Raw genomic sequence first — 57,032 nt, 5'->3', positions numbered from 1 at the left:
TATGGGATTTAAAGGTGATTGGTCTATAGTAAGAACTGACATAAATCTTCTTTTCGGAGTAGTTCTTTAGATTTCGTGTCAAAAATCCTCATAAATAGCGGAAATTTTTGCGATAGCAGACTTTACCATCTCTAAAAGTTCTTGCGGTGAAAGTACAATAACCGAGGGACTAAAAGAAAGGATTATCCGGCAGGCCGACTCGATCGTATTAAATTCGGCTTCTACGTTCACCCACTCTGCATTGCTAGATGGCTCTATCATATGGATAGAAACGAATCTTTCACGTTGCAATTCTTTTAAGACAGATGTTCTAACCCTTAATTTTACCGGATATTTTGGCAGTGCTGCTTTGAAGGCTGTAGTGGACTCTTCCCAATAATGTTTTAAATCAAATTCATCAGGCCTGTTAAACCGCTCATTGGTCTCTTCTACGTTTATCAATCTGGACACACGAAAGGTTCGCAGTTCATCCCCTATATTGGCTACGACATACCAAACTCCTCGTTTTGCAACTAACCCAAGAGGTTCAATCATCCGGACTTTTGTCTCGTCGTTCCGGAGATAAGTGATTTTTACTTTACGGTCTTCCCAAAGAGCTCTCTGAAGTACAGAAAGGAACGGATAAGTCTCATCCGAAGGATGCCAACTGGCACCGTCAATATGGATCCGCTGGCTTAGATAATTTGCTGGGTTACTAGTTCGATGAGAGGAAGCAGCCTCCAGTTTGAGAACAGCGGAAGAGAAGTCGTCCTGTATCCCCAGATCTTTCATGATAGATGAGTCAGTGGACAGAAGCAGTGAACCAATCTCTTGTGGCTTCATACCTGTTAAGGAGGTTCGGTACCCTTCTGTAAGCATCCAACCTCCTTCACGCCCTCGTTCAGCTACAATCGGGATGCCTGAAGCACTCAATGCTTCCATATCTCTAAACACCGTTCGTTCTGACACTTCGAGTGTTTGGGCCAGCTCGCGAGAAGTCATTTTTCCACGTTTTTGCAATAGAAGCAATATAGATAACAAACGGTCGGCTCGCATTTATTATTTACTCCTCCTCGAATTAAATATTGGACGTGCTCCATTCAACCATTCTAAATTTTGATTATATTATATATGTCAGTGGATGTCATATATTAAGGCTATACTTATAAAACGTAGGGAATGATCACAGAATACTGAAATTGAAAACATACTGAAAGGGTTGAGGGGAATGACATTGAAAGGAAAAGTGGCACTGGTTACGGGGAGCAGCAGAGGCGCTGGTAGAGGGATCGCTTTAGAATTAGCAAGAAGAGGTGCTTTTGTCTATATTACAGGGAGAACCATAGATGTATCTGCCACTGAACCAATTAAGGGGAGCATAAATAGCGTACTTAGAGAGATAAAAGAGAGTGGAGGATCTGGTGCGGTAATCCAATGTGACCATACGAAGGATCAGGAAACAGAAGCAGTGATCCGTCAGATCGCTGAAGAGCAGGGGCGGCTCGATATTTTAGTGAATAACGTATGGGGAGGCAATGATCTAGCTATCGAGCAGAAGCCTTTTTGGGAGCTATCTACAGCTCATTGGGAGAATATGTTTAATGCAGGGGTGAGAGCACAGTTGATCACGAATTATTACGCAATTCCCCTCATGCGGAAGGCAAATACTGGCGGTCTAATTATTCATACAACCTTTTGGGATCATTATAAATATCTGGGCAACTTTTATTATGATCTTTCTAAAAATTCACTTTTACGTATGGCCTTCGGACTATCGAAGGAGTTAAAGGATGACAGTATTGCAGTTATTCCACTTTCACCCGGATGGATGAGAACAGAAGCAGTTTTAGAAGCTATGAACACAGATGAGGAACATTGGCAAGAGGTCGAGGAGCTGAAAATGAGTGAATCGACGACATATATTGGTCGAGCTGTGGCTGCACTGGCCGCTGATCCGGAAGTAATGTCCATGTCCGGTGAGCCGCAGCTGGTTGGAAAGCTAGCTGAAAAGTATGGATTTACCGATACTGATGGAAGGACCATCCCTGCATTCATAATATAGGAAGAAAAAGTTTCGTTAAATCAAAAAAAGGCCACTCCAGTACATACTGGAATGACCTTTTTATGTTATAGATTAAAGTAGGATGATTTCTTCAGCAGTGTTAATCTCTGGTAAACCAGCAAGTTTCACTAGGACATCCTTAGGAACGGCTTTGTCAACGGTCAGCAACATGATTGCAGCGCCCCCAATAATTTTACGTCCCACTTGCATGGATGCGATATTAACATCGTTCTCACCAAGCAATGTACCCACAAGTCCGATAATTCCTACTTTGTCGTTATGAGATACGAAGATTTGATGACCTTCAGGAGCAATATCAACCGGGAACTTATTTACTTGAACAATCCGTTCTCCATAACCTTGCAACAATGTGCCGGCAACAAGATACTCTTGGTCATGATCAGCTTTTAGAGTAACGGTAATTAGATTGGTAAAGCCCTTAGTTTTGGAAGCTTTAGTTATTACTACGTTCACGTCGCGTGTTTTCGCCAAATGCATCGAGTTTACGATATTAACGTCCTCTGCAAAGTGACGGGAGAGCACACCTTTTACGATGTAACGGGTTAGGGGTTGGGTATCTACATCTGAAAGATCCCCAGCGTATTCAACATGGATCTCACGGATAGCAGCAGCTGCGATTTGGGTAACAAAGCTGCCCAATTTTTCTCCAAGCGTGAAGTAAGGTTGAAGCTTGTTCATTACACTTGGAGCCACCGGAGGAATATTGACAGCGTTAATGAACGGTTCATTACGCAGAATATGCAATACTTGCTCCGAAACATCGATCGCCACATTTTCCTGAGCTTCAATTGTAGAAGCGCCCAAGTGAGGAGTCACGATGATTTTTGGATGCGACAAGAAGGGGTGATCTGCTTGAGGTGGCTCTTTTTCGAATACATCAAATGCAGCGCCTGCGACAATACCGCTATCAATTGCCTCTACTAACGCCATTTCATCAATAACACCACCACGGGCACAGTTGATGATACGCATTCCTTTTTTCATCACTTCGAATTGTGGGCGAGAAATCATATGGCGTGTTTCCGGAGTTAGTGGAGTGTGCACAGTAATGAAGTCTGCTCCGCGTACAACATCGTCTACGGAAGCTAATTTAACTTCCATCTTTTCAGCACGTTCAGCGGTTAGGAAAGGATCAAAAGCAAGAATTTCCATACCAAAAGCTTTGGCACGTTTAGCCACTTCGCTACCGATTCTGCCCATTCCGAGTACACCCAAGGTTTTTCCGCGAAGTTCTACACCTACGAAGGTTTTTCTATCCCAGGTTCCACCAATTGTTTTTGCATAAGCTTGTGGAATGTGACGGGCCAGAGCCATCATCATTGCGAAAGCATGCTCACAAGTCGTAATTGTATTTCCATCCGGAGCATTGATTACAACAATACCACGCTTTGTTGCAGCATCCAGTTTGATATTATCTACACCAACACCTGCACGACCAATTACTTTTAGATTTTTTCCTGCTTCGATGATTTTGTCTGTTACGGTAGTTTGACTGCGGACAAGTAAGCCATCGTATTCACCGATAATTGCAATGAGTTCGTCTTCGCTGAGGCCTGTTTTTTTGTCAACAACTACATCTTCTGCGTCCATCAATTGCTGAATTCCCAAATCACTGATTGGATCCGATACTAATACTTTAAACATGGTTTCTTATCCCCCTTAAAGTTGAAAAGCTTTATATGTCGAGGACGCCTATTGGCAATCCACAATACCTGAAGTTTCACAAACTAGTAGAGAAAAACATGCGATAATAGTAGATCAACGCGGTGTCGCATAAAAGAAATTGCGTGCAAAAGTGCCGCGGAATCGGTAACTTTGGGCAAAAGGGTAGTATAAATTAGGTGTTTAGGAACTAAAAAACTCCCGACCCCCATACTACTGCCGTAGTAAGGGACGAGAGTTATCTTCGTGGTACCACCCTAATTCACTGCAACTTGGAAGAAGCAGCCTCATTGGCCTGCAAAGGCCACACTGGTAACGGAGTTGATCCGATTGTACCTACTTTAAGGTTCGATACAATATCTCAGGAGCGCTAAAGACATCTGTTCGTCACCGGTTTGCACCAACCACCGGCTCTCTGAAGACTATCAGAATCTTTGTTCCATCATCGTTTTTGATTGATTAATTTTTTCATAATGTAACACGGTAATGTAAATGTGTCAATAGGCTTTGAAAGTAGGCTTTCTTGAAGTGAACTTCATTTTTCGTTATGATTCAATGACTGGCTCTACTCATAAAAAAACGGGAGCTGTGGAATCGTCTCCTTGCTATAGTACTGTTCTCGCCACTTCATAAAATCCTCTGTCTGTATAGCACCTGTGGAAATAAGCAGGGTAACAGAGGACTGGACATCTGTAAGATTTAATGAACTGGCAGTACCAGAATGAATCAAATCGTCTATTTTTGCAGTAATGTCCTGAGGATCATAGGCTGCAAAAATTCCGCGGTTCAACATGATATCAGCAATAGATGCGTTCTTTTGGAGAAGGGGCATTTTTTTCCACTGTATAAAGGACATTGTTTTTAGCTCACCAGCATCAGAAGGAATTTTCTGGTTTGTCTTAGAGCCCCATTTTAGCATAGAATCATAAAAGTTCTTTTGTGCGAGCAATCCGAATTTAACCGCACCGGCAGTATAAGGATCATTTTTTAGCAATTTTGCCGTCTCTGCACCAGATGCACTTGCACTTATTTCACCAGAAGCTTTGGAGAATAAAGTTAAGCTTTTGAGAATGTTTAGCTGTGATTGATGCAATAATGGAGAGTTGGAAAAAATAGAGTCCTGGTTAACTCTTTCATATTGCTTATCTGCTAGAAGGCTGAGATTCTTGATAGCTGCTGCGTTCATACGGGCATCTGTACTGCGTGCCAGCTTGTCCACTTGTGTGTTCCAATTCTGCTTGAATTCCCGATAAGGCAAAAATACGTTATGATAGAAAGTAACAAGATCCTTCTGTTGGTAAGAGCCCGTGAATTCTTCTAATCCATATCCATTGCTGTTCTTTTGTTGCTCATATTTAGCTTCCGTCTTGTCTGCGCCAACCTTGACGCCTGTAAAAAATGCCGCGAAGGCGCAAATAAGGAAAAACAAAAAAAATAGGGTGTATAACATTTGAGTACGGGAGTTACGTTGGCTCATAATTAGTGCTCCTTTTTCTGGGGGAATTATCCTATGTATTATGTATTGATAGCAACATTATGGACGGTTTCTCTTTCGGAGCTGCCCGAAAAAATTAAAGAACAGGCAGGTCACGATGAAAAAATTCAAATTTGGTGAGATTAAGATAAAAAAAGTAGAACCAGGCCAGTTAACAGACCGTCTTCTGCTCCTCAATCTCTACATTACTCAGGGGCTTACATTAATTATCGGTTTGATATGGATATTATTTCAGAAAAGAAATCCGTTTCAGCTATTAATTTTTCCAGAAAGCGTACATTTTGTGGCATGGGGTCTTGGACTGGCCGCTGTAATGCTGGTAGTTGATTATTTACTGACTCATATTGTACCTGAAGAAAGTATGGATGACGGTGGGATAAACGATCTTTTATTTCGAAATCGGCCTGTATGGCATATTGTTATAATTGCAGCAATGGTATCGATATGTGAGGAGCTTCTGTTCAGAGGAGCGATTCAATATTCCATAGGTCCTTATTGGACGAGTATTTTATTCGCACTTATTCATGTTCGTTATTTGCGTCACTTTGTACCTACCGGATGGGTATTCTTAAGCAGTTATGGTCTTGGATATATATACATTCAATCAGGTAGCCTGTGGGCACCTATACTATGTCATTTCTTCATCGACCTATTCTCTGGTCTGGTGATCCGCTACAGGAGGGAATCATGAGTGAGGAATTGAGCCGGTTGAAGTCTCGTCAGAAAAAGCGTGTTGGCGAAGGCAAAACACCAGGCAAAAGTAAAAAAGCGAATCCGCGATCGGAGGGCGCCCCTAAAAAGAGCAATCATTCGAGGACAACAACGGCAACTTTATCAAGGAAAGCGCGCCGCCGTCCGGCAGCTTCTACTAAGGGAACTAACGGTGGGAACAAAGAGCAAGAAGAAACTGTTCCATCACGTTCGGATACGTATTCTTCAGAACGTGTTCGACTTAGCAAAATGTTCGTAAACTCACTGATCTTCATTTTTGTTATATTGCTGGCAGCGCTCCTCTGGTGGGGAATCGAAGGGGCGCCGCCTTTGAGAACTTTATGGTGATCGTTTGGTTATGGGGATTGATCGGGTCTGTGCTTCTGATCGGGGTAATTATTGCAGTGATTATGGTGAGTAACGCCTTTAGAAACAGAATTATTACCGAGGAAATAATTCTAAAGTCTCTCCCTGATGTGTTTGATGGATTTCGGATCCTATTTATAACCGACATCCATCGCAGACGCCTTCCATCAGCGCTATTGAATCCGTTAAAGGGAAAAGTAGATGTTGTTTTACTAGGCGGTGATCTAACGGAAAAAAATAGTCCTCTAGATCGACTGGCCGATAATATGACGCTTGTCACCTCTATAGCTCCTACTTATGTAGTGCATGGAAATCATGATTATCGAGCTGATATTTCATGGGTTGATCAGATTATTAAAGGCAGTGGTGCAAAGCTGTTAATGGATGAAAATGTGCGTATTGAACGTGAGGGAGCATCTCTTTGGTTAACGGGAGTGGATTTTCCGAAAAAGGGTGGTAAGACCTCATATCGTCCATTTCCGCGTCTTACAATGCCTAATGCTTTAGATGTTACTTGTCGGATCAATCTGGTTCATGATCCGCTCTGGCTCTCCATACAGAAAAGTGTGCCGGCTGATCTGATATTGGCAGGACATACGCATGGAGGACAGGTTATACTTCCTTTTTTGGGTCGCAGGCATGTAGAAAATTTCTATCATAAATATGATGCGGGAATGTTTCAATGGCCCAGAAGGGATGGAACTGGAAGGGAAGCAAAGCTGTTGATCAGTAGAGGGTTTGGAACCTCTCACTTGCCAATCCGCTGGGGGAGTCCTGCCGAGATGCATGTATTAACCCTCCGAAAAGAGAAAGAGTAGTTAGTGATAAAAAAACAGGTAATCACCTCTTCGTAAGGTGATTACCTGTTTTTTTGTTCTATTCCAGAATTAACGCATCTTAAGCTCAATGCTGCGGGGATCTACAAAGCTATAGCCTTTGCCTTCAAGTGTAGTAAGCAACTTATCCAAGGCTTCGACTGTCCAAGGGAGTTCATGCATCAGAATATTACTCCCGGAGTGCAACTGGTCCGTTACATTTTTGATCAATTTATCCGTTTTTTCAGTTTCTTTCTCTTTCATCTCCCAGTCTAAAGATCCGTTGGACCAGGTCATATATAGCATCCCGTTCTCAGCGGCAATCTTTTTGCCGACATCACCGCCAGCACCATGTGGAGGGCGGAAAAAGTGAGGGGCTTCACCGATAGTCTCCTTAACAATGCTCTGAACATCTTCGATTTGCTTTTTAACCTCTGCATAAGACTTGTCTTTGAGAATAATATGATCCCAGCTATGGTTGCCAATAATTCCTCCGCGTTTATGAATTAACTCTAAAAGCTCGGGATGCGCTTTAACACGGTAACCGTTCACGAAGAAAATAGCTTTGGCTTGATGCTTGTCCAGAATATCCATTAATGGATTAATCATATTCGCATCTTTGGGACCGTCGTCGAAAGTAAGCAAAACGACCTTTTTATTTGTTGATTCTTCATTGGGGACGATATCATAATTTTTGTTCATATGGTACTGAAGTGGAACTTCAGCCCCAGTATTGGTGTTACTTCCTGCAGTTTCACCTTCTAATGTTGCTTGAGGTGTAGGGGTGACTGCAACTTCCGCTGTTGGTGCCTCTGTTTCTACGCTCTGTGTAGCTGCCGCTGTGGGCTGATTATTTGTTGTGGTTGTTTCCTTAGTATTGTTGCTATCTCCTCCGCTATTGCTACAGGAAGTCAGCAGCAAGGTAGCTAATAGCAGCACTGATGTCATTTTACCCACTTTTTTCATCTCGCTTTCTTGTGATTAGGTTGTATGAGCTGGAATCTTTACGCGAACACTAAACATGATTTTACCATACAAGGAGGCTGGGATTATGAATACTTCGTCATTTTTATGCGGGGTGCTGATGGGCGCCGCAGCCAGTATGATTATGTCCAAAAAGCGGAATTCTTTAATGTCTTCGCTGGGGCAATCAGGTGGTTCCATGAGCGGGGCCGCAGATAAAGCAAAAGAAAAAATAATTGGTATGGCTACGACAGGATTTGGTAACACTGCTGCTTCAAGCAGTAATGCAAGCAATAATGCGCAAAGTAATGGCTCGAACAATGGAACTTCTGAGCATAAAATGGAATCGCCGGCAAAATCAAAAGAATCCAATCTCAAATTACTAAAGGATTTCATTCGCAACAATCCTGAAGTGAAGAGCGAAGTGGAGCAGATTCTAAAAGATACGCATACAGCCATACCGGGATTGTAACCGTAAAGGTCTCCTTCAGAATCATTTTGAGGATGAAATATTCCTCAGGATGATTCTTTTTTATATTCAAGCTCTTGAAAATGGTTTATGAAGTAGAATAGGCTCTTCAGTAGTGGCAAGGTTTAGAGGATTTTATATATTTATTTTCGTGCATTTATCTCTGCAAAATGATAACATACATACATAGTAACCATTTTTGGCTCATTACTCGGGACTCATCATACATTATAATAAATGAGCTTGCAAAAGGAGGATCCTGTCATGAGAATAGAGCGATTAAGTCAAGATAAGATACGGATTTTCCTCACTTTTGACGACCTGAGCGAGCGGGGCATCCAGAAGGAAGACATGTGGCAGGAAGTTCCCAAGGTACATGACCTGTTTACGGAGATGATGGATCAAGCATATAGTGAACTAGGTTTTGATGCTACTGGTCCGCTTGCCGTAGAAGTTTTCGCATTGCCCGCGCAAGGCATGGTCGTTATAGTGACCCGAGGAAAATATGATCACCATCAGTACGGTGCGTCCGGGGAAGAAGAATTGCCAGAAGAGATTTACGAAATGGAAGTTACTCTTGAACAAAGCGACTCCATTGTATATGCATTCCGCGATTTCGAGGTTCTTGTTGAAGCGGCTCATGTGCTCATCGGTAATATTACTTCCCAGGGGAAACTGTATTCTTATAACAATAAATGGTATCTGTACTTCGATCCAAAGGAATTTGAAGAAACGGCGTTGTCAGGTCTTGTTGGCGTACTTGCCGAGTTTGGAGATTCCTCACCGGTTACAGAAGCTGTTCTCGACGAATACGGGAAGACAGTAATGTCGGAGAATGCAGTCCAGTTGTTGTGCACTCATTTTAAGCGTCAGGATTAATTAGCATGATAGGGCTGATGAGCATCTTTTTGAAATATAAGAAAGTATAAGTTTCACACTATACTCTATTCTTATATTTCTCGCATAAACGCTTACCGTCCTTATAAGGACGCCAAAGGCGTTTATGCTTGGCTGATTAGCCCTAGTCTTGTTCTTGATGGTATGGCGGTCATTCTTGAATTAAAGCTGTTATCTGCCTTGCTGTAAATCAGCAGTACTAGGCGCTAGGGGTATAGGGAGGTTATTCGGTGCTCGTGTTATCGGTTATTTCGTCGGCAGTAGCGCCGGGACTTGCTCTGCTGACCTTTTTTTATCTGAAAGACAAGTATGATCAAGAACCGCTTCATATCGTCATTAAGGTGTTCCTGCTAGGCCTACTGATTGTATTTCCTGTTATGATCATTCAGAGAGGGCTGATGCTGGGGCTGAATGGCGGTCCTTATGTGGAGTCGTTTCTTATATCCGCTGGCGTGGAAGAATGTCTAAAATGGTTTGTGCTTTACCATATGATTTACAATCACACCGAATTTGACGAGCCATATGATGGGATACTATACGCCGTAGCGATTTCGCTCGGCTTCGCAACAATAGAAAATGTAATGTACGCTTGGTATAGCAATGCTTCAATCGGTTCCATGTTTCTGAGAGCACTACTTCCGGTTTCTGGACACGCTATGTTTGGTGTGATCATGGGCTATCACTTAGGGAGAGCCAAGTTCTCAAAAGGGGCTAAAACAAAAGGGATTCTGTTGATCTCTATCTTGTTGCCATGGCTGTGGCATGGGATTTATGACTTTATTTTGAGTACGACAGCTAACTACTGGATATGGTTTATTGTTCCTCTGATGGCTATTCTATGGTACGGAGGAATGGGGAAAGTGGATAGGGCTAATAGCCGATCCCCTTTCCGCTTTCTGAAACGAGAAGAAGAGGTTAACCTATAATCGAGATGGACACACTTATATTCAAAGGATTGTTCCTTAGCGGGGAATTCCAGAGAGGAGAGAGGTGTCTTTTTTTGCGTATAAAAGTCCGTATACTTTGCAAACAATGCGGTGAGACCTACATATTAAGAGGGATAAAAGAGCAGGGTGTTATTCAGACCGGCTTTAAGCAATGCCTTTGCAGTAATAGCAGTGGCTTTGAGATTGAAGAGAGAGCTTAAGTGCTATGATATGAAATTTTGAAGGAATTAGCTTTGTTCATACACTTTAGTCACATTGTGTTACAGACGGGTGCATAAGACTCCCAGTTTATTGTCAAACTAACGCCAATAAGCTATCGAAAGGAGTCTTGTAGCCCTATGTACAAAAGATTAAGTGCTGTAATGTTCCCCCTGACTGCGCTGCTGTTAATTGGAGCGCTCGTGTGGGGTTATCAGGAGAATCAGGAGAAGAATGCGATTCTAATTAAGGCGGAGAACCAATATCAGCGTGCCTTTCATGATTTGTCTTACCATGTGGAACGTCTTCATGGAGAGCTCGGGAACACACTAGCTGTTAACTCCGCTTCTAACGGGATGCACCGCAAAGGACTTGTTAATGTGTGGCGGATGACCAGTGAAGCGCAAAATGAAATTAATCAGTTGCCGCTCACATTACTGCCATTTAGCAAAACGGAGGAGTTTCTGTCCAAAATCTCTAACTTTTCTTATAAAGCCGGGATTCGTGATTTCACTAAGAAGCCTTTGACAGATGGCGAATTGAGCAATTTAAAAGCATTGTATAAGAGTTCTGGAGAAATCTCTAAAGATTTGCAAGATGTTCAGAATAAAGTGATCGGTAGCCGCCTGCGCTGGATGGATGTCGAGACCGCACTGGCTACAGAGAAAAAGGCAGAGGATAATTCGATTATTGACGGCTTCAAGTCGGTGGACAAACGTGTCGAAGGTTACCCTGAACTGGATTGGGGTCCTTCAGTTGCAAGCATTTACGAAAAACGTTCTGTAAAAATGCTGGGGGGCACCCCTGTTTCAGTTGAAGATATCAAACGTAAAGCCATTAAGTTTGCAAATGCAGGCTCCAATGCTAAGGTAGATGTGAAAGAAAACGGCAAAAATACGGATTGGCCTTCCTATACGGCTACTGTCAGCGGTTCGAATAATAAGCAGATTATCAGTATGGATTTCACCAAAAATGGTGGTTTGCTGATCTCTTATTATGATAACCGTGAGATTGGTCCAGCTAAGGTATCTTTAGAAGAGGCGGTTACCAAGGCAGAGCAGTTTCTTAAGAAAAAGGGATATCCTCATATGACTGCGGTGAACGCTGACCGTTATGATAATATTGGGAATTTAACCTTTGTAACCAGCCAGAACGATGTGTTGATTTATCCTGAGAAAATGACGATTCGCATAGGACTTGATACTGGGACAACGGTTGGATTTGAGGCTAGCGAATATGTCAATGAACATAAGGACAATCGTAAGATTCCAAAGCCTAAGCTCTCCCTTGCGGAAGCAAAGAAATTCCTGAATTCGGATTTCAAGGAGAACTATCATCGCATGGCTTGGATTAAAAATGAGGACTCCGTAGAAGTCTTGACTTACGAATTTGGCGGAGAGGTAAATGGTACTCAGTATCGTATTTATCTTAATGCGGATGATGGCATTGAAGAGTCTGTGGAAGAAATCAGAGCTTCTTCGGGAGTTGAACAAAAGTGAAAGAACAGGGCTTATCCATATTATGGATGAGCCCTGTTTTATTTTTAAATTCAAATAATATTTATCTCATTGGGTGATATTCCCATGCTATAATCATTGTTAACTATACTGATTTGGCGGTGACATCTTTGTATCCTAAAATTAATGAATATCTATACATACAGGTTGCTTCCAGTGACGCTGCTGAAGCAGAAGTTGAATATAGATCGAGAATTGCAGAGACAGAAAACGACGCGTTTCTGATTGAAATCCCTATGCAGGAGAGTAACGGTCGTCTAAAACGACTTTTTATGGGGGACGAGCTTTCGGTTTACTTTATAACTGAGGGCGGCATTAAGAATTACTTTAATACTCATGTTCTCGGGTTTAAAGAAGATGTAATTCGTATGGTACGGATCCAAAAACCAGAGGCGGATTCAATTTTCAAAATTCAGAGACGGAGCTTTTTTCGAGTGAATGCAGATCTTGAATTAGCTGTGAAGGATAACCTTGGTAAAAGATTCCTTGTACGTACAGATGATATTGGTGGAGGAGGAACCTCTTTCTTGGTGGATAACCAGGTGAAGCTCGATGTGGGGGCGAAATTGTCCTGCTGGGTTCTAGTGCCGTATAGAAACGGTAGTATTGAGCATGTGGATTTTGAGGGTGAAGTGGTGCGAATTAAAAAGCTTGAAAATGGGCGTCAATTGGCCATGGTGAAATTTGTGGCTATTACAGATAATGAGCGTCAGAAAATAATACGTTATTGCTTTGAACGTCAGTTTGATTTCCGCAACCGATAGGCATTTTTCTAAGCTCTATTAAGCGTTCTGATTTTGCACTGACGTATAAACTGTGGTATAATTTTATAAGTCGCAGGCAATGCCTGCTTTTTTCTTGATAATATCATCAAGCATATCCAATTGTATGTGCTTCTTGATATTGCAGGAACGAACTTGACATCGCTAGATGCTTTTCTTATGAAAGAGTGTTTGAGGAGGAATGCCCCGTTGGATAGGCAGGGTACACATACTTACGACAGAATTAACGTCGCCATCGACGGACCTGCCGGGGCAGGCAAGAGTACTGTAGCCCGATTGGTAGCCCAGAAGCTGTCTTATATTTATGTCGACACAGGCGCAATGTACCGGGCAATCACCTGGTATATGATCCGTGAAGGCATAGAGCCGGAAGATCAGAATCAAGTGAACCAGAAGGTTCGCGACATGGTTATTGAGCTTATACCGGAAAAAGACATCCAAAAGGTGCTGATTAATGGGGAAGACGTAACGCCGCATATTCGGAGTCTTCAGGTTAGCGGCCTTGTGTCGCAGTATTCGAAGATCGAAGGTGTAAGGTCCAGACTCAGTCATTTGCAGCGTCAGATGGCGCTTCGCAAAGGCGTTGTAATGGATGGCCGCGATATCGGTACAACCGTGCTGCCCGATGCCGAAGTAAAGATTTTTATGACGGCAAGTGTGGAAGAAAGAGCTCTCCGTCGTTATAAGGAATTGAGAGACGCGGAATCGGTGACACTTCAGCAGCTTGAACATGATATTGCACAGCGAGATCGTCTGGATGAAGGACGGGAGATTTCACCGCTGCGCCGTGCGGAAGATGCAATTCTTCTGGACACGACCTATATGGATATCAATCAAGTCGTTGAGGCCATTGTATCCCATTGCAGATCTCATGTTGACGGGGAGAGAAATCATTTATGATTTATGTATTTTGCCGAGGATTGCTTCGCTTGATTTACGCAATTGTTTTCCCGCTTAAGATTGTGGGGGAAGAGAATGTGCCAAAGGAAGGCGGGGTGCTGCTCTGTGCCAACCATATTAGTTTGCTAGATCCGATGACTATTGGGATTAAGCTAGACCGTCAGGTAAAGTATATGGCTAAGGCAGAACTGTTTGAGGTTCCTGTGCTTGGCTGGCTCATTAACAAATTGGGTGCTTTTCCGGTCAAACGTGGTGGCGTAAGCAAAGAATCCATTAAAACGGCCCTTAACACACTTCGTAGTGGTAATGTCATGGGTATCTTCCCGGAGGGTACGCGTAACTCTGACGCCGGAGTTGCCAAGAAAGGGGCTGCAAGCTTCGCACTTCGAAGCGGTGCTGCAGTTGTTCCAGCTGCTATTGTCGGTGAGTACAAACCCTTTCGACGGATGGTTGTTGTCTATGGGGCTCCTATAGATCTCAGTCAATTTGTCGGTGCAGGAAGTGAATCTCTCGAGGCTGTTACCGATGTCATTATGGAACGCATCAACGAGATGAAGAAGTCGGGTATACCAACTGTTAGTTAAGGGATAAACGAAATAATAAATTTCGTCCAGTACTACGATTAAATAACGGCATAGTCGCTATTTTTTGGAACATACTATCTTCAAGTGTAATTTGTAATGCCAAGCAGTGCTTGTTTTGAACTCTGCTATACGCAGGTTTAAATAAATGGGGTTTTGAATCGAGGAGGCTAATCACATGTCTGAAGAAATTAAAAATCAGGAAGCTACGGAGAGTAATGAAACCGTAGAAGCGGTGGAATCCGCTGTGACAGAAAATAACGGAGCTGTAGAAGAAGTTGCTGCCGTTAACGAAGAAGAAGTGACTAACCAAGCTGACTTGGAAATCATTTCTTTGAAAAAAGGCGATACCGTGAAAGGAACAATCGTCAAAATCGAAGATAACCAAGCTTATGTAAGCATTGGATATAAATACGACGGCGTGATTCCGATTCGCGAATTGTCCGCAGTACAACTGGACAACGCTGCAGCAGCAGTAGAAGTTGGACAGGAAGTAGAATGTAAAGTTGTTAGCATCAACGACAACAAAGAAAGCCTTGTTCTTTCCAAACGTGCTGTTGATAGCGAAAAATCATGGGAAGATCTTGAGAAATACTTTGCTTCCCAAGAAGCTTTCGAAGTTACTGTAGCTGACGTTGTTAAAGGCGGTCTAGTTGCTGATGTTGGAGCACGTGGATTTATCCCTGCTTCTATGGTTGAGCGTCACTTCGTTGAAGATTTCAGTGATTACAAAGGCCGTACCCTGCGCGTTAAAGTGAAAGAACTTGACCGTGAGAACAGCAAAGTAATCCTGTCCGCTAAAGAAGTCCTTGAAGAAGAGTTCGAAGCCAACAAGCTCAAAATTATGGCTGAACTGTCTGAAGGTCAAATCATTGAAGGTACTGTACAACGTCTAACTCAATTCGGCGCATTTGTTGATGTTGGTGGAGTTGATGGTCTTGTACACGTATCCGAAATCGCTTGGAATCACGTAGAGAAACCTTCTGATGTAGTTTCCGAAGGTGATAAAGTACGTGTTAAAGTACTTAAGGTTGATCCTGAAAAAGGAAAAATCAGCTTGAGTATCAAAGCTGCTGCTCCAGGTCCTTGGGACTCTGCTGCTGGCGAAATTAACATCGGTGATGTTGTAACAGGCGTTGTAAAACGTCTTGTGAACTTCGGAGCATTCGTTGAATTGCTTCCAGGGGTGGAAGGTCTTGTGCACATTTCGCAAATCTCCCACAAACACATTGCTACTCCACACGAAGTATTGAAAGAAGGACAAGAAGTTCAAGTGAAAGTACTCGACTTCAACCCATCCGAGAAACGTGTTAGCCTAAGCATCAAAGAAACAGAAGAAGCTCCAGCACCTACTGCTAGACCTGAACGCAGCAACAGCAGAGACAGAGCTCCTAAAGAAGTATTGAACAACCCTAACGTTTCTCTAAGCAACGAAGGCCTTAGCTTTACGCTTGCTGAACGTTTTGGTGACAAGTTGGACAAATTCAAAGGTAATAACTAATCCTGCTTTTTGAATATACGGGTAAAGTAATCGGCGAGCCCTCGATACGGGGGTTCGCCGATTCTCTTTTTCCGGTAACAGAAAGATTTATTAAAGCTAACATGAGTGTTAGCCAATTTTAATGTTTTTTGCTATGATGAGTATCGTAAGGATGACAGGAGGAATGAATATGGCAAGACCCGTTGTGGCAATCGTTGGGAGGCCTAACGTCGGGAAATCGACGATTTTTAATCGGCTGATTGGCGATAGAATGGCCATTGTAGAAGATAAACCGGGGATTACACGTGACCGGATTTATGGTATTTCAGATTGGAACGGTAAGTCGTTCAGTGTGATTGATACCGGTGGTATTGAAATTGATGGAGATGACACGATTCTAAAATCAATCCGCGTACAAGCGGAGCTGGCGATTGAAGAAGCGGATGTTATTGTATTTATGTGTGAGGCGAAGAGCGGTGTGACGAATTCAGATGAAGAGGTAGCTCAGATTCTGTTCCGTTCAGGTAAACCAATCGTTCTTGCCATCAATAAAGTGGACAATATGAAGCGTGCAGATGATATTTATGAGTTCTATAGCCTAGGCTTTGGAGATCCGATCGGGATTTCCGGTAGTCATGGTACAGGACTCGGTGATTTGTTGGACGCTGTAGTAGAACGTCTGCCAGAGAAAATAGATGATGAATACGATGATGATGTCATTCGTGTTGCATTGATTGGCCGTCCGAATGTAGGTAAATCATCTCTAGTTAATGCGATTCTGGGTGAAGAACGCGTTATCGTTAGTGATATTGCAGGCACTACTCGAGATGCTATTGATACACCATTTGAACGTGATGGACAACGTTATGTACTTATCGATACTGCGGGTATGCGCAAAAAAGGTAAAGTATATGAGAACATTGAGAAATACAGTGTTATGCGTGCTATGCGTGCGATTGAACGGGCTGATGTGGTCCTCGTTGTTATTAACGGTGAAGAGGGTATCATCGATCAGGACAAGCATATTGCTGGTTATGCACATGAAGCAGGTAAGGCATCAATTTTTGTTGTGAACAAATGGGATGCTATTGAGAAAGACGACAAGACTATGCAAAACTTCGAGACTAAGATTCGTGACCATTTCTTGTTTATGAGTTACGCACCGGTTGTCTTCTTGTCGGCTTTGACTAAACAACGACTGCAAAAACTGCTACCTGTGGTGCAGCATGTATCACAACAGCACGCACTGCGCATTACTACGCATCTGGTGAACGATGTTGTATCGGATGCCATTGCGATTAATCCTCCTCCAACTGACAAAGGCCGTCGCTTGCGTATTAACTACGTAACGCAGGTTGCGGTGAAGCCACCGACGATCGTGGTGTTCGTAAATGACCCATCGCTGATGCACTTCTCCTATGAACGTTACTTGGAGAATAAAATCCGTGCGGCGTTTAATTTCGAGGGAACGCCAATCCGTCTCTTTACACGGCGCAAATCCGAAAACGAAGGTTAGGGGAGAAGAAGTGTGGCGCTTGAACTTCTGGTTATCGTTGTAAGCTATTTGCTTGGTTCTGTCAGCTTTAGTGTGCTGTTTGCCAAGCTGCTAAAGGGAATTGATATCCGACAATATGGAAGCGGCAATGCGGGGGCTACCAATACACTACGTGTATTGGGGAAAGGTCCTGCGATATCTGTGCTAGTGCTGGATGTGCTAAAGGGTGTTGCCGCTGTTTGGTTAGGAACTTGGGTAGGTGGCTGGGGAACCTGGGTTGCTGCTCTTTGCGGAATCGCTGCCATTGTTGGACATAACTGGCCGCTTTACTTTCGTTTCCGTGGGGGGAAGGGCATCGCTACTACGATTGGCGTTATGGCTACATTGTGTTTATGGCCAGCGCTGCTCGCCGGTGTCATCGCCATAGGATCTATCTTTATCACTCGTTACGTATCACTTGGCTCGTTAATTTTTGTCGCGCTGACACCGGTCTTTCTATTGTTGACAGGATTTACCCAGCCAGTGCTCTGGACCAGTATTATTATCGCGGTTTTTGCCTTCTGGCGGCACCGGACGAATATTGTTAAGATTGTGGAGGGCCGTGAGAATAAGATAGGCTCAAAAGTAAAAGGAGGGAATCGTGTTGTCTGATAAAGTAACCGTACTAGTAGCGGGGAGCTGGGGAACTGCGCTGGCAAGTGTGCTGGCTGCTAATCACTCGGAAGTTTATCTGTGGACACGTAACTCTGATCAAGCTGCCGAGATCAATGGCTCTCATATGAATAATAAGTATTTACCGGGGATTTCCCTGCCCGCAAACATCATTGCAACCACTGATATGGAGACCGCAGTTTCCGGTTCTAAAGCGGTTGTTATTGTGGCCCCATCTTCAGGTATGCGGCAGGTTGCTCGCAGTCTGAAGCCGTTCTGGAAGGATGATATGCTATGCGTTCATGCTACGAAGGGCTTTGAGACTGAAAGCAAGAAACGGATGTCCATCGTTATTGCTGAGGAGCTCGGCTGTAACGAAGGGCAGATTGTCGTTCTCTCCGGACCGAGTCATGCAGAGGAAGTAGTGCGCCTATGTCCTACTACGGTTGTTGTGGCTTCACCTGATGATAAGCGTACCGCAGAAGCACAGGAATTGTTCATTAACAATGATTTTCGTGTATATACGAACCGCGATCAGGTAGGGGTAGAGCTTGCTGGTGCACTAAAGAATATTATTGCACTCGGTGCAGGTCTATCCGATGGTCTTGGATTTGGGGATAACGCTAAGGCGGCGCTTCTGACACGTGGACTGGCCGAGATTTCTCGGGTGGGCGTTGAGCTTGGAGCGAATCCTTTGACCTTTGCAGGGCTTGCAGGTATCGGGGATCTTGTAGTGACTGCTACCAGCCAGCACAGCCGTAACTGGCGTGCAGGCTTTATGCTCGGGCAAGGGAAACCATTGGATGAGGTGCTGGAGTCAATGGGGATGGTAGTCGAAGGTATTCGTACCACAGAGGCTGCTTATGCCATTTCCATCAAGCTAGGTGTCCAAATGCCCATTACAGATCAAATTTATCATGTGCTTTTTAAAGGCAGAAGTCCACGTAGTGCTGTCGAAGCTCTGATGGGCCGTGATCGTAAACCTGAGCTTGAGGCGATATCTCAGGAAACTTGGGAGCAGTGGCATTCCTGATCCTGTTCACCTTTTTCCGCGAATTCTCATATGTTGTATTGGGGATTGACGGAGGAGGGATGAAAAGTGAGCAGAGATTTTTCCAAGGATGCATTGAACGCCATTAATAAAAAGGCGGGCAAGAACATTACGGAAAGTGCCGTCAAAAAGCTAGCCAGTACGGTCAAACCAGGAACTACGCAGAATGAAGCCCAGCTCCGCCAGTTAATTAAGCAGGTGTCATCGATGGCTAAAGTGCCGGTCAGTGAAGCTACTGTGCAGGAAATTATCAATGCCGTCAAAAAAGGCGGCGCAGGTACCGGCACAATGGAGTCTTTAATGAAAATGATGCTTAAAAAATAGCTTTAGGTTGGGTGAGCAAAAGATTCGGAATCCATACAGATTCTGTTATCTTTTGCTCTTTTTTTGTATTGATTGGAAAACTATCACAAACAAAATTATCTAAATAATAATATATAAAAAATGATGTTTTTTTACAGAATAGGATAAGGTCATGATATAATAGTCCCTAATATATTACAGGCGAATGGGGGGCTTTGACCTTGGATCCGATGACAAAAATGTGGTTGTCCCTGATTGCAATGCTGATTATGGGACTGTCTGTGTTTCTAATAACGTTTGCTCGGAGCAAAACAAAGGGGCTGCTTAAAGCACTGCTATCTATCCTAGCGTTTGTCATCATGTTAGTTGGCCTCTTGGGCGGAGTTGTTTCGATTATGTAAGCAGTTACATAGCGATAAGGAAGGAAGTAACATCATGAAACCGCAAAATGGCGTCACCGTCGTATTTCAACCTGAAGGTCGTAAAGCTGTCGTGAATCGCGGTATCTCCGTACTGGAGGCAGCTCGTAAAGCCGGAGTAACGATAACCACTCGCTGTGGAGGCAAAGCAGGCTGCCTGATGTGCAAAGTTAATATTGCAGATGAAGAGGCCTCAGCGGTTAGACCACCTGGAGATGTTGAACGGCGTAAGCTTGGAACTGCGTTAGAAGAAGGAATGCGTCTGGCCTGTCAGGCTGCCGTATGGGGCGATGTGACCGTTCAGGTACCAGAAGATCCACTTAAGGCTGCTGTGCGCCGTAAGCTTGAAGCAGCGCGGCGTGGGGAAGAAGATGAGCTGTGGTAGTGTCAGATTTTCACCGTGGGAGGGACTCGGTTGGAGTTTATACGAAGAAAGAAGAAACTAAAGGCAGGAGCAAGACTTTGTCTAGTAGTGATGTCGATTACTCTTACTCTTTCGGGTTGTCTGTATCCAGGAGAAGAGAAACGAGCTAGTGTTAATTATCGAGAAAGTGTTAAGCGGATACAAGCAGCCGTGGATGATTATCAGCAGGAGGAAGGTGTGCTTCCGATTCTTAATGCGGATGAAACTACTCCAAGATATGAGAAGTTCCGTATAGACCTGGGCAAGCTTAACAATAAGGGATATTTGGATGATATTCCTGCAACGGCTTTTGAACAGGGAGGAAGTGCTTATTTTCTAATTTTAAATGAGGAAATTGATCCAGTAGTTAAGGTAATGGACCTTGTTACCGTTCAAAAGGTTAATGATGTGCAGCGACAGATTAATCGTTATAAATCAGCTCATGACGGCTCTCTACCTATGCTTGATGAGCTTTATCCTGGACTGTACACCATTGATCATAAGAAGGCAGGAACGAGCTCCATATCATTAACTAGTGTCTATTCCGGCCAGGTTCTTGAATTCATCATGGATAAGACTGGTACGGTCTACGTAGATTATGTTTTTGATATAATGGCTGCCATCGATAAGAATGGTGGAGAACATGACGAGAAAAAAGATTTGCGACTAGATCTGGAGGAGGCATCCTATTACGTGCCCGTGAAGTCTTTGCCGTATTTATGGATTAACAATCAGCCGATTCCGCAGCCTCCTAGTTAAGTGTACATAAAATACTGCCATTTAGAAGAAGAGCTTCCCCAAACATCGGTTTCTGGCCGAGGGGGAAGTTCTTTTTTTATATAAAAAGTATAAGTTTCACGTATACATTATCCTTATAATTCTCCCATAAACGCTTAGCGTCCTTTCGGGACATCGAAGGTGTTTTCGCTTGCTTAAAATAGCTGTTCTATCAATGAATCCTATCTCATATGATGGATGAGAAAGCTTCCGGGCGTCAGACGCCTTGCGGCGCGCACAACTAATTTTTTTAGAAATTACATTGCAAAATGCGCGATTATGGGTCATAAATTCGTTCCGGATACATATGATGATACTAGTCCAAATGCATGTCCGAGCATTCGGAGTTTAGCGCGGGGCAAGTACGTCCCGGTCGAAAGCAGCTAGGCTTCGGGCGGGCATACGATAAGTCCGGTTGATGTCCTGCAAGGGTCAGATTACCGGCGGAACGCGAAGTCGATGCTCTTCAGGCATTTTTTCTTCGGAGTAATATGAGGAGGGGATCTCTTTTGGAAAAAGTGGATATTTTCAAGGACATTGCCGAGCGTACCGGCGGAGACATTTATCTTGGCGTCGTCGGCGCGGTTCGCACGGGGAAATCGACATTTATCAAGCGCTTCATGGAAACAATCGTCCTGCCGAACATCACGAATGAGGCAGATCGGGTAAGAGCTGTGGATGAGCTTCCGCAAAGCGCAGCAGGCAAAACAATTATGACCACTGAACCTAAGTTCGTGCCTAACAACGCAGTCCAAATCAAGGTTGCGGAAGGACTTGAGGTTAACGTTCGACTGGTAGACTGTGTGGGCTACGCTGTAGAAGGCGCTAAGGGCTATGAGGATGAGAATGGACCACGAATGATCTCTACTCCTTGGTTTGAGGAGCCAATTCCTTTTCAGGAAGCGGCAGAGATCGGAACACGTAAGGTCATCCAGGAGCATTCAACGCTTGGTGTTGTAGTAACAACAGATGGTACGATTGCAGAAATTCCGCGGAACTCGTACGTGGACTCTGAAGAGCGTGTCATTGCAGAGCTGAAGGAAGTGGGTAAGCCATTTGTACTGGTCATAAACTCCACTCGGCCACGCAGTGAGGAAGCGCAGCAGCTCCGCAGCGAGCTAGCCATCAAATACGATATCCCTGTTATGACGCTTAGCGCGGCAAACATGACTGAAGAGGATGTAACCGGTGTACTTCGTGAGGTGTTGTACGAATTCCCAGTACATGAAGTGAACGTAAACTTGCCAAGCTGGGTTATGGTGCTTGGAGAGAATCACTGGCTGCGTAGTAGCTATGAGAACTCCGTTCGCGATACGGTAAAAGATATTCGCCGTTTGCGGGATGTTGACCGCCTAGTATCTCAGTTCACTGAGTATGATTTTATCGATAAAGCTGGCCTAAGTGGTATGAACATGGGTCAGGGTGTAGCAGAGATCGACCTGTATGCCCCAGAAGAGCTGTACGACCAAGTTCTGATGGAGGTAGTGGGGGTTGAAATCCGCGGCAAGGATCACTTACTCCAGCTGATGCAGGAATTCTCTCATGCAAAAAGGGAGTACGACCGCTTCTCGGAAGCTTTAGAAATGGTCAAAACTACCGGATATGGTATCGCTGCTCCTTCGTTAGCTGAAATGGCTCTTGATGAACCTGAGCTGATTCGTCAAGGCTCTCGCTTTGGGGTTCGTTTAAAGGCTACTGCACCATCTATTCATATGATTCGTGTTGATGTTGAATCTGAGTTCTCACCAATCATTGGAACAGAGAAGCAGAGCGAAGAGTTGGTTCGTTATCTGATGCAGGATTTCGAGAACGACCCGATCAAGATTTGGGAATCCGATATTTTTGGGCGCTCCTTGCATTCCATTGTAAGGGAAGGTATTCAAGGCAAAATTGCAATGATGCCGGATAATGCGCGCTACAAATTGCAAGAAACGCTTGGTCGGATCATCAATGAGGGCTCAGGCGGACTTATTGCAATTATTCTCTAACCTGAATTTAAGCGGATTGGAAGAGTGGGAGAGATCCCACTCTTTTTATGTGTAAAAATAACGAAACTTGATTCCTAGTTCCTATAATAACGGTGAATCTGACTCAATTTTTATGCGGAAAAGCAGAATTATCCTGGTCTTATAGGTCTATAAAAATAGATAGAAATTAGATAATTACGCAAGCATAGATGATAATTTCTACTCCTTTTTTGTCTTACTGCTTGAATTTATGGATGGGCTGTATTACTATAAGTTTGTTGCGCTTCAAGGTCTATGGGCGCCAGTGATCAGTAATAAACGGGATTATCACGTATATTTTACGTTGAAACGGAAACAGTGTATGATACCGGAAATTTACTCAGGGAGGTGAGAAAACATGAATAAATCTGATTTGATCAATGTAGTTACAGAAGCAACTGAACTTCCCAAGAAGGATGCTACTAAAGCTGTAGATGCGGTTTTCGAAGCAATTACAGAAGCACTGCAAAGCGGTGACAAAGTACAACTGGTTGGATTCGGAAACTTTGAAGTGCGCGAACGTTCCGCACGTAAAGGCCGTAACCCACAAACTGGTGAAGAAATCGAAATTCCTGCAAGCAAGGTGCCAGCTTTCAAACCTGGTAAGGCGCTGAAAGACGGAATCAAATAAAGATTTCTACATATCAATCCCATAGTCTTTTTAAGTAACAACTATGCCGCCCTCCAAGGCGGCATTTGTTTTTTCGGATATCATGGGCTGTACATTAGGCTTAGAGGAGGATCAGCAATGACGGATAAAAAGACGAACGAAAATCCGCTTCCGACAGGCAGCGACTATATTGTGGTTAAGGCTAAAGAGAACGGCGTTCAAGTGATTGGTCTAACTAGAGGTACGGATACACGCTTTCATCATACAGAGAAGCTAGACAAGGGTGAGGTGTTGATTGCCCAATTTACCGATCATACCTCAGCTATGAAAATCCGCGGTAAAGCTGAAATTTTAACGAAACATGGACAATTGGAAAGTGAAAGCTGAAAAGCAGGCATAGCCTGCTTTTTTTCAAAATATAGTAAGGGTGAATGATCATATCCGCATAAAAGTGGGTACTATGGATAAGGGGGCGTGTCCATGAACAAAGCCTGGTTGGTCGGTGCTGTATTACTCTTGACTGCGACCTCTGCTATTATTTTGCCGAAACTGGCAGACTTAGACTCATCCGTACAGCAGAGAAATGGAACAGTGGAGACTTTTACTGGCAGCCATAACACAGTGCTGGGCAATGACAATCTTGTTGATATTATGGGCGCTCTTCCGTTGACCTTATCCATAGATAGCGTAGGCTGGGAAGATCATGTTCTGTCACTGGATCTAAAAGTGAGCGGGAACGATCATGAACCTGAGGAACTCTATCAAAATATGGCTCAGGCCATTTCCTTTGCTATTCAAGAAACTTCGAATGTGAATCAGCTTTTACTTCGCATTGTCGTAGAGGATAAATGGCTTGGTAGCCGACGACTGTTGTTAGCTGGAGATATCAGACGTTCGGAGTGGTCTTATGCGCTGCAAGATGAACTCCAGTCTAGGGGGAATCTTCCTATATCGGATCGTCTCAAAACGGGCTTCCGCATTAGTGAAACCGAGCTCTGGAAGAAACAGTTCATTTATCCATGAATGGATTAAAAGAAACTCAGACGTATCACAGTGCGTGACAAAAAAACATGTGATATAATAGACAAGATTGTGAACAAACGAATTATTATTATGTCAATGGCTTCGGAGGCTGAAATGAAACCGTACTGCATACCGCAACTGGCTAAACCCTACACAGACTACGACATGATTCAGAAGCATACGGAATTGCCGCCGTTTTCTGATGGCCGGGGTCATTTGTTATATATTTTTCTGAATCACGCTTCTTCTGCAAAAGGGAGTGCCGGAGAGTTGTACACGCTTGTGACAGCGCTTGTTCAACTGGGACTGGACACTCATGAGGTAATTGACCGTTCAAATGATAGACGGGGGGGAGATCCTATGCGTTCCCGTCAATTGAAGGTGCTAGCTGGTGATTACTTCAGTAGCTGGTTTTACCATTTGCTTGCAAAGAGTGATCAGATCGAGATGATTGGAATCTTGAGTAAGGCAATTGCAGATTTCAATGTCTTGAAAGCGAATCTCTATGTGAAAATGAGAGGCATACGCCTTTCGGCTGAACAATACTTGCGGCATATGGTACAGCTGAATATGCGGCTGTTCCTTTCTTTTACGCCTTTGATTGAGAACTCTGTAGTGGAGCTGTGGGAGAAACTGCTGGCAGAATTCAGTCAATGCGAGACCGTTGCTCTCGAGCTTTCACGTAGTGATGATCCTGCAAATGCAGGGAATGGCTATTGCTATTGGAAGATGATGGAGACTGCAACGGAGGAAGAATGCAAGCAGCTTCAAGACCGGAACCTTGATCAGAAGGAATGGAAGATGCTGAAAATGAAATATAAATGTGATTCTCAACTGACAGACAAGCTGCATCAATCGCTTCAGTCTATTCAGGGACTATTGCAAAGTGTTAAAGACGAGAGTTTGCTTAGAGAGCTAGAGATCGCGCTGGATCGTTTTCTTCTGCAGATGAAGGTCACAGGACAAGCAGCCGTGGAGGGTTAATGGATGACTATGGAAAAGACGACAACTGCTGTGGGTGACAACAGCAAACCAAAAGAGCAGTTTGTGCATTCCGTGTTTGAGAGTATTGCTGGAAAATACGATTTAATGAATGACATCCTAAGCTTTCGCCGCCACAAGGCTTGGCGTAAATTCACGATGAAGAAGATGGGGATGAAGCGTGGGGATTCCGCCGTTGACCTATGTTGCGGAACCTGTGATTGGAGCATCGCTTTGGCGGAAGCCTCGCAGACTGGCAATGTAATCGGACTGGATTTTAGTGCCGGCATGCTTGAAGTCGGACGCCGTAAGGTTGAAGAGCGCAAGCTTCAGAACCGTATTTCGCTGGTGCAAGGCAATGCTATGGAGTTACCTTTTGAAGATAATGCATTTGATTATGCAACGATTGGATTCGGTCTACGCAATGTGCCAGATCCTGTTCAAGTGCTTAACGAAATGAAGCGGGTAGTAAAACCTGGTGGAATGGTTGTGTGTTTGGAGCTATCGAAGCCGATGAAACAGCCGTTTAAAGGCGTATATTTCTTCTATTTCCAGCGTGTACTCCCACTGCTTGGTAAGCTATTCGCGAAAAGGTACGAGCAATACAAATGGCTGCCAGAGTCACTGGCATTGTTCCCTGACCGGGAGCAGCTAGCCACTATTTTCCGTGAAACCGGACTTCAAAAAGTGGAATCCTTCCCCTTGACCGGAGGCATCGCGGCATTACATATTGGGCTCAAGGAGAACGGAAATGTTTAAGAAAATCGGTATCTTTTTGCAAATGATTAAGTTTGAACATACGGTATTTGCTTTACCATTTGCCTTTATGGGGGCTTTACTGGGATCTGTTGTCATGAATGATAGTCTCCCGTCCTGGAGCCAAATAGGCTGGATTATAATCGCCATGTTTGGAGCACGTAGTGCAGCTATGGGGTTGAATCGATTGATTGACCGAATTAGTGATGCCAAGAATCCGCGGACAGCCGGAAGAGCGATTCCTGCAGGGCTACTCAAGATCGGTGAAGTTGTCATTTTTATCGGCATTTCGTTTTTCTTACTCTTTTGGGCAGCCTTTAAGTTGAACCCTTTGTCAGCTAAGCTTTTACCTATCGCTGTATTCTTTCTTGTCATTTATTCATTCACTAAGCGCTTTACATGGGCATGCCATCTTATCCTCGGCCTCACCATTGCGCTTGCACCTCTGGGCGGATGGGTAGCAGTGACCGGAAGTGTGAATTGGACTTCAATGGTATTTTACTTCACAATTGTATTTTGGACTGCTGGTTTTGATGTTATATACTCTTGTCAGGATGTTGAGTTTGATATTAAAGAGGGCTTAAACTCCATTCCAGTGCGGTTTGGGGTTCAAGGTGCGCTCGTTATTGCTCGCGTATTTCACATTCTCACGGCGATTGGATTCGTATCGCTGTTGTTTTTGACGGATTTAAGCTGGTGGTATGTGGCAGGTATGATTCTTGCTTATATTATTCTTTTTTATGAGCATTATATTGTATCCCCTAGTGATCTTAGTCGTTTGCAAACCGCTTTTTTCACTATGAACGGCGTGCTGAGCATCGTGGTGTTCTCTTTCACTTTGATTGACTTGGTGGTGCATTTCAAAAAATGACGCTTACTAAACCGAAAAACTTCGTGGTAGGAATTACAGGGGCAAGCGGTGCTATTTATGGTATTCGTCTGATCGAAACGTTGTTATCGCTAGGCTACTCCGTGCATTTGGTAGTAAGCAATGCGGGCTGGCGCGTATTTAAAGAAGAACTAGGTTATATCGCATCAGACCGGGAAGGCTTTTTGAACGAAAAGTTCAAGGGCTATCCCGGTTCTCTACTTTATCATCCTGTCGCTGATATCGGCGCAACGATCGCAAGTGGTTCCTTTCGTGTAGAAGGGATGATTATAATGCCTTGTTCCATGGGAACATTGTCAGCAGTTGCTAATGGGACTTCAGATAATCTGATGACTCGTGCTGCTGATGTTATGCTTAAGGAAGGACGTCCGCTGGTCCTTGTACCTCGTGAGACACCTCTGCATGCTATTCATCTAGAGAATATGTTGAAGCTGTCCCGTCTGGGGGTTCGGATCATTCCGGCAATGCCGGCTTTTTACTTTGGACCGCAAAGTATGGATGATCTGATTAATTTCATGGTGGGTAAAGTGCTTGACAGCTTTAATATTGAACATCAATTATTTCGCAGATGGGGGGATTGAAAGAATGGAGAATAACAGCCACACCATCATCGGCAAAATCAGCTATACCAACTCATGGCCGGTATTTCACAATTTTCATCCCTCTGCATTGAAATATCCTGCAGAGATGGTGAGTGAAGTACCTGCCATTCTTAATCAGGGGATGAGTCGCGGAACGATTCATGTAGGTGCGTTATCCTCTTTTGCTTATGCTGAAGCCAGTGAGAAGTTATTGCTGTTACCTGATTTATCGGTAAGTGCGGACGGTCCGGTGAGGTCAATATTTCTTTTTTCTCGGGTGCCTCTTGCACAGATAGGTTCAGGTACGATTGCTGTTACGAACACTTCTGCAACATCGGTTAACTTGCTGAAAATTTTAATGGAAAAAGCTTTTGGCAATAAACCAGAATATATTAGTGCTAATCCTGATTTGGATGCCATGATGCATCAAGCAGATGCCTGTTTACTCATTGGTGATCATGCGATTAAAGCCTCTTGGCAGGATCAAGGTTATATCGTAACGGATTTAGCAGAGCTCTGGAAAGAATGGACGGGCTTAGGGATGACCTTTGCGGTCTGGGCGGTGAATCGAAAGGCAGCGAAGGACAAACCGGAAGCCATAGCTGAGATTGCAGAAGCTTTTGCTGAGAGTAAGCTCCGGGGATTAAGTGATTTAGATCCTATTGTACTTGCAGCCTGTACGACAATTGGAGGTACTAAGTCTTATTGGGAAGGGTACTTTCGCAATTTATGCTATGATTTTGGAGAAAGGCAGCAGAAAGGTCTGAACCTCTATTTCCGCTATGCCTATGAGATGGGTCTGCTGCCGCAGGCAGTGAAGATGGAGATTTGGAGTCATAAACTGTTGACACGGGTGAAGGAATGAAACGACTGCAAATATTCGGATTACTGAACAGAGACATGGATCAGATTGAAAAAGAGTTGTATCGTAGCGTACAGGGTGATGACGACCTGCTAACCGAGACTTCCCTGCATTTATTAAAAGCTGGCGGTAAAAGATTGCGCCCTGTATTTGTCTTAATGGGAGGAAAGTTTGGCAAGTATGATCTAGAGAAGCTGAAGCGTGTGGCGATTCCGCTGGAACTAATTCATAGTGCATCACTTGTTCACGATGATGTCATTGACGATGCAGAACTTCGCCGAGGTGAACTTACTGTTAAGGCCAAATGGGGCGATAAAATTGCCATGTACACCGGTGACTACATATATGCGAAAGCACTGGTGATGACGACGGAGCTGAAGAATCCGCGAATTCATCAGATTTTGTCCAAGGCTATGATTGAAATGTCGATCGGTGAGATGGAGCAGATTCGTGACTTCTTTAACAGTGAGCAAAGTGTGCGTCATTATCTACGCCGAATTCGCCGCAAAACAGCCTTGTTGATTGCTGTTAGCTGCCAACTTGGAGCACTTGCTGCTGATGCAGATCCAGAGGTGGCACGTCTACTTTATAATTATGGATATAATGTAGGGATGGCCTTCCAAATCCGTGATGATTTACTCGACCTTTCAGGCACCGAGAAGCAAATCGGTAAACCCCCGGGCAGTGATATGCGGCAAGGAAATATTACCCTTCCTGTCATTTATAGCTTGGAAGATGATAGGTTGCGAGCCCCGCTTCTTGAGGAGTTGAAGTCTATTCGCGAAGGCAACAGCACAGTAGGACGTGCTATTGATCTTATTCTTTCTGGAGACGGAATCGCCCGTTCCGAGGAGCTGGCTTCGCGTTATATCGCGAAGGCACTTGCCGCACTAGATCAGTTGCCTAACAACAAGACTAAGCGTAATCTGCGTGATATTGCCTTTTTTGTAACAGGTAGAGCTTATTGAGGTTTTGGTGATTACAAATTAAACGTTTCCAGAAAGCGCGGTTTCTGTTAAGATAGCGTCAAAACAACCCAACTTATGGGGAATTGGAGAGTGCCTCTATGGAAAAGACGTATCTGATGGTCAAGCCGGATGGAGTACAACGTGGATTAATCGGGCGTATTGTTTCACGTTTTGAAGATAAGGGCTTTAAGCTGGTCGCTGCAAAGCTGATTACAGTTAGTGAAGACCAAGCTAAAAGACATTATGCGGAGCATGCTGGCAAGGACTTTTTTTCAGAGCTGGTCTCTTTTATAACCTCAGGTCCAGTGTTTGCAATGGTATGGGAAGGTGATGATGTTGTAACATTGTCCCGTACACTCATTGGTAAAACGAAGGTAGGAGAAGCTATGCCGGGTACAATTCGCGGTGACTTTGCCAGTCATACACCGCTTAATTTGATTCATGGATCAGACTCGCCTGAAAGTGCAGAACGAGAAATTGCAAATTTCTTTACGCCAGATGAACTGAATCTGTATAACAAAGAGATCGCACTCTGGATTTAGGAGCCAAGCGGGAGGCAGGGGATTAACATGTCTGATCGTAATGTTGCAGCATTAACAGCAGATTCAGATTACATTGGGTTTATTCATCATGTTAAGCAAAGCACCGGAATTGATCTAGCTCAGTATAAAGAAGCGCAGATGAAGCGGCGTTTAACGACTCTTCGTGTGAAGAATGGATATCATACCTTTAGTGATTTTTTTGCCGCAATGATGAAGGACAAGGAATTATTTTATGAATTTTTGGACCGAATGACGATTAACGTCTCCGAGTTTTGGCGGAATCCGAATCGATGGGAAGTATTGCGAGATATCATTCTTCCTGACATACAACAATCTGGTCGCAGATTAAAGCTGTGGAGCGCTGCGTGTTCCACTGGAGAAGAACCTTATACGCTGGCTATGATTTTATCGGATAAGAATTTATTGGGACAGACTGGCATTCTGGCTACGGATATTGACGACGGTGCGCTTTCCAAAGCAAAGCAGGGCTTGTATCTGGAACGTTCTTTAAAGGATGTGCCTAAGGATGTTGCTGCTCGTTATTTCAAACCCGAGGGTCCTTTATTCAAAGTTAGTGATACGCTTAAGAAAAACATAGATTTCCGCAAACAGAACCTACTGCTGGACAAGTTCGACGAGGGCTTTGATCTTATCATTTGTCGCAATGTAATGATCTATTTTACTGAAGAGGCGAAGAATAAGCTCTACCATAAGTTCTCGGCAAGTTTACGTCCCGGTGGATATTTGTTTGTAGGCAGCACAGAGCAAATCTTTACTCCAGCACAATATGGCTTTGAATCGACGGAAACCTTTTTCTATCGTAAAAAATAAATACTTCTTGCTCCTTCGTCCGTGTACTTTTTAACGTATACTTTCGCTATAGTTCAGTGATACTGGGTAGTAGAATCTGTAAGCTAAGTGAAAGGATCGTTAAACCGATGGACAAAAGCAAGGTCATTGCCGCGTACAAACGAGGCTTTATCACCGTTCGTGAGTGCGGGCAAATTCTCGGTGTAGAAGAAATGCAATTGAAGCGCCTTCTGCAGCTGGAAGAGCGTAAGTCTACATTTCCTTCAACGAGTCAGCGGATCGGCAGCTAACAAGCGCCGGACTGAGCCGAGGAGCGCCATTTATACTCTTTAGAGTATGAATGGCGCTTTTTCTTTAAAAATATAAGGAAATAGAAGTTCCGCACTTCCTCAACAGTAACGCTCATAATGTGAATTAGGGAAAATGTACCTAATTATTCTGATAAATACACGGAAATAAGGTTTTTTAGGGAAAACCTCCCTAATCATCCATCGAAAAGATAGACAAAGAGGTGATTTCACGGAAAATTAGGGAGAATTTCCTCAATTCATAGATAATGGATCAATATCTGCTTATAATCAGGGAGATTTTCCCTAATCATCAACATCTTAAAGATACCAGGCTCACTGAAGCACCGAATCTTTTCACCCTCAGCCACAGTATTTCACCAGAGGGGTTACAAGCCACTAGCTCATGTGCAAACGGACTCAGATGCAGTTAATTGTACGTTTTGGATCTTTTTAAGCATGTTTCGGACACATTATTTTGTCGGGAAGGGTGCCTTTTTAGGAAGATCCCTTTCTTGTCAAAGAGGATTGCCTATACTATAATGAGCAAAGATCATTAGGATTTTAGCGGTTTACAGTTTAAAAGTATAAAAGGGGGAACGCAGCATGAGTTTGCGCTATTTAACAGCGGGGGAAACGCACGGCCCCCAGCTCACGGCCATTATTGAGGGATTGCCTAGTAATTTGACCTTGGATTTTGAAGAGCTTAATTTTCAATTGCAACGTCGACAAAAGGGATATGGACGTGGACGTCGCATGCAGATTGAGAAAGATACGGCACAAATCGTAGGTGGAGTGCGTCATGGCTATACTACAGGTGCTCCAGTAGCCTTGGTAGTAGAGAATAAAGACTGGACCCACTGGAAGAACATTATGAATATTGAGCCTATTCCTGGCAGTGATGAAGAAAAACGGCGCGTAAACCGGCCGCGTCCTGGCCATGCAGACCTGAACGGCGGATTGAAGTACAACCATACGGATCTTCGTAATGTTCTGGAGCGCTCCAGTGCTCGTGAAACAGCAGCTAGAGTCGCATGTGGCGCTGTAGCCAGACAGCTATTGGCGGTTTTTGGCGTGAAAGTAGCAGGACAAGTCATCCGTATCGGTGAGATTGAAGCGCCTGCGAACGATCTGCCTATCGATGAGTTGATTGAACGGACAGAACAATCCTCTGTCAGAGTTGTTGATAAAGAAACGGAACAGAAGATGGAGGCTTACATAGATCAGATCAAGGAAGAAGGCGACTCCATCGGTGGAATCGTTGAATGTATCGTCGAAGGACTTCCTATTGGACTTGGCAGCTATGTACAGTCAGACCGGAAGCTTGACGGAGCAATCGCTGGAGCGGTAATGTCAATTAATGCCTTTAAAGGTGTAGAGATTGGCATTGGGTTTGAAGCTGGTAAATTGCGTGGATCGCAAGTCCATGATGAAATTATGTATGAAGCTTCTAAAGGATACTACCGTGCAAGCAATCGCTTAGGCGGTTTTGAAGGTGGTATGACTAACGGAATGCCTGTTGTAGTTCGCGGCGTCATGAAGCCGATTCCTACCCTTTATAAACCGCTTCAAAGTGTAGATATCGACACGAAAGAACCATTTACAGCGCAAGTTGAACGCTCCGACGCTTGTGCAGTTCCAGCGGCTTGTGTTGTACTGGAAAGTGTAGTGGCATGGGAAATTGCAAAAGCCTTTCTTGATAAATTCGGTGGAGATTCACTGGAAGAAATTAAAGCGAACTATGAAAATTACCTATCACAGCTGGAGAGCTACTAATTATGCGTACAATTAATGTAGACTTAGGCGATCGATCGTACCCTATCCTTATCGGTAGTGGAGTACTTAAGGACATCGCCCGTTATTGTGCTGAAGCAGGATTTTCGGAGCGTAGTCCACTGTTAGTGGTGAGTGATAGTGAAGTAGCGCCAAGGTATTTGCCGGCACTTGAAGAAGCTTTGCGTTCTCATGGCTATACTGTGGTTAGCCACATTATGCCAGCAGGTGAAGCTTCTAAATCATTAACCGTGTATGAAGAGGTCATGACAACTGCGATTCAAGCAGGGCTAGACCGTAATTCAGCGGTTTTGGCTTTAGGTGGCGGTGTAGTTGGAGATTTAGCTGGATTTGTAGCAGCGACCTATATGCGTGGGATCGGATTTCTACAAATTCCGACGACGATATTAGCTCACGATAGCAGTGTAGGTGGTAAAGTGGCAGTCAATCATCCATTAGCTAAAAATATGATTGGGGCTTTCTATCAACCGTCGATGGTACTCTACGATTTGGATACGTTACGTACTCTTCCAGCACGGCAAGTCGCATCGGGTCTGGCTGAAGTGGTAAAGCACGGTCTCCTGGTGGACAAAGAGTTCGCATATTGGTGTCGTGATCATGCCGAAGAGCTGCTAAGTCTGAATGTCGAAGCTTTAGGTTATGCTTTAGAGCGTGGCTGTGCGATCAAGGCAGAGGTAGTAGGAAATGATGAGCGTGAGCATGGACTTCGAGCGATTTTGAACCTTGGACATACGATCGGACATGCGATTGAAGCCGTTGGTGGGTACGGTGTGTTCCTGCATGGGGAAGCGATTGCGATTGGCATGGCGGGTTCAGCGCTATTGGCTGTGAAGCTTGGACGGGATGCTTCCATTTATGAGGATACTGTATCCATGCTGTCCGCGTTATCGCTGCCGGTACGCCTTCCTTCCGAGTATGATGAAGATGAACTGATGGAAGCTATGATGCATGATAAGAAATTCAAAGAAGGCAAGATGACCTTTATCGTGCCTGATTCCATAGGCTCTGTAAGCATTGTGAATGATGTGCAGGAGTCACTTGTGCGAAAGGTTCTCGCAGAGCTTAAGAAGGAGGAAAGACCGTGGTAAACCGAGGAATTCGCGGAGCAACGACCGTGACAAAGAACGAAGAGGCAGAGATTTTACGAGAGACAGTTATACTGCTGCGTGAAATCGTAGAACGTAATGATGTTGTAGCTGAGAATATAAGCAATGTATGGATTACGATGACCAATGATTTGGATGCAACTTTTCCGGCAAGGGCTATTCGTGAGATTGAGGGCTGGGAAATGGTTCCACTTATGTGTTCAACAGAAATCCCGGTTAAAGGCAGCTTACCGAAGTGTATTCGGTTGATGGTACAGATTAATACGGATAAATCGCAGCGTGAGATTCGCCATGTTTATCTGAATGAAGCTCAGAAGCTACGTCCGGATTTATCAGAGAGCAAGTCTTAAATTATAGTTGTGGGTTGTCAATGACCCTTGTCATCATGTATAGTGTAGTTAGCCGAGTATAGAAGAGTTTAGTTTAGTTGAGATGAGTATAGTTGAGCAGAGTGCAAGAAGTTTTTTAGATTAGCATGTATTGTGTAAGCAGAGTCTTTATTTTGATATGCACTGAAGTGTTATTTTCACATCAGTGGTGTATCTTATTTAGGGATAAGTCTGTAAACACTACATCAGTATGCTGATCCATGCTCAAAAACATATACTTACTTACACAAACCCTCTACTTCGGTAGAGGGTTTTTTTGTATTTCGGAACCATTCATATATCTAAGGGGGCATCTAACAATGACGAATCCAAGTGTTCAAGAGGTGGTAAAGCTGTCGCGGGATTATAATCTGATTCCTGTTGTAAAGCGACTGCTCGCGGATATGGAAACACCTATCCGATTATTCCAACGTTTCGCTGAACGTGATCGCGCGTTCTTACTTGAAAGTGTAGAGGGCGGGAAACAATGGGCACGGTATTCTTTCATCGGTAGCGATCCCTTTTTGATGATATCCGGTAAAAAGGGTGCAATTAACGTAGAGGTCGGAGGAGAGCAGAAGCGACTATACGGAAAGCCGATTGAGGAGCTTAAAGCGTTACTCCGTTCATACCGTAGTCCTAAGCTTGACGAAATGCCTCCGTTTACCGGAGGGGCTATAGGATTTTTTGGATATGATCTGCTGCAATATTATGAGAAGCTGCCTCAGCATCCAGTGGATGATCTCCAAATGGATGATATAAGATTTATGTTTTGTGATCGGATCATTGTTTTTGACCATGTGAAGCAGCAGATTCTACTTGTTGGTAACCTGCATGTAAAAGACGGAGATACAGATTCGGATATCAGATCCAATTATGAAATCCTGAGTCGTAAGCTGGAGGACATGGCCGAAGATCTACAAAAAGAAGGTCCTAAGGAAAATGTGAATCGTCGCAGCATACCTCAGGATATCGAGCTTGGTGAGATTCATTCAAATCTTACTAAAGAACAGTACATCAACAATGTTGAACAAGCGAAGGAATACATTCGTGCAGGCGATATTTTTCAGGTGGTCTTGTCACAGCGATTGCATATTGAAACGGAGGTTTCTCCGCTGCATGTATATCGAATGCTGAGAACACTTAACCCCTCCCCATATATGTACTATTTAAAAATGGATGAGGAGATTATTGTTGGTACTTCACCGGAAGCGCTAGTAAAGGTGGATGGAAATCGGGTGGAGACACGGCCAATTGCTGGAACAAGGCCAAGGGGGGACAGTGAAGCAGCGGATCGGGCGTTTGCTGCGGAGCTCTTGGAGGATGAAAAAGAACGTGCAGAGCATCTGATGCTTGTTGATCTGGGTCGTAATGACCTAGGCAGAGTATCCAAATTTGGTTCAGTGAAATGCGATTCCTTTATGGAAATTGAAAGATATTCTCATGTCATGCACATGGTATCGAATGTGTCAGGCACACTCAGTGAGGATAAAGATTTCTTTGATGCATTCCTCTCTTGTCTGCCGGCCGGAACGGTTTCCGGGGCGCCTAAGCTACGGGCCATGGAGATTATAGCTGAGTTGGAAAAAGAAGCGCGAGGAGCATATGCCGGAGCCATTGGATATCTAGGGTTCTCTGGAAACATGGATTCCTGTATCACCATTCGTACGATCATCTTCCGGAAAGGTCGCGCATATGTGCAGGCCGGAGCAGGTATCGTTTGGGATTCGGTTCCTGAGAAAGAGTATGAGGAAACCGTGAATAAAGCGAAGGGCATGCTGAAGGCTATTCGTATGGCAGAAGCTATGTTTCCATCTGAAGTGAAAGAGAAGCAAGTCATCAACCAAGATTATATGTACGAATATACCCCTGAACAAGTGGTTTGATTTATATAGTAACTCATTAAGGCTGGGAGGAAGATTATTATGGATGCAACGAAATTAATTCAATCAGGAATCGCCGGACTGATCGAAGGCAAAAATCTGACACGTACTGAAGCACGGGATATAATGGGTGCTATAATGCTTGGAGATGCTTCACAAGCACAAATCGGTTCATTGCTGACTGCTTTACGAATTAAAGGAGAAACCGTGGAGGAGATTACGGGTTTTGCGGAAGCTATGAGAGGTTTCGGCACATCCGTACTGACTGACCGCGCACGTTTGTTAGATACCTGTGGTACGGGCGGTTCCGGCATCCATAAATTTAATATTTCAACCGCCTCAGCGATTATTTCATCTGCGGCTTCGGTTAGAGTTGCAAAGCATGGCAATCGTTCGGCTTCAGGCAGAGCGGGAAGTGCTGATGTACTTGAAGCCTTAGGTGTTAACATTCATCTGAATGCAGAGCAGGCTCGAGAATGTCTGGATCGCATTGGCATTTGCTTTTTATTCGCACAAATTTACCATCCTTCGATGCGACATGCAGCAGCACCTCGTAAAGAGCTTGGTGTACGAACGATCTTTAATATGCTGGGTCCTCTTACAAATCCAGCAGGTGCTGACCGTCAGCTGCTGGGGATTTATGACCGGGATAAGACGGAGACGGTGGCTAATGTACTGAAGGAGCTAGGTTCCAAGCGTGCAATGGTTGTAAGCAGTTCGGATGGTCTAGACGAAATCAGCATTTCTGCCTCTACATTAGTGTCTGAGCTAAAAGAGGGTATAGTGACCACTTATGAAATTACTCCGGAGGGATTAGGTCTTAACAGACATCCGCTTGAAGCCGTTCTGGGTGGAGACGCAGCTGAGAACGCAGCAATTATTACCTCCGTGCTCCAAGGTGAGATCAATCCCTATCGCGATATCGTGTTAGCTAATGCGGGAGCATGTATATATGTTGCAGGTCTGGCAGATACCTTGGCCGGAGGCGTCGAGAAAGCAAAAGAAGTAGTGGATTCGGGTAAGGCATTATCCAAGCTGGATCAGCTTGTTGTGATGACGGAGGAGCTTAATTATGTATCTTGATAAAATTGTCGCTACAAAGATCAAAGAGGTGGAGGCGCTCAGTGAACGCTTTTCTATAGCTCAAGCCGAACGTGATATAGCAGCACTCCCTCAGACTAGGGGCTTTCGTAAGGCGCTGACCCAAGGGAAGAACAGAGAGATGGGATTGATTGCTGAGGTGAAGAAGGCTTCCCCTTCTAAAGGTTTGATCCGTGAAGATTTCGATCCTGTTTCTATTGCAAAAGGCTATGAAGCGGGAGGCGCTGATTGTTTATCTGTTTTGACGGATAGGGATTATTTTCAGGGCAGCGCTGCCTACTTGCAGCAAGTGAAGGATAGCGTTAATCTTCCGCTGCTCCGCAAAGATTTTATTATTGATGAGAAACAGATTTATGAAGCGCGTATTCTTGGAGCAGATGCGGTGTTGTTAATCGTCGCAATTTTGACACCGGATAAACTGTCTCATTTTGTAGATATAGCCACAGGACTTGGAATGGATGTATTGATCGAAGTTCATGATCGAAATGAGCTTGCGGTGGTATTAAGTACACACAAAATAACTCATCCTAATATACTGCTGGGCATTAATAATCGTAATCTGCGTACGTTTGAGACTTCCTTAGAGACAACGGCAGAACTTGCAGCATTAGTACCTCAAGGCGTCCCTGTGATCAGTGAAAGCGGAATTGCAGGTCCAAGTGATATTGACTACCTAAGAACGACTGGCGCTCATGGTGTACTCGTTGGGGAACATCTAATGCGTCAAGCTAATGTAGAAGATGCGGTAAATGGATTGTTAGGTATGCTCCCAAATGGAAAGGACCGTGTCCGGCATGGCTGAGACATTGGTAAAAATCTGTGGACTTCAGGACGTTGAAGTGCTAAAATCTATGGTACACTTACCACTAGATTATATTGGATTTGTATTCGCACCTAGTCGTCGCAGGATTACTCTGGAGCGTGCTTCCGAACTGATTGCTGAGCTTCCACAATGGAAGACTAGTGACAAGCCTAAAGCTGCTGGGGTTTTTGTTAATCCGGAGCTGGATGAGCTGAGCGAACTGCTCTCCGTTGTGTCACTAGATGTTATTCAGTTACATGGGGAGGAAAGTCCAGCCTTTTGTCAAAAGGTTCAGCAAGCTTTCCCACAAGTTCAGGTGTGGAAGGCATTGTCTGTTGCTGATAAAGAGCGTGATGACGCCGAAAACAAATATACATTGGAACAATACGCAGGCTTCGTTGATGCTGTATTGTTAGATACTTATGATCCTCAGCAGAGCGGCGGCTCTGGGCGCACTTTCGCTTGGGAGAGGTTGCCTGATTATCAGGAAATCGCGCTACGAAATGGTTTGCCGTTATTTGTAGCTGGAGGACTTCATCCTAATAACGTAGGAGAGTTGCTAGATACTTATGCTCCGTACGGAGTAGACGTATCTAGTGGAGTAGAGAGTGAAGGCGTTAAAGATATTATTAAAATGACAGCTTTTGTGGAAAGGGTGAAGCAATCATGACACAAGTACCGGACCAGCATGGACGTTTCGGTTCATTCGGAGGGCGCTTCGTGCCCGAAACTTTGATGACTGCATTGATTGAGCTGGAGGAAGCCTATCAGAAGTATTCGGCGGACCCGGCTTTTCAAGAAGAAATAGATTATCTATTAAAGCAATATTCCGGACGGGAGACCCCACTGTATTATGCAGAACGTCTAAGTAAACATCTGGGAGAAGCTAAAATATATTTGAAGCGTGAAGATTTGAATCATACGGGCGCTCATAAGATTAACAATGCGATTGGTCAGGGAATTCTGGCTAAAATGATGGGTAAAACCAAGGTGATCGCTGAGACTGGAGCTGGTCAGCATGGTGTTGCTACTGCTACGGTTGCAGCCCTACTTGGTATGGAATGTAAGGTGTTTATGGGGGAAGAGGATACTCGTCGCCAGGCACTCAATGTATTCCGTATGAAGCTGCTTGGAGCTGAGGTGATTCCCGTTACTTCAGGATCGCGTACTTTAAAAGATGCCGGCAACGAAGCGCTTCGCTACTGGGTTAGCAATGTGGAAGATACTTTTTACATTCTCGGTTCTGCCGTAGGCCCACATCCTTATCCGATGATGGTTCGTAACTTTCAGCGGGTGATTGGTGATGAAACGCGGCGCCAGATTCTGAAGGCTGAAGGAAGACTGCCGGATGTGCTTGTTGCTGCAGTAGGCGGCGGTAGTAATGCCATCGGCATGTTCTATCCGTTTGTAGAGGATGAAGGTGTCGGTATGATTGGTGTGGAGGCAGCAGGCAAAGGAATTGACACACCATTTCATGCGGCGACGATGAGTAAGGGGACTCATGGCGTATTCCAGGGTTCGATGAGTTACCTTCTGCAGGATGAACATGGTCAAGTAACAGAGGCTCATTCTATCTCCGCAGGTCTGGATTATCCTGGTGTAGGTCCTGAGCACTCCTATTTAAAAGATATCGAACGCGCAAAATATGTCCCGATTACAGATGCAGAGGCGTTAGATGCACTGAAGCTGCTATGCGTGACGGAAGGCATTATTCCAGCGTTAGAGTCAGCACATGCGATAGCCCATGTAGTAAAGATGGGTCCAACCCTTACCAAGGACGATATTGTTGTTATCTGTCTGTCAGGCCGGGGAGACAAAGATGTGGAATCGATCATGGCGTACACAGAAGGGAAGGGAAACGAATGACAACCGAAACTACAAACCGAATGGATTTGGTATTCCGGAAGCTTAAAGCTGAAGAAAAGACGGCATTAATTCCTTTTCTAACTGTGGGAGATCCTGATCTAGAGACTACGCTTGCCATCATCGCCGAGCTTGATCTAGCAGGTGCAGATATTCTCGAGCTAGGGGTTCCTTACTCTGATCCGCTTGCAGACGGCCCTGTCATTCAGCGAGCGTCTGCGCGTGCTCTGCGGGGTGAGGTTCACCTGCGTACTTGCATGGAGACTGCGTTAAAGGCTCGTCAATCTGGAAGTGAATTGCCATTTATTTTGTTTTCCTATTACAACCCTATTCTGCAAATGGGACTGGATACATTTTTTGCAGAACTGAATGCTCATGAGATTAGTGGTCTTATTATTCCAGATCTTCCTGTCGAGGAATCAGAGGAGATGCGTCGCCGCAGTAGTGAGGTTGGCGTTAATCTGATTCCACTGGTTGCACCGACCTCAAGTGAACGGATTGCGAAGATTGTCTCAGGTGCGAGTGGGTTTATCTATTGTGTATCCTCGTTAGGTGTGACAGGAGAACGATCCACTTTTCATGCTGATGTAGAAGCGTTTATTGATTCTGTACGTCAAGCAACAGACCTACCAGTAGCTGTTGGATTTGGTATTTCAACGGGTGAACAGGTTGCCCGCTTTGCTCAGATTTGCGATGGGGTTGTAGTAGGCAGTGCCATTGTCCGCAAAATAGAAGATGTCATTCCGCTGCTCGACAATCCTGTCACACGGAATGAGGGGCTGTTGCAAATTCGAGAATTTGTGGCACAATTAAAAAGACCATAACAGGGTCATTTAGACCTGTGTATAGTGGAATAATCAACTATGGAGAGCGAGGACTATTCATGAATCCAAAACCGAATATAGTTAATCTCCCTGTCTACAAACCAGGGAAACCTATAGACGAAGTTAAGAAGGAGCTCGGCTTAAGTGAGGTTATTAAGCTTGCATCCAATGAGAACCCGTATGGAGCTTCCCCGAGTGCTAAAGAGGCTATTCTAGCAGAGCTTGAGAATCTTTATCTATATCCAGACGGATCGGCCGTTGAGTTGACGGCAGCACTTGCCAGCCGGCTTGGTGTAAATAGCGATAATATTATTTTTGGTTGTGGTTCTGATGAGATTATTGCTCTTATTGCTCGTGCTTTCTTCTTGCCAGGTGATGAGACAATCATGGCTGACCAGACCTTTTCTGTCTATAAGAGTAACGCAGATATCGAAGGCGCTGTATCCATCGAGGTACCCCTTGTAAAGGGTACACATGATCTGGATGGGATGCTGGCCCGTATTACGGACCGCACGAAGGTTGTCTGGATTTGTAATCCGAATAACCCAACAGGAACGATTGTACCAGAGGAAGCCTTGGTTTCTTTCCTTGATGCTGTTCCTTCGAATGTAATGGTTGTCCTTGATGAAGCATACTGCGAGTACGTAACAGATCTTTCTTACTCCAACGGTATCCAATTATTAAATCGTTATACGAATCTGGTTGTGCTTCGCACATTCTCCAAAATTTATGGTTTAGCCGCATTGCGTATTGGTTATGGCGTTGCTAGTCCTGAGATTATTTCATTGATCAACAAGGTACGTGAGCCTTTCAATACTTCTCGTCTTGCGCAGGCGGCGGCTCTTGCTGCCTTGAATGACCAAGATTACGTGGAGCAATGCCGTCGTCTTAATAGCGCGGGTATTGTCCAATTACAAGGTGAATTCAAACGTCTGGGACTAGAATCTTTCCCTGCACACGGGAACTTCATTATGGTAGATGTTCGTAAACCTGCAACCGAGGTTTTCGATGCTTTGATGCGTAAAGGCATCATAGTAAGAGCAGGTCATCAAGTTTACCCTACTTATATTCGTGTTACTGTGGGCTCTGCTGAACAGAACAAAGCGTTTATAACTGCGCTGGAACAAACGCTTATAGAGTATGGTGTGCGCGCTTAGTAATAAACAGCAAGACTAGACTAAAAAAGGCAGGTAGTTCAAAGAACATGACGACAAAAATAGCTATATTCGGTGTCGGTCTGATCGGAGGCTCACTGGCCCTTTGCTTTAAAGGCAAGGAGGGCCTGACCGTCGTAGGACATGCCCACCGTCCTGAATCCGCGAGTAAATATATAAGCAGAGGTGTGGTTGATCAAGCCACGCTTTCTGTTGAAGAAGCGGCACTTGATGCTGATTTCATTTTTTTATGTGTACCGGTAGGGATGTTAGAGGATTATCTGCAACAATTAAGTAAATTGCCTCTAAAACCCGGCTGCATTATTACAGATGTTGGAAGCACGAAAGCTAGTATTGCCGCATGTGCGGTCTCCTTAGATATTCCTGGAGTACATTTTATCGGCGGACACCCAATGGCAGGATCGGAGCGCTCAGGTGTTGAGGCGGCTTCATCACTGCTATTTGAGAATGCGTATTATGTGTTGACGCCTCCTCCAGGCGTACCAGACGAGGCTTATCATGCGTTGGAGTCTCTACTACACCACACAAGAGCGCAGATTGTACGCCTTGATCCAGAACGTCATGATGAGATTGTAGGCGCCATTAGTCATTTACCGCATATTATTGCCGTTGCTCTGGTGAATCAGATTCGTGCCTATGATGATACTGACTCCTTATATAGCACATTAGCTGCTGGGGGCTTTCGGGATATTACACGGATTGCTTCCAGTGATCCTATAATTTGGCGAGACATTTTACTGAACAATCGTTTTGTAATGCTTCGTTTATTGAAGGATTGGAACGAGGAAGTTTCTTCTTTTGTTCGTCTACTGGAAAGTGAAGATGGTGTGGGGATTGAAGAGGCCTTCCAGGAAGCAAATGGCTTCCGCAGTCAGTTACCTGAACGGCGTAAAGGCATGATAGCACCTTTATTTGACCTACATATTGATGTACCGGATCATCCGGGGATTATCGGTCGTATTGCTACTGAGCTGGGGGACCAAGGCATTAACCTTAGTAACGTACAAATCATCGAGAGTCGTGAAGATGTGCCGGGTATTATGCGCCTATCATTTCGACAGGAGAACGATATGGAACGTGCGAAGGTGCTTCTGCAGCAGCACGATTATACCGTATATGTGTAGTTAGTTGCCCTTCCAATATGGAGGGGCTTTTATTTATTATGGGCTCTAAAAAAGTATAACGCTGTGAACAGCAACTGCTTCAAGTGGATGCAGAAGAGGGTATTGATAATGAGCGGGGCTAACCTGGCTGATTTGTTTTAGTGATGGTAGCTTATATTTTTATAAGTTAGATACAGCGCTTACAAGGCAAAAAAAGACCGCTTACAAAGTAAGCGGCTACAGTTCACAATAAATTGGAACCGTGTAGTATTTGGATAGGAGTGGAGAGAAACCATACTGTACTTTTATTATATGTATACGTTTACATTTTGTCAACAGTTTATTAAAAAGAGATTAAAGTCATTTTACAGTGACCAAAGTCTTATTGCTGAAGCTAATGTTTATTTATAATCTGATGTCAGGTCGTGCTGACGAGATTACTGCTCTGAAGTCTATTAATGTCATCCTATGAGAATCTGTGATACAATAGATCTGGTATATTTCTAGATTCGTTATAAAATTTATATGCTTTTATAAGTATGCCATTTTTCTTTTTATATTCATCACAATCATCATGCCATAAATATTGGGTGGTTGAATATACATAGGTGTATTTCAAAATTTAAGATCATGTAAGTCTTATGTTATACATTATCTTTAAATTTCGACGAGAAAAGGTTGTCCTACATAAAATGACGACAATATCGTTTCTTCTTGGTAATAAACTAAAAAATTGCAGTTAGCACCGCAACTTTTAAAGCCCAAACCGGTATAATAAGTACGGACCGGACGGGAAAAGACGTGCAAGGGCGAGGAGGGCCAATCTCACCATGACGGATTCCCAGTTGATCCAGCAAATCAAACAAGGAAATACAGAATTATATTCAGAATTAATGCGTCGTTATCAGCGAAAAATATTGGCATTTGTATATCATATGCTAAGAAACTCACAAATGGAGCTAATTGCAGAGGACCTTTGTTCGGAGACTTTCTACAAGGCATTCCGTAGCTTGCATTCCTTTCGAGAGGTAGATGCTTCCTTTTCAACTTGGTTGTACACTATTGCTCGTAATACTGTACTAAGTGAGCTTCGTAAGAATCGTGCCGGAAATGTATCTCTAGAAGAGAGCGGATATACTCCCGTTGCACCGTTTGAGGTAGCACCTGAGCAGGCTGCATTGCGTAAAGAACGGATGAATTTAGTCCGCGAGGCAATTAATAATCTTCCGGAGAAACAACGCTCTGCGCTAATCCTGCGTGAATATGATCAAATGGACTATCAAGAAATTGCAGAAATTTTGGATCAAAGTGTAAGCTCCGTGAAATCATTGTTGTTTCGTGCCAGAAGTAGTGTGAAGCTTCAACTCGAATCCTATTTCAATGAGCCTGAAGTTGAAGAGCAGGTTGAGAGGGTGTAAGGCGAATGAATTGCAGGGAAGCGCAAGAATGTATTCCGCTCTTGTGGGACGCTCCCCCCACACATCCTAGGCGGATTTTACTAGAAAGACATATTGAAACTTGTCCTTACTGCGCTGCTGAATGGTCTTTGTGGCAAGAAAGTAGTCAGCTTATGCATGATTTGAAGGAAGAGATTAGCGAAGAGAGTGCAGAGCTCATAAATGTTAAAGTTATGGAACGGATTTATCTAGAGAGTCCTTGGTTGATGCCAGGGGATGGGAAATCCGCGGGGACATCTGCTATTGTCCGCCATCGGCTTAGCCTCTGGATCGCTTGCTTTCTGGCAGTATTTTTATCCAGTGTTCTTTACTTCACTATGTTTAGAACACCTGCTGATATCACAGCGGCTCAGAGTGGAATTGTAGAGACGGGTATTGCAGGTTCTATGGAATGGACATCGACTTATCCGATTTTAGGGTCTGAAGGTGGGATTATTGAACCGCTTGTAGTGAATATGGGACCTACTCATCCTCAATATTGGATGATGTTATCCATGCTTGGTGTGGGTTTTGCAGTGTTTTCGCTAACCCGGCTGAATCGCTATCGCAGATCTTAAAGGGTCTATTGACGTATGACTTAGCTGTTACAGTATATAATAGTGTTAATAACGTTGTAGGAGTCCCTTTACTTAAAGTTAAGAGGGGCTTTTTTTGTATTCTAATATGCATAAAAGAAGACTTTTTATTGCATCCATGTTACATTAAGAGACAAATACTTGGATGAAAAGGGGGAGGCAATATGCTAATCGGCTTGATACGCCATGGATTGACGGACTGGAACGCAATTGGGAAGATTCAGGGACAAAGTGATATTCCGCTTAATGATGAAGGACGGATGCAAGCTGCTATGCTTGCTGACCGCTTACTACAAGAACCGTATCGCTGGGATTATTGCATTACAAGTAACCTTTCCCGTGCCGCAGAGACAGGCAAGATTATTGCCGATAAATTAGGCATACCGCTGCTAGATCCTGATCATCGGATCCGGGAACGTGCTTACGGCCAGGTAGAAGGGCTTACTGCCGCTGAACGCGAAGAGAAGTGGGGCAAGGAATGGAGTCAGCTCTCGCTAGGTCAAGAAACTGACGAGCAGCTTCAGGCTCGTGCACTCGCTTTTATGGAGGATATTTCTGCGCAGCATCCCGATCGGAACATATTAGTTATTTCTCATGGGGGGTTCCTCGCTCAGCTGTATACTGCACTTTACAAGGATAAGTATTCTGAACGAATTGGAAATTTATCCCTAACCATCTTGGAGAAGAAAGAGCGGGAATGGAACCCTATTTTATACAATTGTACTCGCCATATCCTGCAAAATCAGCGTTAACCCGTGCATCGGGTTATTTTTTTTGCGCTAAGGGGAATAAAATGGGCTGTATTTCCCATAATGGTAGTAAAACGGTGAGGCGATAAAACATGAATCTGGCGGATATGCTTACTTATGCAGATATTGGACAGCTGACCGCCATAGCGGGACGCTACCGGTGTGAATGCAAGCAGAATTCTAAACATGACTTGATCCAGAGTATTTTGATTATGCTGGGTAGCAGAAGTTTTATGGAGTCTCATATCCGGGAATGTGCTCCGGAGGATCTGCGGTTTTTGAATACATTACTTTTTGATGAACGCAGCTACTTTAGTCTAGAAGATTTGTTGGCTGTGGCTAGGCAGGCTTCGTTTGACGCTCCTGAAGGAAAGACCGGAGGTTTCCGGGAGATGGTTTCTCGTTTCAAAAGCGGAGGCTGGCTCTTTAGTGGCTCCTCCCAGCAAACCAGATACTTGTTCCAAGTGCCTAAAGATTTGAAAGAGCGCTTTCGTGAGACGATGAGCGCATATATCAAGGATAAGGTTACGGTTAGCTCTGAACCAGCCATGTATCGAAATGAAGGCGAATTGTTATTAGGTGATCTGGTTATGCTTCTGAGATATATTAAAGAAAATGAGCCGGAGCTGAATCAGGAAGGGGCAATGTATAGGCGGTATCAGCAAGGGGTGATGAATGCACTTCATATTCCGGAAGATCTTCTTAGCAAAGGCGGCTGGAGATTTGGTTATGGTAGGGCATGCGAGCATTATCCACCTAGATTAGCGCTCCTGTATGATTATGTTCGTCATCGCCGCTGGATCACTGAAGAAGGGTTTCGGTTAAGGCTTACAGCGACAGGAGAGGCAGTGTTGGCTGATGGAAAATGCGACTCGTTGATGCAGATATTCTCTTTTTGGTTAAAACTATATAAGGGGGCTATACCAAACCTGCCTTCACTTGTGTATTGGGTAAGCATTAGTGCAAGGAATTGGGTGAGTGTACCTTCATTAGTGGATGGGGTAGGGTGGTTAATTAAACCGTTCTATTATGACAGTGCTGCTTCTATCCTGGAGCAACGAATTATTCGGATGATGGTGCACCTTGGGATGCTTAAATTAGGGGAGAACGCTGTTGGACTCGCTGTGATGATGACGCCGTGGGGGATGGAGATAGCCGTGCCTAAACATCTATAGTAGTATGGAGGCATACAAGCAAATGCTTATGGGGATTACATATGTAGATTGAGGACTTCGCCTTGGTTGCTGATAGGAACAATAGATGAAGTATTGATCAGAATGGGTAAATATGTAGAACGTAGACAGGATTGTTGAATATGATTTAGTAGGTGCCGTCACTTTTGAAACCGAAAACAAATCATCTTGATGGATATCAAAATATTAAAGCAATAAGGATCTCTTAAACAGCGGAGGTGTATCGAATGGACAAAATGAAGGCTACGTACGAAGTGATGCTAGGACTTGCGGCAGAAATGGTGTGGGATGAAGCGCTGCGAAAGCGTCGCTCCGACATCTTGCACCGTGAGATTGACACGGCGCTGGCTACAGGAGATAAATTGGCTTTTCGAAATCTTACAGAAGAACTTAAAAGTCTGGCATAAAGAAATGCGCTTAGCGCATTTCTTTTTTTATTAATTTGTTGTGATCTTGCTAATGGAGCAATGAAGCTCACTTTATGTATAAGTAAAAATCTAAATCTAGACGTTTGTACCCCTCTTTCAATATAATGGGATTTATAACTTCGGGCAAATTTGTGAACAGTGGAAACGACGAAGGATTGTATTATAGGGAGATGGACATAAATGAAATTCAGTGATTTTGAAGTTGAGCAATGGGAAGACAATCGAAATTTCTATGATACATGTCTCATACCTTTTACAGGATTAAGCGGTTCTGAGAGTCCCCCTGAGACGGTTCAAGCATTAGAAAGATTACGTGATTTCATGGATTTGGTGGAAATACCATTCAAGGGACGTATCGTAACTTATCCAGCGATTCAGTATGGAGGGGGAGGATATATCGACCTAATTAATGAGGTTTGCCAAAAAGTCAAATCCAGTGGTTTCCAGTATGCTGTAGTATTGACAGCGGATAAAGCCCTTCTGAAGGAAGAAATCTTTGAAAGCGATTTAGTGCTCTCTCTGCCTATTATTGAGTCCTCTCTGGAAGGCAAGATTAATAGTGATATTGGTATGAAAATTCAAGAAATGTGGCGACGGTGAGCCTCTTTTAAATGTGACAGAAAATCAACAATTGTAGGCGAAAATCACTTTTTGGCCTGTCACAAATTAGACAATATTCTTGACGGGTTTTGGTGCCTAAGCTATTATTAGGTTGAATCGAAATGGTATGTGATGTATTTCATTGAAAAGATTTGAAAACGGATTATTTATAGTAAGGCATCTCTGATCGGACACCATAGATACTTTCTTATATCTTGTGAAGGGGGTTATATAACAGTATGAGCAGCCATAATGATCAACAGGATATTTGGCCTGAACAACCACCCAGCCGTAAAGAGATGTCGCGCAGGCAATTTTTGACCTACACGCTAGGTGGCGCTACTGCTTTTATGGGGGCAGGCACAATTCTCCCAATGGTCCGTTTTGTCGTGGACCCAATATTACATAAGAAGGGCGCAGGTGAATTTATAAAGGTTGCTGAAATAAGTAAAATCACCGAAGAGCCCCAAGAATTTACGTTTGAATTGAAGCAGAAGGACGGATGGTACGATAGCACAGCGACGCTGACTGCGTGGATCCGTAAAGACGCAAAGGGTGATATTTATGCGCTTTCACCCATATGTAAACATTTAGGATGTACGGTCGGATGGAATAACGATAAGGCTCATCCCGACGAATATCACTGCCCTTGCCACGGTGCGCGTTACACTAAACTCGGCAAAAATCTCGAGGTTGCTCCAAAGCCGCTTGACCAGTATAAAACGAAATTTGATAACGGCTGGGTTCTTTTGGGTGATATTGTGCCTAATACAGTAGCTAGTGGGGAGGCGTAGGTTCTAATGTTTAAAAATGTCTATAACTGGATTGACGAACGTTTGGATGTTACGCCAATTTGGAGGGACGTGGCCGATCACGAGGTTCCTGAGCATGTTAACCCGGCCCATCATTTCTCTGCGTTTGTGTATTGTTTTGGCGGACTGACCTTTTTTATTACAGTGATTCAGATCTTATCGGGTATGTTCTTAACGATGTATTATGTTCCAGATATTATCAATGCTTATGCAAGTGTTGAATATTTACAGTCTAGTGTTGCTTTTGGACAAATTGTCCGCGGAATGCATCACTGGGGTGCCAGTCTAGTTATTGTTATGATGTTCCTTCATACGATGCGTGTCTTCTTTACAGGCTCTTACAAAGCTCCGCGTGAGATGAACTGGGTAGTGGGTATGCTTATCTTCTTCGTAATGTTGGGTCTCGGTTTAACGGGTTACTTATTGCCTTGGGATAATAAAGCTTATTTTGCAACAAAAGTAACCCTTGAAATTGCTAACTCTGTTCCTGTGATGGGGCCCGTACTAAAAGAGCTTATGCAAGGTGGTACGATTGTTGGTGCAGAAACATTGACTCGGTTTTTCGCACTACATGTATTCTTCCTCCCAGCGGTGCTTCTTAGTCTGCTCGTAGGACACTTTATTATGATCCGCAGACAAGGGATTTCTGGACCGTTGTAAGTTAATCTGAGAGAGGAGGAATACGGATGGCACATGGAAACAATTCTAAGGAAAAGGTTGTATACGTCGGTGATACCAGAGTTCGTAAAGGCAATGGATTTATCACACCTCCAGACTATTCAGCCTATCCTGGTAAATCGGAAGCCTTCATCCCTAACTTTCTACTGAAAGAATGGATGGTTGGCGTCGTTGTACTTGTAGGAATATTAGTGCTTACTATTTCAGAGCCTGCGCCGCTAGGGTTTCCAGCGAATGCGAGTGCTACGGTTATCCCAATTCCTGACTGGTACTTCTTGTTTCTCTATCAGTATTTAAAGCTTCCATATGCTTCTGGTGATTATATCGTACTGGGTACATTAGGAGTAACCGGTGTAGCTTTTGGTTCACTTCTTTTAGCTCCATTTCTGGATACAGGCAGAGAACGCCGCTTCTATCGTAGACCGATCGCTTCATCTTTGATGTTCTTATCACTTGCAGCGATTGTGTACTTGACGAATACGGCTTGGACTGAATACAAACATGAAATGGCTGAAACCGGTCAAATTCCTGAAGATGTTCAACGGGAAGAGAAGGCGGCGGAGAATAGGGCGAAGGGCCTCCCAACCTCGAATGCAGTTAAAGCAAAGGAAGTAGCGATTGTAGACAAGGATGATCCAGCCATGGGACTCTTTAAGCAAGCTACCTGCATTTCTTGTCATGCCGCCGATTTGAAAGGGGCTGGTGGACCCTCTCTTCGTGGCGTAGGGGACACCCATGATAAAGAAGCAATCCTTACTATTATAAAAGAGGGTCAAGGGCAGATGCCGAAGATGTATGATACTGCTCTGGGAGCGGGGCTTTCGGATCAAGACATTGATGCCTTGGCAGACTGGCTTGCCAAACAAAAAAGCGAACAGTAAAATAATAATAACGCAAAACCTGATCGAAACTGCGGTCAGGTTTTTGTATGTCAATCGTAAAGTTGCCACTACTTGGGAGGTTAATGATCTGTATGTCAGTTCATGGTTTTGATAGACTGTTTAAACACCGAGGAATCATTTGGTTGTTATTTATTGTGAATCTTCTCGGTACCATTTATGGCTACATATGGTATGGCAATCAATTGGAGTTCACGGCAGCTAACTTTCCGCTTTGGTTGCTGCCGTTTGTTCCAGATAGTCCAACCGCGAGCTTGTTCTTTACCTTGGCACTGTTGCTAATGCTCTTTCCTCCAAAAAGCTATACGGGAAATAACGTTAGGGAGCTTATTGAAGCATTAGCGGTAGTGACGTCCGTGAAGTATGGGATTTGGGCGGTAAGTATGATTTTTGCTGGAGGGTATCAAGGAGATATTCTAGTGTGGAAAGATTGGATGCTGGTAATCTCCCATTTGGGGATGGCAGTGGAAGCCTTGATCTATGCACGATTCTTTTCTTTCCGCAAAATGATACCGCTAGCGCTGTTCTGGACCCTTGCTAACGATTTGCTGGACTATTCCTATGGAATATACCCATGGTTACCTTCTGTACTGAATGATGATGTTACTCAGGTACAATACTTTACAATGGCGCTTACGGTGTTTAGCGTAATTGTTGCTTGGTTGTTTAGTAGTAGACAAAGATCAGTTGAGTCTATCTATCAGTTTAAGAATAGGTTCTAGCAAGCAGTTCTAACCCTTGTCCCTTTGCCATACATTTAGAATTATAAGAAGTATTAGTTTTATACTATACTTTATCCTTATAATTTTACGAGAAATGAATATCGTCTTTAAAAGACGACAACGTCGTTTCTTCTTAAGGTAGAAGGGGGATGTCTCATGCTCCGCGGGAGATATTATGTGTTTGTTATTCTAGTATTTTGCTGGTTACTGACCAGCATGAATGTTGAAAAAGCTTCAGCAGCGCAAGCGAATGCTGGTGAAGGCTATGGCAATGATACGAAGCAAAGCGCCGATGTTAGTTCGGGCAATGGTTTGGTTGTGATGAGTGGGAAAACTGGAGCACAGCAGCTAGAACAAGCCGCTGAGGCATTGTATGGGTATGTCTTGGAAGGCGATGTGATGAAGGTCCGACAAGAAACCGAAGAGCTCTCTAGGATCTTAGTGTCCTCTTCCTTTGAAGGAATGACTTCTGTAGAGGGCATTAATGCGCTGTCAGGGGTAATTATGGACCTGAAGGCTGCAGTGGCAAGTGCAAAAATATCTCAGCAGCAATTGGAGACTACAGCAACCAAGTTACGGTTAGCCGCCAACAGTCTAAATCAACCTGGACAGCCCATTTGGCTGCAGTATTATAAGCTAATCCGCGAGGATCTGAATGCGATGGAACGAAGCGGTGCTGCAAATGATCTGGCTGGATGGAAAGCGGCTGTAGAGAGGCTACAGAGCAGGTACGAGAATATTCGGCCAGCAGTGATCGTCTCCCGTCAGGCTGAAGTTGTAAATGCTTTTGATTCTTGGCTCTCTTATGCAGCAGGCATTCCTTCTTCTTCACAAAAAATCGAACGGGCCCGGTTGCTTGAAATAGTGTCTTACGGCCAGGATGCGGTGCGGGTAATGTTCGGAAAATCGAAGGATGAGCCGGCTTTGTCATTACCCCTGGCCTCACAAGAATTTGGGATTTGGGGAGGGCTAGCCGCAAGCTTTATTATTGCAGCATTAGCTTATGTGGGCTATCGTAAGTATCGTGGAGAAAATCAAAAATTCAAGCCGATTTAGTGAAATTGGCTTAATGAATAACAAAAAGGAGCGGGAAGAGTCCTCGCTCCTTTTTCTTTATGTTTCTCTGAATCCCTCGCCTTGAACATCATGCACATCACTTATAATTACGAACGCGTGCGGATCAATTGATTTGACTAATAAACTAAGACGGCGAATTTCCTGCCTTGAGACCACACAATACACCATATGCTTGGCTTGCTTAGAATACGCACCGATGGCGGGGATGAGCGTTACTCCTCGTTCTAATTCAGCAGTTATTAGATCGGCAATTTGGGGTGCCTCGTCACTAATGATAGTAAAAGCTTTGGCGGCATAAGCGCCTTCCTGGATGAAATCAATAACACGTGAAGCGATAAACACTGCGACGAGTGTGTATAGAATTTTTTCTTTGGGAATATAGAAGATGGAAGAACCGATAATGAAAATGTCGATAGCCAGAATAATCTGTCCCATGCTCCAGCCGAAATTCCGTCCCAGAATTCTTGCTACAATGTCTACGCCACCTGTTGTGCCACCAAAACGGAACACAATCCCAAGCCCTGTTCCAAGTGTCACCCCTGCGTATAGTGCAGCAAGAATAAAGTCATGTTCGGTGCTGAACGGCACGATCCATCCGGCAGAGATCAATCTTTCGAAGATCCACAAGAAAAGGGATAAAGACCCGATCCCTACACCTGTGTATACAATTTGGCGGCCGCCTAGGACTTTCCAACCCAGCAGAAACAATGGAAGATTGATTAGCAGCGTTGTTAAAAAGATTGGGATGTCAAAGGCATAATTAAGCAACAGTGTGATACCTGTTACGCCGCCTTCCATTAGCTGACTGGGAATGATGAAATACAGTAGACCGAATGCATATACGGCAGTGCCGAGCATGATGGGAGCAACTGTTTTACTGATTGTGATTACCTTGTTTGAATTCATGGAATCCCTCGTTAGGCCTTGTTAAGGCAGTTTTTCTTTTCCTATAATAAGTATACCTTTTCTTGCAGGTGTTAAAATATTCAAAAAAGATTTGTCTTCAAAACGTCTTTACGATAACATAGGGGCAAACAGAAGGCAAGATATACAGAGGGGGCAAAGATACATTTTATGGACAAAAGTCTTGGTGACATTCAGCGTGAAGTAGACGCTTATATATCGCAATTTAAAGAAGGGTACTTCAGTCCGCTGTCTATGTTAGCCCGCATGTCCGAGGAAGTCGGAGAGTTGGCGCGGGAAGTTAATCATGAATTCGGTGAAAAGCCGAAGAAGTCTGATGAAGCAGAGAATTCTATTGAGCTTGAACTGGGAGATATTCTGTTTATTACCGTTTGTTTTGCGAATTCTCTTGGGATAGATCTGACTGAAGCGCATAATAAGGTTATGCATAAGTTTAATACCCGAGACGCTGGGCGTTGGACACCAAAAGACACCGATTAGGCCTCTATAACATATGCTGTACCAAACGAACGGGATTTAGCCGTGAGGATGGTGTGTATATGGATCAAAGAGATTATGTAAGAGAAGCCTACCGATCTATATTGCGAAGTGACTTTGCGGAAGCTATTGTTTGCTTTGAGGCTGCGATTGCGGCAAGTCCGGCAGATGCAGAAGTCAGATATCGTTGTTCCATAACGTATGCCCGCAGTGGTATGCTAGATAAAGCTTTAGTTCATGCTCAGGCCGCTATGAAGTTAGACGGTAGCAAACCTGAGTATAGTCTACATCTACAGCATCTTCAGGCTATGATGCATGTACAGGAAGCTAAGCGGTTGATAGAAGATGAAGATAACAAAACTCGCAACCCGTATCATCCGATTACGCTGCTTAAAGAGGCCATCACTCTTGACCCCTTATATGGGGATGCTTATGTATGGCTTGCCATTGCGCATAGTCGGGTAAATGAGCATATTCAGGCTATAGCTGCCCTGAAAGAAGTGATTTCTTTACATCCGGATGATTCTGGCTTGCGAGAATTGATGGTAGACCTTCAGAAATCCATACAATCGTATATGCAGTAACTATATAACCAGTGAAGGCGAGGATGAAAAGATATGAGCAACAAGATCAGAGTTATCGTATCCGGCGCAGGCGGGAGAATGGGTAAAGAGGTTATTAAACTTGTGCTGCAGGACGAAGAGTTAGAGCTGGCAGCTGCGGTAGATCGTTCAACGATGGATATAGACGCAGGCCGTCTTGTAGGTCTAGAAGACTCGGGAGTTATTGTAACTTCAGATCTTGAGGCTGCCCTCGCGGGAAGCAATGGAGATGTTGTAGTTGATTTCACTACACCACAATCAGCGTATACGAATACAGCACTAGCCATTAAATACGGAGTGCGTCCGGTTATTGGTACAACCGGATTCACACCGGAGCAAATTGTGGAACTGGACAAGCAGTGTCAAGACCAGGGGATAGGCGGACTCATTGCTCCTAATTTCTCCATAGGGGCTATTCTGTTGATGAAATTTGCGGCTCAAGCTTCAAAATACTTCCCGCATCTGGAGATTATCGAGTATCATGGTGACCAGAAACTGGATGCTCCATCCGGAACTGCAATTAAAACGGCAGAGATGATTTCAGAGGTTCGGGAAGAGCTTCGTCAAGGGAATCCTAAAGAAGAAGAAACGATTGAAGGTGCCCGCGGGGGTTATTATAACGGATTCCGGATACATAGTGTCCGTCTTCCTGGTGTGTTTGCCCAAGAAGAAGTGATTTTTGGCGGGTTCGGACAATCCTTAAAAATCCGGCATGATTCTTATGAGCGAGCAGGATATATGCCAGGCGTTAAGATGGGGATTCAGAAGGTTATGGAATACACTGGCTTGATCTATGGATTTGAGCACTTTATAGAATAGACAGGGGAGAACACCATGTTAAAAATCGCATTTATTGCACATGATCGTAAAAAAGATGAGATCGTAAATTTTGTATTAGCCTATGAGCATGTTTTTGTAGGTCATGAATTATTTTCCACGGGGACTACTGGCCAACGAATCATGGATGTGACTAGCTTGAAAATTCATCGCTATATGTCCGGCCCATTAGGTGGAGATCAGCAAATTGGCGCAATGGTAGCGCAGGATGAATTGGACCTTATTATTTTCTTGCGTGATCCATTAATGGCACAGCCACATGAGCCAGATATTACAGCTTTACTTCGTCTATGCGACGTATACGGTATACCTGTAGCTACGAATATTGCGACAGCTGAAGTGCTTGTGAAGGCGATTGATCGCGGTGACTTTGCTTGGCGTGAACTAGTTCATAAATACAAACCAGGTGTCGATGAATGAAGCTGGACATTCTTGTATTTGGAGCTCATGCGGATGACGCGGAGATCGGTATGGCAGGTACGATTGCGAAACATACCGCTGCAGGCCTTAAAGTGGGCTTGTGCGATTTAACGGCTGCAGAGATGTCCTCGAACGGTACTGTAGAGTTACGCAAGGAAGAGGCGCAGCAAGCTGCTGATCTACTTGGTGTATCGGTGCGGACGAATTTAGGTTTATCAGACAGAGGGCTTTTTATAACGGAAGAGCATGTAGCAGCTGTTACAGCAGAAATTCGCCGTTTTGCGCCTGCGATAGTTTTTGCTCCTTATTGGGAAGATCGTCATCCTGATCATATAGCATGCAGTAAGCTGGTAGAAGAGGCGGTCTTTAATGCCAAACTACGTAAATATATGCCGGACAAGCCGGCAGTTTCAGCACCACAATTGTTTTTTTATTTTATAAATGATCTTGGACGTACGGATCTTATTGTAGATGTTACTGAACAATATGGGTTAAAGGAGCAGGCATTGTCCTGTTATCGCTCTCAGTTCACCAAACCGCTGGGTGCCGATGCTGTATCCACACCGTTAACGGAGGGTTACATTGAGCGGGTCCGCTCTAGAGATATGTTGCTTGGACAGCGCAGACTCATTCCTTATGCGGAAGGGTTTGCTACAAAAGTTCCTTATGCGGTAAATTTGTTTACTGCGGGGGACCATACTTTATAAAGTATAGAAGGGGACGGAACATGGATCGTTTGAAAATAGGTATTACCTGTTATCCGTCTCTTGGCGGCTCAGGCGTAGTAGCGACTGAATTAGGAAAACTCTTGGCCGAAAAGGGGCACGAAGTTCATTTTATTACACACAGTATTCCGTTTCGGTTAGGGAAGTTTCAGAAAAATATATTTTATCATGAGGTAGAAGTTAACGATTATTACGTATTTAAATATCCTCCTTATGACTTAGCGCTTGCTACGAAGATGGCTCAGGTTGCTAAAATGCAGAATCTGGATCTGTTCCATGTTCATTATGCCGTTCCACACGCTGTTTGTGCTTTTCTTGCCAAGCAAATGCTTGGTAATGATATAAAGGTTGTAACGACCTTGCATGGTACTGACATTACGGTACTTGGACAGGACGAATCTCTAAAAGATCTAATCCGTCTTGGAATTAATGAAAGTGACGCTGTAACGGCTGTATCGAAGGATCTCATTAGAGAAACACGAGAAGTGCTGGATATCACTCGCGAGATTGACCTCACTTATAATTTCGTTGATCATCGTGTCTATTACCCGCGGGATGTATCGAATCTTCGGGAAGATT

Annotated in this window: 65 protein-coding genes and 1 other annotated feature (1 of these 66 running past the window's edge); of the genes, 60 read left to right on the top strand and 5 right to left on the bottom strand. The window is 44.1% G+C overall.

Going from position 1 to position 57,032, the window contains the following annotated elements; genetic code table 11:
- Nucleotides 1–78 precede the first annotated feature (78 nt).
- Nucleotides 79–1,035: a YafY family protein gene (locus tag ACDZ28_RS29555; RefSeq protein WP_076119786.1), complete on the bottom strand. Its 957-nt coding sequence runs from the start codon at nt 1,033–1,035 to the stop codon at nt 79–81.
- Nucleotides 1,036–1,207: 172 nt separating this feature from the next.
- Between ACDZ28_RS29555 and ACDZ28_RS29550 the strand changes: the two genes are divergently transcribed.
- Nucleotides 1,208–2,041 (top strand): SDR family NAD(P)-dependent oxidoreductase, encoded by an 834-nt coding sequence (locus ACDZ28_RS29550; RefSeq protein WP_076119785.1) that lies wholly within the window; start codon nt 1,208–1,210, stop codon nt 2,039–2,041.
- 72 nt (nt 2,042–2,113) lie between these two features.
- Here the strand turns inward: ACDZ28_RS29550 and serA are convergent, their stop codons facing one another.
- Nucleotides 2,114–3,706 carry a phosphoglycerate dehydrogenase gene (serA, locus tag ACDZ28_RS29545; RefSeq protein ID WP_042129612.1) on the bottom strand — a complete coding sequence of 531 codons (1,593 nt, stop codon included), beginning with the start codon at nt 3,704–3,706 and terminating at the stop codon, nt 2,114–2,116.
- Nucleotides 3,707–3,948: 242 nt separating this feature from the next.
- Nucleotides 3,949–4,179 (bottom strand) — a binding site (T-box leader).
- A gap of 110 nt (nt 4,180–4,289) precedes the next feature.
- Complete coding sequence (locus tag ACDZ28_RS29540) at nt 4,290–5,201, bottom strand: hypothetical protein (RefSeq protein WP_042129609.1); 912 nt, start codon at nt 5,199–5,201, stop codon at nt 4,290–4,292.
- 115 nt (nt 5,202–5,316) lie between these two features.
- On the opposite strand from ACDZ28_RS29540, the gene ACDZ28_RS29535 reads away from it, so the two are divergent.
- From ACDZ28_RS29535 to ACDZ28_RS29525, 3 genes are read left to right on the top strand one after another with little or no spacing between them, the layout of a single operon-like run.
- A complete protein-coding gene (locus ACDZ28_RS29535; RefSeq protein ID WP_042129608.1) occupies nt 5,317–5,910 on the top strand; it encodes a CPBP family intramembrane glutamic endopeptidase in 594 nt (197 codons plus the stop codon).
- Nucleotides 5,907–6,278, top strand: a complete 372-nt coding sequence (locus ACDZ28_RS29530) for a hypothetical protein (protein WP_042129606.1) — start codon at nt 5,907–5,909, stop codon at nt 6,276–6,278. Before ACDZ28_RS29535 ends, ACDZ28_RS29530 begins: the two co-directional genes overlap by 4 nt.
- Nucleotides 6,272–7,114, top strand: coding sequence for a metallophosphoesterase (locus ACDZ28_RS29525; RefSeq protein ID WP_375103455.1), 843 nt, complete (start codon nt 6,272–6,274; stop codon nt 7,112–7,114). Before ACDZ28_RS29530 ends, ACDZ28_RS29525 begins: the two co-directional genes overlap by 7 nt.
- A 69-nt stretch (nt 7,115–7,183) precedes the next feature.
- Here the strand turns inward: ACDZ28_RS29525 and ACDZ28_RS29520 are convergent, their stop codons facing one another.
- A complete protein-coding gene (locus tag ACDZ28_RS29520; RefSeq protein WP_375103454.1) occupies nt 7,184–8,077 on the bottom strand; it encodes a polysaccharide deacetylase family protein in 894 nt (297 codons plus the stop codon).
- Nucleotides 8,078–8,162: 85 nt separating this feature from the next.
- Here ACDZ28_RS29520 and ACDZ28_RS29515 point away from each other — a divergent pair, with 85 nt between their 5' ends.
- From ACDZ28_RS29515 to ACDZ28_RS29270, 50 genes are all read left to right on the top strand, one after another.
- The gene (locus tag ACDZ28_RS29515; protein WP_042129605.1) at nt 8,163–8,546 is read left to right on the top strand and encodes a hypothetical protein; all 384 of its coding nucleotides are present in this window, start codon (nt 8,163–8,165) and stop codon (nt 8,544–8,546) included.
- 261 nt (nt 8,547–8,807) lie between these two features.
- On the top strand, nt 8,808–9,422 hold the full coding sequence (locus tag ACDZ28_RS29510) for a genetic competence negative regulator (RefSeq protein WP_042129604.1): 615 nt from the start codon (nt 8,808–8,810) through the stop codon (nt 9,420–9,422).
- Between the two features lie 248 nt (nt 9,423–9,670).
- Nucleotides 9,671–10,366, top strand: a complete 696-nt coding sequence (gene prsW, locus ACDZ28_RS29505; RefSeq protein ID WP_060622689.1) for a glutamic-type intramembrane protease PrsW — start codon at nt 9,671–9,673, stop codon at nt 10,364–10,366.
- A gap of 359 nt (nt 10,367–10,725) precedes the next feature.
- Nucleotides 10,726–12,084 (top strand): germination protein YpeB, encoded by a 1,359-nt coding sequence (ypeB, locus tag ACDZ28_RS29500; RefSeq protein ID WP_375103453.1) that lies wholly within the window; start codon nt 10,726–10,728, stop codon nt 12,082–12,084.
- 128 nt (nt 12,085–12,212) lie between these two features.
- Nucleotides 12,213–12,866: a flagellar brake protein gene (locus tag ACDZ28_RS29495; RefSeq protein WP_042129598.1), complete on the top strand. Its 654-nt coding sequence runs from the start codon at nt 12,213–12,215 to the stop codon at nt 12,864–12,866.
- Nucleotides 12,867–13,073: 207 nt separating this feature from the next.
- Nucleotides 13,074–13,784, top strand: coding sequence for a (d)CMP kinase (gene cmk, locus ACDZ28_RS29490; RefSeq protein WP_231573844.1), 711 nt, complete (start codon nt 13,074–13,076; stop codon nt 13,782–13,784).
- On the top strand, nt 13,781–14,368 hold the full coding sequence (locus tag ACDZ28_RS29485; RefSeq protein ID WP_375103452.1) for a lysophospholipid acyltransferase family protein: 588 nt from the start codon (nt 13,781–13,783) through the stop codon (nt 14,366–14,368). Before cmk ends, ACDZ28_RS29485 begins: the two co-directional genes overlap by 4 nt.
- A gap of 175 nt (nt 14,369–14,543) precedes the next feature.
- Nucleotides 14,544–15,866 carry a 30S ribosomal protein S1 gene (gene rpsA / locus ACDZ28_RS29480; RefSeq protein ID WP_170880310.1) on the top strand — a complete coding sequence of 441 codons (1,323 nt, stop codon included), beginning with the start codon at nt 14,544–14,546 and terminating at the stop codon, nt 15,864–15,866.
- Nucleotides 15,867–16,035: 169 nt separating this feature from the next.
- On the top strand, nt 16,036–17,361 hold the full coding sequence (der, locus tag ACDZ28_RS29475; RefSeq protein WP_042129594.1) for a ribosome biogenesis GTPase Der: 1,326 nt from the start codon (nt 16,036–16,038) through the stop codon (nt 17,359–17,361).
- Between the two features lie 12 nt (nt 17,362–17,373).
- Nucleotides 17,374–17,991: a glycerol-3-phosphate 1-O-acyltransferase PlsY gene (gene plsY / locus ACDZ28_RS29470; protein ID WP_042129592.1), complete on the top strand. Its 618-nt coding sequence runs from the start codon at nt 17,374–17,376 to the stop codon at nt 17,989–17,991.
- Nucleotides 17,984–19,024: an NAD(P)H-dependent glycerol-3-phosphate dehydrogenase gene (locus ACDZ28_RS29465; protein ID WP_042129591.1), complete on the top strand. Its 1,041-nt coding sequence runs from the start codon at nt 17,984–17,986 to the stop codon at nt 19,022–19,024. Before plsY ends, ACDZ28_RS29465 begins: the two co-directional genes overlap by 8 nt.
- Before the next feature lie 66 nt (nt 19,025–19,090).
- A complete protein-coding gene (locus ACDZ28_RS29460) occupies nt 19,091–19,366 on the top strand; it encodes a stage VI sporulation protein F (RefSeq protein ID WP_042129590.1) in 276 nt (91 codons plus the stop codon).
- 200 nt (nt 19,367–19,566) lie between these two features.
- Entirely contained in the window at nt 19,567–19,746 is a 180-nt protein-coding gene (locus ACDZ28_RS29455) for a DUF2768 family protein (RefSeq protein WP_042129589.1), read from the top strand.
- Nucleotides 19,747–19,780: 34 nt separating this feature from the next.
- Nucleotides 19,781–20,149, top strand: coding sequence for a 2Fe-2S iron-sulfur cluster-binding protein (locus ACDZ28_RS29450; protein WP_042129587.1), 369 nt, complete (start codon nt 19,781–19,783; stop codon nt 20,147–20,149).
- Nucleotides 20,150–20,179: 30 nt separating this feature from the next.
- Nucleotides 20,180–20,926, top strand: a complete 747-nt coding sequence (locus tag ACDZ28_RS29445) for a hypothetical protein (protein WP_375103451.1) — start codon at nt 20,180–20,182, stop codon at nt 20,924–20,926.
- 527 nt (nt 20,927–21,453) lie between these two features.
- Nucleotides 21,454–22,932 carry a stage IV sporulation protein A gene (spoIVA, locus tag ACDZ28_RS29440; RefSeq protein ID WP_042129583.1) on the top strand — a complete coding sequence of 493 codons (1,479 nt, stop codon included), beginning with the start codon at nt 21,454–21,456 and terminating at the stop codon, nt 22,930–22,932.
- A gap of 376 nt (nt 22,933–23,308) precedes the next feature.
- Nucleotides 23,309–23,581, top strand: coding sequence for an HU family DNA-binding protein (locus tag ACDZ28_RS29435; RefSeq protein ID WP_036676223.1), 273 nt, complete (start codon nt 23,309–23,311; stop codon nt 23,579–23,581).
- A 117-nt stretch (nt 23,582–23,698) separates the two neighbouring features.
- Nucleotides 23,699–23,947 carry a trp RNA-binding attenuation protein MtrB gene (gene mtrB / locus ACDZ28_RS29430; RefSeq protein ID WP_042129580.1) on the top strand — a complete coding sequence of 83 codons (249 nt, stop codon included), beginning with the start codon at nt 23,699–23,701 and terminating at the stop codon, nt 23,945–23,947.
- Between the two features lie 93 nt (nt 23,948–24,040).
- On the top strand, nt 24,041–24,583 hold the full coding sequence (locus tag ACDZ28_RS29425) for a hypothetical protein (RefSeq protein ID WP_042129578.1): 543 nt from the start codon (nt 24,041–24,043) through the stop codon (nt 24,581–24,583).
- A 90-nt stretch (nt 24,584–24,673) separates the two neighbouring features.
- A complete protein-coding gene (locus ACDZ28_RS29420) occupies nt 24,674–25,567 on the top strand; it encodes a heptaprenyl diphosphate synthase component 1 (protein ID WP_375103450.1) in 894 nt (297 codons plus the stop codon).
- Nucleotides 25,568–25,570: 3 nt separating this feature from the next.
- Nucleotides 25,571–26,323 carry a demethylmenaquinone methyltransferase gene (locus tag ACDZ28_RS29415; protein ID WP_139328547.1) on the top strand — a complete coding sequence of 251 codons (753 nt, stop codon included), beginning with the start codon at nt 25,571–25,573 and terminating at the stop codon, nt 26,321–26,323.
- The gene (locus ACDZ28_RS29410) at nt 26,316–27,191 is read left to right on the top strand and encodes a UbiA-like polyprenyltransferase (protein WP_042129574.1); all 876 of its coding nucleotides are present in this window, start codon (nt 26,316–26,318) and stop codon (nt 27,189–27,191) included. The genes ACDZ28_RS29415 and ACDZ28_RS29410 overlap by 8 nt, the downstream gene beginning before the upstream one ends.
- Nucleotides 27,188–27,790 (top strand): UbiX family flavin prenyltransferase, encoded by a 603-nt coding sequence (locus tag ACDZ28_RS29405; RefSeq protein WP_042129573.1) that lies wholly within the window; start codon nt 27,188–27,190, stop codon nt 27,788–27,790. Before ACDZ28_RS29410 ends, ACDZ28_RS29405 begins: the two co-directional genes overlap by 4 nt.
- Before the next feature lie 4 nt (nt 27,791–27,794).
- Entirely contained in the window at nt 27,795–28,655 is an 861-nt protein-coding gene (locus tag ACDZ28_RS29400) for a menaquinone biosynthesis protein (protein ID WP_339287421.1), read from the top strand.
- Nucleotides 28,652–29,620 (top strand): polyprenyl synthetase family protein, encoded by a 969-nt coding sequence (locus ACDZ28_RS29395; RefSeq protein ID WP_076119776.1) that lies wholly within the window; start codon nt 28,652–28,654, stop codon nt 29,618–29,620. The genes ACDZ28_RS29400 and ACDZ28_RS29395 overlap by 4 nt, the downstream gene beginning before the upstream one ends.
- Nucleotides 29,621–29,718: 98 nt before the next feature.
- Nucleotides 29,719–30,162 carry a nucleoside-diphosphate kinase gene (gene ndk, locus ACDZ28_RS29390; RefSeq protein ID WP_375103449.1) on the top strand — a complete coding sequence of 148 codons (444 nt, stop codon included), beginning with the start codon at nt 29,719–29,721 and terminating at the stop codon, nt 30,160–30,162.
- 27 nt (nt 30,163–30,189) lie between these two features.
- Nucleotides 30,190–30,993, top strand: coding sequence for a protein-glutamate O-methyltransferase CheR (locus ACDZ28_RS29385; protein WP_042129566.1), 804 nt, complete (start codon nt 30,190–30,192; stop codon nt 30,991–30,993).
- A 107-nt stretch (nt 30,994–31,100) separates the two neighbouring features.
- The gene (locus ACDZ28_RS29380; RefSeq protein WP_170880309.1) at nt 31,101–31,262 is read left to right on the top strand and encodes a hypothetical protein; all 162 of its coding nucleotides are present in this window, start codon (nt 31,101–31,103) and stop codon (nt 31,260–31,262) included.
- Nucleotides 31,263–31,865: 603 nt separating this feature from the next.
- Nucleotides 31,866–33,035 (top strand): chorismate synthase, encoded by a 1,170-nt coding sequence (gene aroC / locus ACDZ28_RS29375; protein WP_375103448.1) that lies wholly within the window; start codon nt 31,866–31,868, stop codon nt 33,033–33,035.
- 2 nt (nt 33,036–33,037) lie between these two features.
- Complete coding sequence (gene aroB, locus ACDZ28_RS29370; protein WP_375103447.1) at nt 33,038–34,141, top strand: 3-dehydroquinate synthase; 1,104 nt, start codon at nt 33,038–33,040, stop codon at nt 34,139–34,141.
- Nucleotides 34,135–34,509 (top strand): chorismate mutase, encoded by a 375-nt coding sequence (gene aroH, locus ACDZ28_RS29365; protein WP_042129560.1) that lies wholly within the window; start codon nt 34,135–34,137, stop codon nt 34,507–34,509. The genes aroB and aroH overlap by 7 nt, the downstream gene beginning before the upstream one ends.
- 338 nt (nt 34,510–34,847) lie before the next feature.
- Nucleotides 34,848–36,413, top strand: coding sequence for an anthranilate synthase component I (gene trpE, locus ACDZ28_RS29360; protein WP_076119774.1), 1,566 nt, complete (start codon nt 34,848–34,850; stop codon nt 36,411–36,413).
- 39 nt (nt 36,414–36,452) lie between these two features.
- Nucleotides 36,453–37,493, top strand: coding sequence for an anthranilate phosphoribosyltransferase (trpD, locus tag ACDZ28_RS29355; protein WP_042129557.1), 1,041 nt, complete (start codon nt 36,453–36,455; stop codon nt 37,491–37,493).
- Entirely contained in the window at nt 37,483–38,313 is an 831-nt protein-coding gene (trpC, locus tag ACDZ28_RS29350) for an indole-3-glycerol phosphate synthase TrpC (RefSeq protein ID WP_375103446.1), read from the top strand. Before trpD ends, trpC begins: the two co-directional genes overlap by 11 nt.
- A complete protein-coding gene (locus tag ACDZ28_RS29345; RefSeq protein WP_076119773.1) occupies nt 38,306–38,983 on the top strand; it encodes a phosphoribosylanthranilate isomerase in 678 nt (225 codons plus the stop codon). The genes trpC and ACDZ28_RS29345 overlap by 8 nt, the downstream gene beginning before the upstream one ends.
- Nucleotides 38,980–40,179, top strand: coding sequence for a tryptophan synthase subunit beta (gene trpB / locus ACDZ28_RS29340; RefSeq protein WP_042129551.1), 1,200 nt, complete (start codon nt 38,980–38,982; stop codon nt 40,177–40,179). The genes ACDZ28_RS29345 and trpB overlap by 4 nt, the downstream gene beginning before the upstream one ends.
- A complete protein-coding gene (gene trpA, locus ACDZ28_RS29335) occupies nt 40,176–41,000 on the top strand; it encodes a tryptophan synthase subunit alpha (protein ID WP_375103445.1) in 825 nt (274 codons plus the stop codon). The genes trpB and trpA overlap by 4 nt, the downstream gene beginning before the upstream one ends.
- A 59-nt stretch (nt 41,001–41,059) precedes the next feature.
- Entirely contained in the window at nt 41,060–42,157 is a 1,098-nt protein-coding gene (gene hisC, locus ACDZ28_RS29330; RefSeq protein WP_341114068.1) for a histidinol-phosphate transaminase, read from the top strand.
- A 47-nt stretch (nt 42,158–42,204) separates the two neighbouring features.
- Entirely contained in the window at nt 42,205–43,299 is a 1,095-nt protein-coding gene (locus ACDZ28_RS29325; protein WP_042129543.1) for a prephenate dehydrogenase, read from the top strand.
- A gap of 809 nt (nt 43,300–44,108) precedes the next feature.
- On the top strand, nt 44,109–44,696 hold the full coding sequence (locus ACDZ28_RS29320; protein WP_042129542.1) for an RNA polymerase sigma factor: 588 nt from the start codon (nt 44,109–44,111) through the stop codon (nt 44,694–44,696).
- Nucleotides 44,697–44,701: 5 nt separating this feature from the next.
- Nucleotides 44,702–45,292 (top strand): anti-sigma factor, encoded by a 591-nt coding sequence (locus ACDZ28_RS29315; RefSeq protein WP_042129541.1) that lies wholly within the window; start codon nt 44,702–44,704, stop codon nt 45,290–45,292.
- 182 nt (nt 45,293–45,474) lie between these two features.
- Entirely contained in the window at nt 45,475–46,062 is a 588-nt protein-coding gene (locus tag ACDZ28_RS29310; RefSeq protein ID WP_042129539.1) for a histidine phosphatase family protein, read from the top strand.
- Between the two features lie 89 nt (nt 46,063–46,151).
- Complete coding sequence (locus tag ACDZ28_RS29305; RefSeq protein WP_042129537.1) at nt 46,152–47,234, top strand: hypothetical protein; 1,083 nt, start codon at nt 46,152–46,154, stop codon at nt 47,232–47,234.
- A 245-nt stretch (nt 47,235–47,479) separates the two neighbouring features.
- Nucleotides 47,480–47,659, top strand: coding sequence for an IDEAL domain-containing protein (locus tag ACDZ28_RS29300; RefSeq protein ID WP_042129535.1), 180 nt, complete (start codon nt 47,480–47,482; stop codon nt 47,657–47,659).
- A 201-nt stretch (nt 47,660–47,860) separates the two neighbouring features.
- A complete protein-coding gene (locus ACDZ28_RS29295) occupies nt 47,861–48,280 on the top strand; it encodes a DUF2487 family protein (protein ID WP_042129533.1) in 420 nt (139 codons plus the stop codon).
- Nucleotides 48,281–48,519: 239 nt separating this feature from the next.
- Nucleotides 48,520–49,074: a ubiquinol-cytochrome c reductase iron-sulfur subunit gene (locus tag ACDZ28_RS29290; RefSeq protein WP_042129531.1), complete on the top strand. Its 555-nt coding sequence runs from the start codon at nt 48,520–48,522 to the stop codon at nt 49,072–49,074.
- A gap of 6 nt (nt 49,075–49,080) precedes the next feature.
- A complete protein-coding gene (gene qcrB / locus ACDZ28_RS29285) occupies nt 49,081–49,752 on the top strand; it encodes a menaquinol-cytochrome c reductase cytochrome b subunit (protein ID WP_042129529.1) in 672 nt (223 codons plus the stop codon).
- A 26-nt stretch (nt 49,753–49,778) separates the two neighbouring features.
- The gene (locus ACDZ28_RS29280; RefSeq protein WP_076119769.1) at nt 49,779–50,651 is read left to right on the top strand and encodes a menaquinol-cytochrome c reductase cytochrome b/c subunit; all 873 of its coding nucleotides are present in this window, start codon (nt 49,779–49,781) and stop codon (nt 50,649–50,651) included.
- A gap of 92 nt (nt 50,652–50,743) precedes the next feature.
- Nucleotides 50,744–51,391 carry a DUF1405 domain-containing protein gene (locus ACDZ28_RS29275; protein ID WP_375103444.1) on the top strand — a complete coding sequence of 216 codons (648 nt, stop codon included), beginning with the start codon at nt 50,744–50,746 and terminating at the stop codon, nt 51,389–51,391.
- A 156-nt stretch (nt 51,392–51,547) separates the two neighbouring features.
- Nucleotides 51,548–52,447, top strand: a complete 900-nt coding sequence (locus ACDZ28_RS29270; protein WP_375103443.1) for a sporulation protein YpjB — start codon at nt 51,548–51,550, stop codon at nt 52,445–52,447.
- A gap of 57 nt (nt 52,448–52,504) precedes the next feature.
- Here the strand turns inward: ACDZ28_RS29270 and ACDZ28_RS29265 are convergent, their stop codons facing one another.
- Nucleotides 52,505–53,374, bottom strand: a complete 870-nt coding sequence (locus ACDZ28_RS29265) for a YitT family protein (protein ID WP_076119766.1) — start codon at nt 53,372–53,374, stop codon at nt 52,505–52,507.
- Nucleotides 53,375–53,542: 168 nt separating this feature from the next.
- On the opposite strand from ACDZ28_RS29265, the gene ACDZ28_RS29260 reads away from it, so the two are divergent.
- The 6 genes in view from ACDZ28_RS29260 to bshA are tightly spaced (at most 59 nt apart) and all read left to right on the top strand, a layout consistent with a single transcriptional unit that may run on beyond the window.
- Entirely contained in the window at nt 53,543–53,872 is a 330-nt protein-coding gene (locus tag ACDZ28_RS29260; RefSeq protein ID WP_036676271.1) for a nucleotide pyrophosphohydrolase, read from the top strand.
- A gap of 59 nt (nt 53,873–53,931) precedes the next feature.
- Nucleotides 53,932–54,453, top strand: a complete 522-nt coding sequence (locus tag ACDZ28_RS29255; RefSeq protein WP_042129521.1) for a tetratricopeptide repeat protein — start codon at nt 53,932–53,934, stop codon at nt 54,451–54,453.
- Between the two features lie 33 nt (nt 54,454–54,486).
- On the top strand, nt 54,487–55,290 hold the full coding sequence (gene dapB, locus ACDZ28_RS29250; RefSeq protein WP_042129520.1) for a 4-hydroxy-tetrahydrodipicolinate reductase: 804 nt from the start codon (nt 54,487–54,489) through the stop codon (nt 55,288–55,290).
- A gap of 15 nt (nt 55,291–55,305) precedes the next feature.
- A complete protein-coding gene (locus ACDZ28_RS29245) occupies nt 55,306–55,728 on the top strand; it encodes a methylglyoxal synthase (RefSeq protein WP_042129517.1) in 423 nt (140 codons plus the stop codon).
- Nucleotides 55,725–56,435, top strand: coding sequence for a bacillithiol biosynthesis deacetylase BshB1 (bshB1, locus tag ACDZ28_RS29240; RefSeq protein WP_042129515.1), 711 nt, complete (start codon nt 55,725–55,727; stop codon nt 56,433–56,435). Before ACDZ28_RS29245 ends, bshB1 begins: the two co-directional genes overlap by 4 nt.
- A 20-nt stretch (nt 56,436–56,455) precedes the next feature.
- Nucleotides 56,456–57,032: the 5' end (the start) of an N-acetyl-alpha-D-glucosaminyl L-malate synthase BshA gene (gene bshA / locus ACDZ28_RS29235; RefSeq protein ID WP_042129514.1), read on the top strand. 581 nt of this gene lie beyond the right edge of the window; the window shows 577 of its 1,158 coding nt (coding positions 1–577); it begins with the start codon at nt 56,456–56,458; its stop codon lies off the right edge, out of view.

The organism is Paenibacillus sp. RS8, assembly GCF_041956825.1.
Classification (GTDB): Bacteria; Bacillota; Bacilli; order Paenibacillales; family Paenibacillaceae; genus Paenibacillus_AQ.
The sequence above is the reverse complement of the archived record's forward strand: the minus strand, read 5'-3'. Positions and strand labels throughout refer to the sequence as shown.

Coding starts and splice junctions, on each gene's coding strand:
- hisC (WP_341114068.1), top strand. CDS start 41,060: ATGAATCCAAAACCGAATATAGTTAATCTCCCTGTCTACAAACCAGGG.
- ACDZ28_RS29315 (WP_042129541.1), top strand. CDS start 44,702: ATGAATTGCAGGGAAGCGCAAGAATGTATTCCGCTCTTGTGGGACGCT.
- bshB1 (WP_042129515.1), top strand. CDS start 55,725: ATGAAGCTGGACATTCTTGTATTTGGAGCTCATGCGGATGACGCGGAG.
- ACDZ28_RS29260 (WP_036676271.1), top strand. CDS start 53,543: ATGGACAAAAGTCTTGGTGACATTCAGCGTGAAGTAGACGCTTATATA.
- ACDZ28_RS29320 (WP_042129542.1), top strand. CDS start 44,109: ATGACGGATTCCCAGTTGATCCAGCAAATCAAACAAGGAAATACAGAA.
- ACDZ28_RS29520 (WP_375103454.1), bottom strand. CDS start 8,077: ATGAAAAAAGTGGGTAAAATGACATCAGTGCTGCTATTAGCTACCTTG.
- ACDZ28_RS29275 (WP_375103444.1), top strand. CDS start 50,744: ATGTCAGTTCATGGTTTTGATAGACTGTTTAAACACCGAGGAATCATT.
- ACDZ28_RS29425 (WP_042129578.1), top strand. CDS start 24,041: ATGAACAAAGCCTGGTTGGTCGGTGCTGTATTACTCTTGACTGCGACC.
- mtrB (WP_042129580.1), top strand. CDS start 23,699: ATGACGGATAAAAAGACGAACGAAAATCCGCTTCCGACAGGCAGCGAC.
- ACDZ28_RS29530 (WP_042129606.1), top strand. CDS start 5,907: ATGAGTGAGGAATTGAGCCGGTTGAAGTCTCGTCAGAAAAAGCGTGTT.
- ACDZ28_RS29435 (WP_036676223.1), top strand. CDS start 23,309: ATGAATAAATCTGATTTGATCAATGTAGTTACAGAAGCAACTGAACTT.
- ndk (WP_375103449.1), top strand. CDS start 29,719: ATGGAAAAGACGTATCTGATGGTCAAGCCGGATGGAGTACAACGTGGA.
- ACDZ28_RS29540 (WP_042129609.1), bottom strand. CDS start 5,201: ATGAGCCAACGTAACTCCCGTACTCAAATGTTATACACCCTATTTTTT.
- ACDZ28_RS29525 (WP_375103455.1), top strand. CDS start 6,272: ATGGTGATCGTTTGGTTATGGGGATTGATCGGGTCTGTGCTTCTGATC.
- ACDZ28_RS29400 (WP_339287421.1), top strand. CDS start 27,795: ATGGAGAATAACAGCCACACCATCATCGGCAAAATCAGCTATACCAAC.
- ACDZ28_RS29420 (WP_375103450.1), top strand. CDS start 24,674: ATGTCAATGGCTTCGGAGGCTGAAATGAAACCGTACTGCATACCGCAA.
- trpD (WP_042129557.1), top strand. CDS start 36,453: ATGGATGCAACGAAATTAATTCAATCAGGAATCGCCGGACTGATCGAA.
- ACDZ28_RS29290 (WP_042129531.1), top strand. CDS start 48,520: ATGAGCAGCCATAATGATCAACAGGATATTTGGCCTGAACAACCACCC.
- ACDZ28_RS29485 (WP_375103452.1), top strand. CDS start 13,781: ATGATTTATGTATTTTGCCGAGGATTGCTTCGCTTGATTTACGCAATT.
- ACDZ28_RS29510 (WP_042129604.1), top strand. CDS start 8,808: ATGAGAATAGAGCGATTAAGTCAAGATAAGATACGGATTTTCCTCACT.
- trpE (WP_076119774.1), top strand. CDS start 34,848: ATGACGAATCCAAGTGTTCAAGAGGTGGTAAAGCTGTCGCGGGATTAT.
- ACDZ28_RS29325 (WP_042129543.1), top strand. CDS start 42,205: ATGACGACAAAAATAGCTATATTCGGTGTCGGTCTGATCGGAGGCTCA.
- dapB (WP_042129520.1), top strand. CDS start 54,487: ATGAGCAACAAGATCAGAGTTATCGTATCCGGCGCAGGCGGGAGAATG.
- ACDZ28_RS29300 (WP_042129535.1), top strand. CDS start 47,480: ATGGACAAAATGAAGGCTACGTACGAAGTGATGCTAGGACTTGCGGCA.
- ACDZ28_RS29280 (WP_076119769.1), top strand. CDS start 49,779: ATGGCACATGGAAACAATTCTAAGGAAAAGGTTGTATACGTCGGTGAT.
- qcrB (WP_042129529.1), top strand. CDS start 49,081: ATGTTTAAAAATGTCTATAACTGGATTGACGAACGTTTGGATGTTACG.
- ACDZ28_RS29255 (WP_042129521.1), top strand. CDS start 53,932: ATGGATCAAAGAGATTATGTAAGAGAAGCCTACCGATCTATATTGCGA.
- ACDZ28_RS29395 (WP_076119776.1), top strand. CDS start 28,652: ATGAAACGACTGCAAATATTCGGATTACTGAACAGAGACATGGATCAG.
- ACDZ28_RS29265 (WP_076119766.1), bottom strand. CDS start 53,374: ATGAATTCAAACAAGGTAATCACAATCAGTAAAACAGTTGCTCCCATC.
- der (WP_042129594.1), top strand. CDS start 16,036: ATGGCAAGACCCGTTGTGGCAATCGTTGGGAGGCCTAACGTCGGGAAA.
- ACDZ28_RS29515 (WP_042129605.1), top strand. CDS start 8,163: ATGAATACTTCGTCATTTTTATGCGGGGTGCTGATGGGCGCCGCAGCC.
- ACDZ28_RS29385 (WP_042129566.1), top strand. CDS start 30,190: ATGTCTGATCGTAATGTTGCAGCATTAACAGCAGATTCAGATTACATT.
- serA (WP_042129612.1), bottom strand. CDS start 3,706: ATGTTTAAAGTATTAGTATCGGATCCAATCAGTGATTTGGGAATTCAG.
- trpA (WP_375103445.1), top strand. CDS start 40,176: ATGACAACCGAAACTACAAACCGAATGGATTTGGTATTCCGGAAGCTT.
- ACDZ28_RS29305 (WP_042129537.1), top strand. CDS start 46,152: ATGAATCTGGCGGATATGCTTACTTATGCAGATATTGGACAGCTGACC.
- ACDZ28_RS29380 (WP_170880309.1), top strand. CDS start 31,101: ATGGACAAAAGCAAGGTCATTGCCGCGTACAAACGAGGCTTTATCACC.
- aroB (WP_375103447.1), top strand. CDS start 33,038: ATGCGTACAATTAATGTAGACTTAGGCGATCGATCGTACCCTATCCTT.
- ACDZ28_RS29415 (WP_139328547.1), top strand. CDS start 25,571: ATGACTATGGAAAAGACGACAACTGCTGTGGGTGACAACAGCAAACCA.
- ACDZ28_RS29555 (WP_076119786.1), bottom strand. CDS start 1,035: ATGCGAGCCGACCGTTTGTTATCTATATTGCTTCTATTGCAAAAACGT.
- ACDZ28_RS29310 (WP_042129539.1), top strand. CDS start 45,475: ATGCTAATCGGCTTGATACGCCATGGATTGACGGACTGGAACGCAATT.
- ACDZ28_RS29535 (WP_042129608.1), top strand. CDS start 5,317: ATGAAAAAATTCAAATTTGGTGAGATTAAGATAAAAAAAGTAGAACCA.
- ACDZ28_RS29405 (WP_042129573.1), top strand. CDS start 27,188: ATGACGCTTACTAAACCGAAAAACTTCGTGGTAGGAATTACAGGGGCA.
- trpB (WP_042129551.1), top strand. CDS start 38,980: ATGACACAAGTACCGGACCAGCATGGACGTTTCGGTTCATTCGGAGGG.
- ACDZ28_RS29345 (WP_076119773.1), top strand. CDS start 38,306: ATGGCTGAGACATTGGTAAAAATCTGTGGACTTCAGGACGTTGAAGTG.
- ypeB (WP_375103453.1), top strand. CDS start 10,726: ATGTACAAAAGATTAAGTGCTGTAATGTTCCCCCTGACTGCGCTGCTG.
- trpC (WP_375103446.1), top strand. CDS start 37,483: ATGTATCTTGATAAAATTGTCGCTACAAAGATCAAAGAGGTGGAGGCG.
- ACDZ28_RS29270 (WP_375103443.1), top strand. CDS start 51,548: ATGCTCCGCGGGAGATATTATGTGTTTGTTATTCTAGTATTTTGCTGG.
- ACDZ28_RS29450 (WP_042129587.1), top strand. CDS start 19,781: ATGAAACCGCAAAATGGCGTCACCGTCGTATTTCAACCTGAAGGTCGT.
- ACDZ28_RS29295 (WP_042129533.1), top strand. CDS start 47,861: ATGAAATTCAGTGATTTTGAAGTTGAGCAATGGGAAGACAATCGAAAT.
- ACDZ28_RS29550 (WP_076119785.1), top strand. CDS start 1,208: ATGACATTGAAAGGAAAAGTGGCACTGGTTACGGGGAGCAGCAGAGGC.
- ACDZ28_RS29410 (WP_042129574.1), top strand. CDS start 26,316: ATGTTTAAGAAAATCGGTATCTTTTTGCAAATGATTAAGTTTGAACAT.
- ACDZ28_RS29245 (WP_042129517.1), top strand. CDS start 55,306: ATGTTAAAAATCGCATTTATTGCACATGATCGTAAAAAAGATGAGATC.
- rpsA (WP_170880310.1), top strand. CDS start 14,544: ATGTCTGAAGAAATTAAAAATCAGGAAGCTACGGAGAGTAATGAAACC.
- aroC (WP_375103448.1), top strand. CDS start 31,866: ATGAGTTTGCGCTATTTAACAGCGGGGGAAACGCACGGCCCCCAGCTC.